The sequence below is a fragment of the Chitinophaga arvensicola genome (genome assembly GCF_900110835.1).
Lineage (GTDB): Bacteria > Bacteroidota > Bacteroidia > Chitinophagales > Chitinophagaceae > Chitinophaga > Chitinophaga arvensicola.
On sequence record NZ_FOJG01000001.1, the window covers coordinates 1,167,378 to 1,225,048 of the forward strand.

A 57,671-nucleotide genomic window follows, 5' to 3' on the forward strand; every position below is an offset into this window, starting at 1 on the left:
CCGTTTCCCTGTTGTTCTGGTACTCCGGTCTCCTTCCGGATTTCGCTACCGTTCGCGACAGAGCTAAAACTAAATTACGCAAGTTATTATACGGTGTAGCAGCTTTCGGCTGGACCGGTTCTACCAAGCACTGGCAACGTCACGAAGCACTGTCACTTGTACTGGCAGGTTTATCTACTCCACTGGTACTGTCTGTACACACCATTGTATCTTTTGACTTTGCGACGTCTGTAATTCCTGGTTGGCATACTACCATCTTCCCTCCCTACTTCGTAGCGGGTGCGATCTTCTCCGGATTTGCGATGGTACAAACCCTGCTGATCATTACACGTAAAATATTACATCTCGAAGAATACATTACCCTGGGTCACATGGAAGCCATGAACAAGGTAATCGTATTAACGGGTTCCGTAGTAGGTTGCGCTTACCTGACTGAGTTATTCATGGCATGGTATGGTGCTAACCCTTACGAATTCGATACTTTCTTCAAATACCGTGCAGCCGGTCCGCTGGGTTGGTCTTACTGGATCATGATGACCTGTAACGTAATCACTCCGCAGGTGTTCTGGTTCCGCAAAATGAGAAGAAACGTTGCCGTAACCTTCGTAATGTCTATCATCGTGAACATCGGTATGTGGTTCGAGCGTTTCGTAATCATCTGTACTTCACTGTACCGCGATTACCTGCCATCCAGCTGGTCATACTATCGTCCGTCCTGGCCTGAAGTAGGTTTCTACATGGGTACTTTCGGTCTGTTCTTTACCTGCTTCTTCCTGTTTGCTAAATACTTCCCGGTAATTGCAGTAGCTGAAATCAAGGCTATCCTGAAAACTTCCGGTGAGAACTACAAAGAGAAAATGGAAGTTTACGAAGAAGAGAGTGCTGAGAAATTTGCACACGACGTAGCACACGCACACTAAAAGACGAATTAAGAGAACTAATTACCTGGAATTTGAATTTTTAAATATATGGCTGTTAAAAAATTTGTTGTAGGCTTGTTTGACGATGAGGCAGTGTTGTTTCCGGCAGTAAAGAAAGTACGCACTGCAGGATACAAATTGCACGATGTATACACTCCTTTTCCTATTCACGGCCTCGATCATGCAATGGGTTTAAGAGAAACCAGTCTGCACACAGCCGGTTTCATATATGGTATCACTGGTACTACTACAGCATTATCCTTCATGAGTTGGGTATTTAATGTAGACTGGCCGCTGAACATCGGTGGTAAGCCACATTTCCCGCTGCCAGCGTTCATCCCCATCACTTTTGAGCTGACCGTATTATTTGCGGCAGTAGGTATGGTGATGACTTTCTGCTACCTCTGCCAGTTAATGCCTGGGGTGAAGAAACATATCTTCCATCCAAGACAAACGGACGATAAGTTTGTAATGGTAATAGAGCTGACAGAAAAAACCAATGCGGAAGAAGTAAAAACCTTCCTCGCTGCTGCAGGTGCACAGGATATCAATGAGCAGAAAGCTGAAGCAGGATGGTGGTTCGGAAGATATGATAAGGACGATGAGCCTTATCTCCGTAAGATTCAGACCGCAGCAAACGCTTAATTATAATAACAGCTAAAACATACCGTTGCGACATTAGGATTTGAGCAAGCAAGAACTAATGAAAGCTAGATAAATAATTTCTGATGAAAAGGACTTCCAACATATTGATTGTAGCCGCATTGGCAACTGGAGCTTTCCTGGCAGCCTGTAACAGAGGGGAGCATAACAGAAAGCCCGGCAGGATTTATATGCCAGACATGTATGAATCCCGTGCGTATGAATTTTACAGTGCTCGTTTGTCAGGCCTGAAGCCAGTGGAAGGAACAGTAAAAAGAGGTGAACTTTTGCCATACCATCTGAAAGAATCAGATACGGCACTGGCTAATCTGGTGAAGAATCCATTAACGATTACGGATGCCGATCTGAAAGAAGGCGGACGTTTATTTAATATCTACTGTGGTATCTGTCATGGTACTGCTTTAGATGGTAATGGTCCACTGTACAAAGGTGGGGATGGACCATACCCTGCAGCTCCTGCCAACCTGGTTGCCGGTGCAAAATCCGGTTACACAGAAGGCCGTCTGTTCCATGTAATGACCTACGGTTATAACATGATGGGTAGTTACGCCAGTCAGCTCGACAGAGAGCAACGCTGGAAGATTGCTGCTTATATCAGAAGCAAACAGCCAGGTGCTGCCGCCCCGTCTGCCGCTCCTGCTAAGGATAGTAGTGCTGTTGCAGCTAAATAAATGAGTTAAACTGAATTTCAATCAAGTATTTTAATATACAGTAATGAAAGACCAATTTGTAGTACCGGCAAGATTAAAAAAGACCAGCTTCGTGTTAATGGGCGTGGGCTTGCTGACGTTATTGATCGGATTAATTGCGTTTCAAGGTGAGAACGCGACACGGTTTTGGGCCGGTCTGTTGCAAAACAGCAGCTTCTTTTTGCTGATTACATTGGCGAGCACATTCTTTATAGCTGCTACTACCCTGGCACATGGTGGCTGGCAGATTGCTTTCCGCCGTGTACCTGAAGCGATTTCAATGGCCGTGCCTGTTCTGGCCGCCATCTTATTTGTAGTGGTGATGATCCTCGTTTTCGGTGGTAAAGAAGATATCTACCACTGGGTAAACGCTCACCACGTAGCAGAAGATAAAATCCTGACCTGGAAATCCGCTTTCCTGAATAAAGGATTCTTTACCGTTGCTACCATCCTGACACTGGGCCTCTGGATATTCTTTACCCTGAAGCTCCGTAAAATGTCTATCGAAGAAGATGGATGGGATCTGCGCCCTGAAACAGGCCGTAAATTACTCTGGAGAAATACCGTTGTATGCGGTGGCTTCCTGGTAGTATTTACCCTGAGCGTTGGTTCTACCACTCCATGGATCTGGTTAATGAGCATCGATGCACACTGGTTCTCTACCATGTACAGCTGGTACACTTTCGCCAGTACCTGGGTATCCGGTCTGTCCCTGATTGCACTGTTCGTTGTATATCTCAAGAAACATGGTTACCTGACCTACGTGACAGAAGAACACCTGCACGATCTGGGTAAATTCATGTTCGCTTTCAGTATCTTCTGGACTTACCTCTGGTTCTCCCAGTACATGCTGATCTGGTACGCCAACATGCCGGAAGAAACTGAATACTTCCAGCCGCGTGTTTGGGGCCAGTGGAGACCAATTTTCTTCCTGAACCTCCTGATCAACTTTGTTACACCGTTACTGTTCCTGATGAAAAGGGACACCAAACGTAACTATACTGCTATCGTTTTCATCGCTATCGTGATCATCTTCGGTCACTGGCTGGATTTCTGGCAGATGGTGTATCCAGGTACCGTTAAGACCCTGGTATTCCCTTGGTACGAATTCGGACTCGGACTTGGTTTCGTAGGACTGATTATTTTCCTGGTATCCAATGCACTGACTAAAGCTGCACTGGTTCCGAAAAATCACCCTTACCTGAAAGAAAGTATCGTTCACCACACCTAATTGGGTGAGAAAGGAGATTAGGCAATAGAAAAGCATTAGATAACTTAATTATTTCATATAGCAATGTCAGGATTTTTAGCAGTCTTAGTTGTTGTTCTCATATTCATAGTCATCTTCCAGATTGCGAAGGCGAGCGAATATGTGTCCATATTGAAGGGAGAAAAGAAAGCGCGCGAGCAAAGTAACCGTATTAATGGTTTCATGCTGATTGCATTCCTGGTGCTGGGGCTTATAGGAGTGTACTGGTGTAACGATTTGCTGAAAGGCAAGATCCTCGGCGAATCCGCTTCAGAACAGGGCGAAGGCGTAGACACCCTTATTTACGTAACACTGGCCATTACTGGTGTGGTATTCGTTATTACCCAGATCGCGTTATTTTGGTTTGCATTTAAATACCAGGAAAAAGAAGGCCGTAAAGCATTCTACTTCCCGCATAATAATAAACTGGAAGTTATCTGGACCGTTATCCCGGCTATTGCCTTAACCATTCTGGTGGCATTTGGTCTGAAACATTGGTTCCAGCTGACTTCAGAAGCACCGAAAGATGCTGCTGTAGTGGAAATCACCGGTAAACAGTTTAACTGGATCTTCCGTTATCCTGGAAAAGATGGTGCCCTCGGCCGCCGCGATTTCACTAAAATCGATCCTGCTGCAGGTAACGAACTCGGTCTGGACTGGAACGATCCGCTGAACAAGGACGACTTTATGCCTACCGAAATGCACCTGGTAGTTGGTAAACCAGTGAAACTGGTAATCGGCTCCCGCGATGTAATCCACGATGTGGGCTTACCTCACTTCCGTATGAAAATGGATGCGGTACCTGGTATTCCTACTACCCTGTGGTTTACACCTAAGTATACTACCAAACAAATGAAAGAGAAAACCGGTAACGCGGATTTCACTTACGAGATTTCCTGCGACCAGATGTGTGGTAGCGGTCACTACTCTATGAGAGGCGTGATTGTTGTGGAAACTCAGGAAGAATACGACAAATGGGTGGCAGGACAGAAATCAACTTACAGCCTGACACATGCAGACACCGCAGCTCCTGCCGGCGAAGCCAAAGCAGATAGCACACAAAAAACGGTAGCTGCTAATATCAAGTAAGCTGTAATTTTGGTAGAAGAATTTTTGACGGAGTACAATTAAAAACAATAAAGACAAACTGACAAACGACGATACTTCCCGGGCGTTAGTTTATAATAAACCGAACCGATTATGAGTAACGAAGCAACATTGCACAGTCAACAGGAGGTAATGCACGGAGCGCATGATCATCATGATCATGAGCACCACCATGAAGACAGTTTCATCTCGAAATATGTGTTCAGCATGGATCACAAAATGATCGCCAAACAATTCCTGATTACTGGTATCGTTTGGGCTATCATTGGTGCTTTCTTCTCTGTACTGTTCCGTTTGCAACTTGGTTTCCCTGATGCCACTTTCCCCTGGCTGGAAAGTATCCTGGGTCATTGGGCTAAAGGTGGCCGCATTTCCGCGGAAGCTTACTATGCACTCGTAACGATGCACGGTACCATCCTTGTATTCTTTGTATTAACAGCCGGCTTGAGCGGTACCTTCTCCAACCTGCTGATTCCTTTGCAGGTAGGTGCACGCGATATGGCCTCTCCTTTTATGAACTGCCTGAGCTACTGGTTTTTCTTCCTGGCTAGCCTGGTAATGATGGCATCCCTGTTCGTTCAAACAGGTCCTGCTTCCGGTGGATGGACGATGTACCCGCCACTGAGTGCACTGGGAGATGCTTCCATCGGTTCTAAAATTGGTGTGGATCTGTGGTTGACCAGTATGGCACTGTTTGTTGTTTCTCAGCTGCTGGGTGGTCTGAACTACATCTCTACTCTGCTGAATATGCGTACCAAAGGTATGGCTATGACTAAAATGCCATTAACCATCTGGTCTTTCTTCTTTACCGCTGTATTAGGCGTACTGTCTTTCCCTGTACTGCTGTCAGGTTTCATCCTGCTGCTCATGGATCGTCACGCTGGTACCAGCTTCTACCTCTCCGATATCTTTATCGCAGGTAAAGCACTGGCAAACGAAGGTGGTAGCGCTATTCTCTATCAACATTTATTCTGGTTCTTAGGTCACCCTGAGGTATATATCATCATCCTCCCAGCGATGGGTATGGTTTCTGAAGTATTGGCAGTAAGTTCCCGCAAACCAATCTTCGGTTACCTGGCGATGATCGGTTCCCTGTTCGCTATCTGTATCCTGGCCTTCCTGGTTTGGGCGCACCATATGTTCGTAACAGGTCTGAATCCGTTCCTGGGTGCATTCTTCGTACTCTTAACCTTATTGATCGCGGTTCCATCTGCCATCAAGGTATTTAACTGGATCACTACGATCTGGAAGGGTAATATCAACTTTACGCCTGCTTCCCTGTTCTCTATCGGTTTCGTGAGCACTTTCATCTCCGGTGGTTTAACAGGTATCTGGTTAGGTAACTCTTCTATCGATATTCACCTGCATGATACCATGTTCGTAATTGCCCACTTCCACATTGTAATGGGGGTATCTGCGTTCTTCGGTATGTTTGCCGGTATCTACCACTGGTTCCCTAAAATGTACGGCCGCTTCATGAATAACACCATCGGTTATATCCACTTCTGGGTAACCATGATCGGTGCTTACCTGATCTTCTGGCCTATGCACTACGAAGGTATGGCGGGTATGCCAAGAAGATACTATGATGTATCCGGCTGGGCATCCTTCAAACAGTTCGGTGGTCTGAACGAATTCATTACCATCGTGGTAATCCTGGTATTTGCCGTACAGTTACTGTTTGTGTTCAACTTCTTCTACAGCATTTTCAAAGGTAGAAAGATGACCAATCAGAACCCATGGAACGCAACTACCCTGGAATGGACTACACCAATTCATGCCGGTCACGGTAACTGGCCTGGTGAAATTCCTGAAGTTTACCGTTGGGCTTACGATTACAGCAAGGATGGAAGAGATTTCATCCCGCAAACAGAGCCGATTGGTCCTAACGAATCAGCGCACTAAAATATAAATCCAGCATTCCGGCAGAAAGATGCCTTTCCAATGAAAAATCTTTCTTCCGGGATGTTGTTCACTGTGATGTTTGTAAATTTGTTCCGGACTTAAAACCGGAATGTGGCTAGAAATAAAATGTTGCAAGAAAACTCCATAAAATTGTCGTCGTCATATGCGCTAGCAAGCAAGGTGAAGGATTATTCTCAGCTAATGAAGTTTAATCTCACCTTTATGGTGGTATTTTCATCTGTAGTAGGCTATCTGCTTGTGCCTGGCGTGGAGTTTAACTTAATAAAAGTTCTTTTATTATTTGCTGGTGGTTTGCTGGTTTCCGGATCAGCCAATACCATTAATCAGATCTGGGAGAAGAATACGGATAAACTGATGGCCCGCACCGCTGTCCGTCCATTGCCTTCAGGGCGTATGCACGACAACGAAGCGATTGCCCTGGCAGTGATCACCGGGATAGCAGGTATCTTCGTAATGGGATATTGCTTTAACTGGTTATCTGCTATACTCAGCCTGGTTTCCCTGGTGTTATACGGTTTTGTATACACGCCCTGGAAAAAATGGAATTCCCTCGCCGTACTGGTAGGTGCAATTCCTGGCGCTATGCCTCCGTTGATCGGTTGGGCAGCTGGCGCCGATAACCTGGCGGAAGGCGGTTGGTCTTTATTCGCAATCCAGTTTCTGTGGCAATTCCCGCATTTCTGGGCCATCGCCTGGATTGCGTATAAAGATTATGCAAAAGCAGGTTTTAAAATGCTGCCTGGTAGCGGAGAACCCAACAAGTACACGGCCATTCAGGCTGCTATGTACACCCTGTTGCTGATTCCTGCCGGTGTTGCACCTTACCTGCTGAAAATTACTGGAAGCATTTCGGCAATAGTGGCCATTCTGGCGGGTATTTTCTTCCTTTACAGGGCAGTTAACCTGTACAGAAAGAATGATGTTCCTGCAGCGAGAAAGCTCATGTTCGGATCTTATATTTATCTGACAATTGTTCAGCTGGTACAACTACTGGACAAAGCTTAAAATGAAATCGGAGGAGAGATGGATACTATGACATTAGAACAACGTAAGAAAATACATCCGCATAAATATTCCCTATGGATTGCTATGGGTAGCATCACCATGATGTTTATCGGGTTTACCAGCGCTTACATTGTTAAAAGATCCCAGGCAAATTGGCTGGCATTTGAACTGCCGCATATTTTCTGGATATCCACTGCCGTAATTTTAACCAGCAGCTTAACCATTCACCTGGCTTTAAAGCAGTTTAAAGAAAGGAATATGCAGCGTTACAAGCAACTGATCACCCTTACCGCAGTATTGGGTGTAGTGTTTGCAGCCTGCCAGTGGATCGGATTTTCACAATTGAAATCTGCGGGACTGCCCCTCAACGGGCCCGTTTCCGCTTCATTTATTTATGTTATCGTAGGAGTGCACATGCTGCACGTACTGGGTGGTGTAGTTGCATTACTCGTTATGTTTGGCAGGGCTTACAGAACCCGTGTACGCACCTATAGTCCAGTTCCCATTGAAGTTGCCGCTACATACTGGCATTTCGTGGATGTACTGTGGATTTACCTGTTAATTTTTTTAAGTATCGCCAGATAAACTTTGTAAAATTTTATAAAACTAACAATGGATACAGCAGTTACAGCGAAGAAAAAATGGTGGGCCGGAGGATATTCTCCCTTTAATGTGAGCTATGGCAAGTTGATGATGTGGTACTTCCTGATGTCAGATGCGTTCACATTCGGCGCATTGTTGATAGCATATGGTACCATCCGGTTTTCCAGCCCATCCTGGCCTGATCCGAATGAAGTGTTCAAGTCCTTTCCCGGCATGGGCCATGCCAATTTGCCGTTGATGTTCGTGAGCTTGATGACCTTCATCCTCATCATGAGTTCTGTAACCATGGTACTGGCTGTACACGCCGGTCACATGAGAGATAAAAAAGCCGTAGCTAAATGGCTGATGTGGACCATCGTTGGTGGTATCGCGTTCCTGAGCTGCCAGGCCTGGGAGTGGACACACCTGTTCCACGAAGGTGCATGGTGGGGTCGTAATCCTTTCGCTAACGTAGATGGCACACAGGCTTCTACCAACTTTACCAACTTCTTCTTTACCATCACCGGCTTCCACGGTTTACACGTAACTTCCGGTGTGATATTGAATATCGTGATCCTCGCCAACGTACTGAAAGGTACCTATGAGCACAGAGGTCACTATGAAATGGTGGAAAAAGTAGGTCTGTACTGGCACTTTGTAGATCTGGTTTGGGTATTCGTATTCACCTGCTTCTACCTGCTTTGATCTTAAACAGGTAGCATCGTACAAGGTTTGTCACTTTTATTTGGAATCTGATTTTCGAATTAATTTAATTTAAATAGTAATGGAGCATACACACACTGCAGCGGGGCATGAAACTGCACACGCTGATTCTTCTACCAAAACTATCTGGAGAACATTCTGGATCCTGTTGTGTATCACAGTGTTTGAAGTAGGTCTGGCATTTTTACATCTGGAATACGGATTTCTTCCAAGAGTAGTACTCAACGCTATCTTCGTTGGTCTTACTGTACTGAAAGCTTTCTACATCGTGGCTGAATTCATGCACCTTGGTCATGAAATCAAAAACCTGATCCTGACTATATTAATTCCGTTACTGTTATTCGTATGGTTTATCATCGCTTTCCTTTATGAAGGTGATTCATGGAAAAACATGCGGAAAGACCTGAAACCAGGTACTCCGGTAGAAGCTGTGAAAATAGCTCCTGCGGAAAAACATCATTAATTTTATCATTAAAATATCAGGATCATCTCTCGCAGGGCTTTATTAGGAGTTTCATTGGCTATACTGGTGCCGCTTTTGGGTTATCTCATCGTAGATCACTATGGAAAAAATGTGGTTCCTGTACCCGGTTATTTCATCCCGGAAAGAGTAGATACGATCTCGGAAAATGGTAAAGTAACCTACGATACCGTTTTTCATAAGATCAGGGATTTCAATCTCACCAACCAACTCGGTGAACAGGTAAGCTTGAAAGACATGGAAGGAAAAGTATTACTGATTGATTTCTTTTTCACCTCCTGCCCAAGTATCTGTCCTACTTTAACAAAAAACCTGAAAAAGGTACAGAGCGCCTACGTAAAGAACGATTCTTTACTACAGATCCTCTCCTTTTCAGTAGATCCGGAAAGAGATACAGTAGACAAATTGCGTAAATACGCATATGATTACCAGATCAATCCGGATAACTGGTGGCTGCTCACCGGTAGTAAAAAAGAAATCTATGACCTCGCCAGGAACCAGTTCTATGTTTCTGTAGTAAAAGGAGATGGTGGTCCGGACGACTTTATACACACCGAAAAGCTGGTACTGATCGATAAAAACAGGAATATCAGGGGATACTATAACGGTCTGGATTCTAATGATGTGAAAAGATGTGCTGGCGATATCGCCATATTGCATCTGGCAAAAGATAGACACAGACCCGGTTTTGGAGCTTTCCTCAAAAAACTGTTCTCCGGAGAAAAGTAATAAATTATTATAAAGGAAAGGTGAATAAGGAAAGGTTGTTCGCCTTTCTTTATTCACCTTTTACATTTTAGTGGATATGGAACTTAAGAACAGAAATCTCAATACGCCTATTACCATCGTATCGATAGCTATACCTGCGCTGGTAGCGTTATTGTTCGTGTTGCCGAAGCCGGAAACACATCCGGGATTTGATATCCGGATCCTGCCCCTGTTCCATGCTATTCTCAATACCAGCACTGCTGTGCTATTACTCGCCAGCTTGTACTTTATCAAGAATGGCCAGGTAAAAGCACATAAAACCACCAATCTTATTGCGGTGGGGCTCTCTGCTATATTCCTGCTGTCTTATGTAACTTACCACGCACTGGCTACTGAAACCCGTTTCGGTGACCTGGACCACAACGGCATCGTAGATGCCGGTGAAAAAGCGGTATTAGGTGGCATCCGCTATCTCTACTACTTCCTGTTGCTGACACATATTGTCCTGGCTGCTGTGATTGTGCCACTGGTGCTCTTCACGTTGCTGCGCGGATTTCAGAACGATATTCCACGCCATCGTAAAATTGCCCGTATTACCTGGCCTATCTGGTTTTATGTGGCAGTGACCGGTGTGATTGTGTACATCATGATCTCTCCCTATTACCATTGATGGAATTAAGGAGATTTTTTAAGGCAGATAGCCTAATTTTGTTGGATCAAATAGTAATATTATGAAGAAGGCAGGTTTGTTTTTGCTGTCAGCGTTTTTGATGTTAATGAGTGGGTCTGTGATGGCACAGTGTTCCCTGTGTACAAAAACAGCCCAGCAGTTGGGCGAAGGTCCGGCAAAAGGTCTGAATAACGGGATCCTGATGTTGGCTTTAACACCACTGGCTATCATTGGCTTCCTGGCTTTCAGGTGGTGGAGAAGTAATAGCGAAGCCTGATCAGAATAACCCAAAATAACTATGATTACCTACAGAAAGGCGGATATCAAGGATATCCCGCAGTTAGTGCATTTGCGGCTGCAGTTTCTGAAAGAAATATACCCTAAGTCTGATAACTCCAAGGATACAGTGTTGACCGATCATCTCAGGGTCTACTTAACAGAACATCTCTCCAAAAATAATTACGTAAACTGGTTTGCTGAAATAGAAGGCAAGGTAGTGGCCAGTGCAGGCATTGTTTTTTACAATCAACCGCCACTGTACCACAACCTCGAAGGCAAAGTTGCCTATATCCTGAATGTATTTACGCTTCCCGAATTCCGTCGGAAAGGGATTGCAAAAGCGCTCCTGGAAAAGATCCTGGAAGAAGCAAAAGCGCGTAATACCGGTAAGGTAAGCTTACATACCAGCAAAGATGGCCGGTTATTATATGAACAGTTCGGATTTGTGGCAGGAGATAACGAAATGACCTGCCAGTTGCCCCGTATTCAGTAATAACGACTATTCTTCCCGAAGCTCAAAAACCGGACAATCAACCCGTAATCCACCATTATTCAGGGAAATTTTCAACTTATTGCAGTAGTGTCCTTTTTTCTCAGTGTAAGACTGACAATTAAAACACATGGGCTGGGTTGAAATCACCTCTTGCTGATTCAGTTGGTAAATCAGCTGCATCAGCTGCTCCAGTAAGCCAGACTGATCTTTGGCAGATAATTGCGCTACAGTTTCCTGTAACGGATCCGCAAAACGTTCTACTTTTTTTGCAACAGCCCTTCCTTCCTTTACCAGGTGCAGGGTATGGCTGCGAGTGTCTGTGGGACTTGCTTTGCGTGTCAGATAGTTCTTCTGTTCTAAAGATTTCACTGCGTCACTGATCGTGGCTTTGGTCATGTTGAAATACGATGCCAACGTGGTTACAGTACGTTTTTCCTCCGGGTAATGCAGTAAAAAGGTAAGTACCTGAATCTGTATGGGACTGAGTCCATACTGGGTGGCTTCCTGCCATAATAATACGCGGAAGGCTTCTGATAATCGCTCCAGGGAGGCCACTACTTTACTAGGTGTGTTTTCTGCCTGCTGTGCAGGGCTGAATGTGGAAACTTTCCCCATATTTTCTTGCTGTCCTTAATAGTTAGTTAGTGAGGCAAGGTACAATATTAATATATGGTGTGAAATAGCATATTAGTGACATTCCTTGGTAAATCCGGATATTTCTAGTGACAACCTTCCAGCTCGTGTATATAATACCTTTTTGACGGATCTGCGCCTCCCAGCGCGGTATTATTTCAGTGAGATGGCAAAAGCGGCAATCCTTTTGGGAAACAATCAACCCCTCCCCTTTTTTCGTTTGAAGCCAGGTATTACCATATACCAATACTTCCTCAAATGGGGTTTCTTTTGTGACGATGATATCAAAATGCAGATATCCTCCATCTCTTTTCTTTACATAAGTGTCGAAAACAGCAACTTCCATCAGAATACTTTTGATGCTAACGTGAATGGTTATACTAAAATAGAGGATGTTGAGGCGAAGGGTATACCCACAACAATACACTGAAACTAACTGCCTTGAACCAGGCCTGTTGCATACGCTCCACATCCGTTGAGGGATGACCATGTGTGTTTAAATAGGGTCTGCCTGCTTCCGTTATCGGGTATATGAAAGATGACAAATAACGTAAATATACCAATGGCAGAGGCTCCATATCATTGTCTGCTTCAGGCCGCACCTGTGCAGCTATCCGCTTCTCAAACTGCCACCATGATTGGCCCTCCTGACGGGTACACAACGCACGTATCCACTTGCGGAACTGCGGGCGGAGCGATTGAAGATATTCCATATCCGGTGCACCATCCCGCGTAAAATAATGCGCGAGATAGTTGTTTTTTAAGATAGCATGATACCAGGTATCCAGTATATCCTCCGTATGTGCCGCCAGAATGTTTCCCGCCATTATCAGGTATTGCTCGTCTTCATTGGTGAATAATAACATTCTCTTTAGTCTGACCAATGTTTGTGCATCAAGTGAAGAATGGGGGTTATCAGCTCCTGCTGTGCCATGATGCATAGCGTCATTCATATATTTTATTTTGGTTTCCGTCACGGATTGGTTATTACAAATATAATAAGGTTGCCTAACTAAAAAAATAATATAATGACGTATACTCTTAAACGTTAGATAATAAATATATTATTAAAATATTATTTGTGATTCTACCTTGAACTATATAGCTTTGATATTCTTGCTGATAACATCCCCCTCATGAGGAATAGATTGTATAACATTAACAAAAACGGATGGCCGCTGACGCCGGCACTTCCACCTGAAACCGAAGAAGCAGTACCAACGGGCATTTCCCGTGCATTATATCTTTCTGTAGTTGCCATGTTGATAGCAGCTATCGGAGCAGCCACAGCCTGGTTAATAGCTTATCTTGTTCATACGTTTTCCTCACTGCTCTATTATGGGGAATTAAACGCTGCAGATGGACCCGGAAACACGGAGCTGGGACCACCAATGATATTTATACCTGTGGCAGGCGCTGCATTGCTCATCTTGCTGAAGAGGTACACCTCTCCGTTGCTGCGTGCTATTGGGTTATCTGTTGCCATCGGCGCAGGCAATCCTCTCGGTTCAGAAAGCGCAGGTATGTTGTTTAATGGCGGCCTCGGAAACCTCAGTGGTAAATTACTCCGCTTCAACAACGCGGAATGCAGCATCCTTTTTATAGCCGGTATGTGCAGCGCGCTCGGCAGCTTCTTTGGCGCACCAATAGCAGCAGTAATCCTTGGACTGGAGATCATGCTGACCACCTATACGGTGGCCAATGTATTACCATTGATAACAGCTGCTGCCACAGCAGGATTGGCCAGTTACCTTTTCAGAGAGGGACGTCCGTTCCTGGAGTTTACAGATCTGCCTGCCATGAATACAAATGCCATCATCGTTTATGCTGCTATCGCACTGATCGTGGGAGCATGGGCGCGTCTCGGCAGCTGGTTATACCTGTTAACAGGAAAATGGTTCGGAAAGCTAACGATGCGTAGTAACTGGTACTTGCTATTGGCTGCATTACCGGTGGGAATCATCGGTTACATATCTCCCAGGATTTTAGGTACAGGTAATGGCGATCTACGTGATCTGTTGCTGGCACACGTTACACTATCTATTCTTTTTTCGCTGGCTTTATTGAAATGGATCGCCTGGCTTTTCTTTTCGGGCGCCAACAAAACAGGAAGCGGGATCCTTCCTTTGCTCATTACCGGCGGGGCCGCCGGATTATTGATAGGTGTAATTATTCAGTTACTCTTCCCTGCTGTAGTAATGAATACGGGCATTATTGTGCTGGTAGGCATGAGCGCTATGGTGGCAGGTACATCACGGGCATTGTTTACTACCATAGTACTGATGCTGGAACTGACGCATCAGACCAATGCTGTACTACCCGCAATCATAGCCTGTATAATAGCTTACAGTATTGCTGTTATAAAACGCAGAACAGCGCAAAGCATATAGTCGCTTTGCGCTGCTGGTTATTTTTATTTATTCATGACCCGATACAAACTTCAGTCCTACAATAGATCCGATTAACAGCATCAGGAAAAAGATCCGCAACATCGCTGCGGGTTCTTTAAAGAAGATCATACCTGCAATAGCAGTACCTGCTGCGCCAATGCCGGTCCATACCGCATATGAAGTGCCTATAGGAAGACCGCCGTTGATCGCCTTGTTCAAAAAGAAAAAGCTCAAACAGATACAGATACCGAAACTCACGGAAGGCCACAGTCTGGTAAAGTTCTCGGAATACTTTAATGAAATAGTAAAGCCTATTTCAAACAGTCCACCAATGACAAGGAATAACCAAGGCATAATTACTGAATTTAGAAAGTAAAAAAAATATATTAGAAATGAATGGGTATGAAAAGCCCGTTCTCTGAGGATCAGAGACCGTAATTAAACACTGCGTAAGTGAGAGATATGCCGAATGAAGTAAAACGCATGCGGCAAAGGTAACAAAAAAAAATTAATCGATCCGGCGAAGTGCTTCCCTGGTACTGAGAGCTGCCAGCGTGTTTGTTTCCACAAACCTGCGAACGCTGTTGGGGTTGGTTTTGGAATACTCCCGTAAAGCCCACCCAATGGCCTTCTGGATAAAAAACTCTTTGGATTGCGCACACTGTTTTATATAGCGGAATAACAGTTGCTCATCCGTATGTTTTTTATAACTGTTCTGATGTATGATAGCGACGCGTTGTAACCACATGTTGTCGCTGTTGATCCACCGGTTGGTGATGGAAAGCCGGTGCTCCGGGAATTTTTTAAACCAGGGCCCTACCAGGCAGGACACGATGGAATCTACAGTATCCCACCACGATTTATGCAGGATCATAAATTCGAAGAGGGTGATATCTTCCGCCCGCCATTCTTTATGCAACAACTGCATGATATCTATGGCAGCGTATTGATATTCCCGCTCAGGCTTTTTCCAAAGCGCTTTTATCAACGCAGGCATTTCCACAATGGCAGGTAATCCGTATTCCGCTTTTAATCCTTTAGTGATTGCCCGGCGTTCCGGAGATTTAATACCAAGAAATTCAAACTGATCGCGCATATAGGCTTTCATCGCTGCCGCGTTGCTGGGATTGCCCACCATCACGTAAGCATCCGTGATAAAAGGAAGATAGCGCATGTATGATTAACTTTTGGTGCCGATATAACGGTAAAGATTAAACGTTTTTTGTTGAAGCTGCTCCTGTATCTCCTGTTGAAGGATTTGTTTGGAAATATTTTTCATCCGGCGGTGCTGAATCAGCTGCCATGCTTTTTCCGCGAGGAGTAAAATATGTTTTTGTTGTTGATGGGAAACAATAGCATGGTGCTTTTCAATAGCGCTGATAATTTCGTGTATCCCTGACTGTTGGGTAGCTATTGATTTGATCACCGGAATTTCCCAGTCGCCATAATGTTTGCTATGTGCCAGCAACCGCAGATTTTTGACAAAGGCATCCGCATTGTCTCTGTCTGCCTTGTTTACAATAAAGATGTCTGCAATCTCCATCAGGCCTGCTTTCATGGTCTGAATTTCGTCTCCGGCTTCCGGAACTACTACCACAACAGTTGTATCTGCCACGCCGGCTATTTCTACTTCACTTTGTCCTACTCCCACCGTTTCAATAAACAGGTAGTCGAATCCAGCAGCCTTGATGAGATCGCTGACTTCTATGATTTTCGGACTCAGGCCGCCAAGCGCGCCTCTGCTCGCCATAGAGCGGATGAATACCTTTGGATGATTGAAATGCTGACTCATACGGATCCGGTCGCCCAGCAAGGCGCCGAAATTAAATGGGGAAGACGGGTCCACCGCAATGATGGCCACGCTTTTATCCTGTTCCAGTAACCGGGTGATGAGTGCATTAACAAGCGTACTTTTGCCTGCCCCCGGCGGGCCGGTAATACCTACTACTTTGGTATGATCGTTTACCGGTACCTGTTCCAGCAGCTCCTCATAGCCCTGCGCTTCATTTTCCACCAGGGAAATGCATCGGGCCAGTGATTTTATATGTCCGTTTAAGAGATCGGGTATATACTGCTGGTACATTTTACTGTTTACAGAATTTAAAAGAACAAAAATAAGCGGTTATACCTGTTTATGCGATCAGGGAACGATAAATATCAAGGTATTGTTCTCCTATTTCCTCCCACCTGAAACTATCTGCGTGCTTTTTAAGCGCCTCCATGGGTTGGGTGGCTTCGTAATGCGCCATGCCTTTGTTGAAAACATCCCGCATATACGCCGGTTCAAAGTTTTCAAAATAGTAGGCGAGGTCGCCACCTATCTCCGGTAAACTGGTTTTGTTGGATAAAAAGACAGGCTTGCCATAATGCATGGCCTCAATAACCGGGATGCCGAAGCCTTCTGCTATAGAGGGGAATATAAAGGCAGTACAATTGCTGAAATACCAGTATTTGCTTTTTTCATCAATGGGGCCTATGATTTTAACCCGGTGCTGTACCCCGTAAAGGGCGGCTTCTTTCAGGATCTGCTTTTGGTAGGAAGTATTTGCATTGCCGGCAATGATCAATTCATAATCGTTGCCTTCCAGCAGGCGCGGGATCACATGAAAATTTTTCTTGGGTAAGATAGTACCGATGGTAAAAAGAAATGGTTTGGAAGGCCGATATAACGGATCATTAAATCCCGGGAATGACTTTACATCACAACCGTTATAAATGACACTTATGGGCGTATTTCCAATATTAAGATGCTGTAACACATCTTGTTTTACATAATTTGAAATAGTGATAAGATGATCTGCTTTATCCACCATCCGTTGCACTTTGGCCAGTTGGCCGGCTATACGATGTTTGTAATTCGGCTTATATAAAAAATTCAGATCATGTATAGTCAATACCCGCTTAATATCCGGTGATTCAGGTGCATAATCGGATAGCTGGTAGGTAGTATGCCATAATTGAATGTCCTTCGAGTAGGGCATCCATAGTTTATGCCATAACTTTTGTTTATAGTGAGCCTGATCAGAGAAAACAGTTTCCTGATAGGATGGCAAATAGAAGTACAACTCCTCGGGGGGAGTGATCAGCTTCAGTAAAGTCTGGCCAAGTTCGCTGCAATAAGTATATAGACCGTTATTCGGATATTTCATTCTCTCACAGTCTATCACAAATCTTGGCATGTTAATCGGTTTGAATAATTGTCAGGTATATATTTATATATAACTAAATGCTTAAGCGAAGATATTACAACTTTTTACGAAAAAGAGATAATTATCTTTCGGTCTTTATATCATCCTGGCGTATATTGGTCGTCAGTCCCACGGGATTAAATATTACAGATGACTAATTTTATTTCCATATTTCCGCTAGGAATTGTTGTGTACCCGGGAGAACAATTAAACCTTCATGTTTTCGAACCCCGGTATAAGCAATTAATCGTCGCCAGCCTGGCGGAGCAAAAGCCGTTTGGTATTCCAGTTGTAATAAATAAAAAAATTATGGAATATGGAACACTGGTGCAAATAAAAAAGGTAGAAAAAATGTATGATAATGGAGAAATGGACATTATCACTGTGGGAGACAGCATTTTTAGGGTATTGGAACATGTTCCTGACATCCCGGAGAAGCTTTATGCCGGAGCAATAGTAAATTATCCGGAAAACAACGACGCCGGCAACGGCCGCCTGCTTCAGGAGGTATTGCATGGTGTAAGGGAACTACACGCCATCCTTCAGATCCATAAGTCATTCAAAAAGGAAGACAGCCAGCTCTGTTCTTACGATCTGGCGCATCACTCGGGCCTGTCGCTCGACGAAGAATATGAACTCCTCCATCTTTTCTATGAAACGCAGCGCCTGGAATACCTGAAACGCCACCTGCATAAGGTAATCCCCATGATGGCGGAAATGGAAAAGCTGAAAGAGCGTGTACAGCTCAACGGGCACTTCCGGAACTTATCTGCTGATAATTTATAATTTTTTTGGAAGATGCTTACCTGGTATGCTTTTCAGTCCGGTAATACCGGAACTTTAACGTGCATTTAACAGGTGGTATTTTTGTTTTTTTTGCTTCCCGCCTTAAAAAGTAGATATTTGCAGACCCATATTTTCACTGGAATAAGGGCTTAAACTCAATTCTGATACTCAATGCATTGGACAAAAGTCAGTATTCTTTGCCTGGTAGGAAGTTTTTTTCTGCTGGCAAATAAGGCTATCGCACAGGACAACTCACCATATTCCCGCTACGGATTAGGAGATCTGCATAACAACCAGAACACGGTGAACCGTGGTATGGGAGGCGTTTCTCAGGCTTATAGTGATCCACAGTCAGTAAACTTTATTAATCCGGCCAGCTATTCCAGCCTCGTACTCACCACTTTTGATGTGGGTGTAGAAGGTGGCGCCCGCTCTATTACAGACCAGGGTGCAAAGTTCAGTTCCGGATTTGGTACCCTCTCCTACCTGCAGCTGGGTATTCCTATTATTGCCAATAAATGGGGGCTGAACCTGGGTTTACGTCCGGTAACACGGGTGAGCTATAACATTCAGGAATCTTCCACAGGTACATTTTTCGATACTTCAAGAATTCCACTGACCAGCAAATATGAAGGCAGCGGTGGTCTTTATCAGCTGTATGCCGGTACTGGTGTCCGTTTTGGTAATTTCAGCATTGGTGCAAATCTGGGTTACCTGTTTGGTAACATAGAAAACCACACCCGTCTTACTTTCCCGGACCCAACAACTTACGCATCCCATCGCCTGTTCCGTACTTCTTACAATAGTTTCTTCTATAAAGTGGGTGTACAATACCGGGCTAAGCTGAAATCGGATCTGGACCTCACTTTCGGTGCGTCCGGAAGCTTGAAGCAGAATATGCACGCCCGTCAGGAAGTGCTGAACGAAACCCTTCAATACGACGCCTCTTCCAATAACTACGTTACCCAGGATACTGTGAAGTATGCAAAGGGGGACAGAGGCACGGTGGTATATCCGGAAGAATTTGGTGGTGGTATTATGCTCCGCAAATTGGATAAGTGGGTGATTGGTATCGATTATAATTCCAGCATGTGGGAGAACTATAAAAACTTCGGTAACAAGGATTCTCTTCAAAATTCCTGGAAACTATCCATCGGAGGCCAGTTTGTACCCAATGCCATGGCATTGAGCGGTTACTGGAACCGGGTGGCTTATCGCCTTGGTGGTTATTATGGAAAGGATTACCTGCAACTGGCAGGCGTAACGATGCCTACCATTGGCTTTACAGTAGGTGCAGGATTGCCAGTACGCCGTTTGCCTTACTCTAATCAGTATAGCATGGTAAATGTGGCTTTTGAAGTAGCACACAGAGGAAACAATGAAACGGTACTGAAGGAAAATGTGTACCGCATATCATTGGGCTTTACGCTGAGCGACAAATGGTTCATCAAACGTAAGTACGAATAAAAATTTTGCACGTATAAAGGAGCGGAGATATAAGCTAAGTTTAAACACTGACTACGCTTATATCTCCGCTTCGTTTTAGGGAAAGCTTATAGCGAATTCCTATCTTTGAAACATTATCCATTCAAATGATTAAAAGAACCATCTTATTTTTTATTATAGCCATTGCCGTTAGTAGCTGTGAAAATGATATTCAGGCTGTTATGGAACTGGATTCTAAAAAAGCCGCCACCGAAAACGGGCAGGATATTGTAATCATCTTCAGTCAGGGAGGAAAGGTAAATGCAAAGCTAACAGGACCTACCATGGAACGTGGCCTGGACAAACCTACCTACGTAGCCTTTAACAATGGTCTGAAACTCCTGATGTATAATGATACCCTCGGCCTGGAAAGTACCCTGACCGCCAAAAAGGGAAAGTTCCTGGAAGATGATGGAGATGTGTTCCTGTCAGATAGCGTAGTGGTCATCAACAAAAAAGGCGAACGACTGGATACCAAAGAACTAAACTGGGATCCAAAACGAAAACTATTCTATTCTACAAAGGAAGTATTTATCAAAACGCCCACCGACTCTCTCCATGGATGGGGGCTGGAAGCGAATCAGGATTTCAGCGAAAAGAAAATATTAAAAGTAAGCGGCCCCATCACCGTACAGGATAGCACTACTACCCTGAATTGATCCGGCTAACGTTATTACATATACGAAAGAACCCCACCTCTGCAGGTGGGGTTCTTTCGCTTTAACCTATTTTTTAACCTAAAATTTGCGATAGAAAGTCAATAATTATGCCAGACTCCCCTATTCCCCGACCATTTATAACATTTAAAGATCCCCTTTCGGGGTTGCTGAAAAAGTTGGAGATGCCTATATTCGGCCAAACAAAAGTGTAATCATGGAAACTATTAGCTGGCCCGATTTTGAAAAAGTAGAAATGAGAGTAGGCACCATCCTGGAAGCCAACGATTTTCCCAAAGCCCGTAATCCCTCTTATCAGCTGGTCATAGATTTTGGACCGGAAATCGGTATAAGGAAATCCTCCGCGCAGATTACCCACCTTTATCAGAAAGAAGACCTGATCGGAAAACAGGTGATCGCCGTGGTGAACTTCCCGCCAAAGCAAATTGCCAACTTTATGTCGGAATGCCTCGTTTTAGGTGCTGTTGGCGATAAAAAGGAAATAACACTCATTCACCCGGACATGAAAGTGAGCAACGGACAACGCATAGCATAATTAAAATGAATAAATAAACCGCTAAACTTTACTCCTATCTATTAACCAGCTGATAATGAATATTTATTAATTCTAATTCTATTTTTTAATAATATTATTATTAAAATAATATAATAAGATATTATCGATTATCATCAGTTTACGAACAATAATACATCGTTCACGGAAATGAAGCATGGAACTAAATTCGGCGATATATCTTTGTTCTAGGTTTTTCATAGGATATGGTTAAAATTATTACAAGGGCGGTATTCTTACCACCCTTTTTTTTTGCTTTTACCACCCGGATTGGCGAAAATCAGGAAAATACCTTCCTAAACATGCAAGTAATCTGAAAATCAATATATTATAGGGGAATCGACACATGTCTGGTTATCATGAAGCGTTTTTTGCTCCTATACGTTCACCCTCTCTTTTGATACGTTTACCGGATAAAATATATCGTTCACTAGAATGGAGATCGCAGTCTGATAAAATTCGGCCACCTTTGGTATAGGTTTTTCAATAAAGATATGGTTAAAATTTTTCGGGGCTGTAGTCTTGCAGCCCTGTTTCTTTTTTAAGACCTCCCACTTTCTCTTCTTTCCCTTCCTTTTTATTTTCAGAAACACACTAACAGCAGTACGGCCCAACAAACAGCGTATATCTGTGTGTCAGGCCGTAATGGTTTATATCCTGGGTAAATTTACCTGATAAACTGCTCCGGATAAGATTTATCCAACAGATGATTATAGATAAAACGATAAGACTCACCGGATGAATGCACGCTTTTTAAGCCACCCCATCCATGACGTTCGCCAGGATACAGCATAAACTCAAAATGCTTGTTCAGATTTTCCAGTTTATCGATCAGTTGAATACAATTCTGCATGTGCACGTTATCGTCCATTGTACCGTGTACAATACGGATCAACCCTTTATATTTATCTGCATAGGTCATTACAGATGTTGCTTTATAGCCTTCAGGATTCTCCGCAGGGCTATCCATGTAGCGCTCGGTATAGTGGCTATCATATAACTGCCAGTCAGTAACCGCATAATTGGCCATACCGAAGTTAAATACATCCGCACCGTAGGTAAGCGCCATACAGGTCATATATCCGCCAAAGCTGCCTCCTGTCATACATACCTTGTTGGTGTCTGTCCATGGCTGGGACCGAAGCCAGATAGCCGCATCCATATAATCTTCAATTTCATGTTTACCCATCTGGCGGTGAATATAGTTCATCCCCATTTTGCCCAACTGACCGCTGCTGCGGTTGTCGATGGCCACCTGGATCACACCTTCCTGCGCCCACCACTGCTGTACATTGCCAAACTTCCAGGTATCGTATACGGTACCTGCATTCGGCCCACCATAGATGCTGATGAGGATAGGGTATTTTTTACCTGGCTGCAAATGCACCGGCATGGTGATCGTCATCGGTAATTCCAAGCCATCGCGGGTTTTGTAGGTTTTTAATTCAGTTTTAGCGAGATTGAAATCCGCAAAGTTGGCTCCTTTGCTGTCACCCAGTTCCCGTATCAGCTTACCATTGTTATCGAGCAAGGCCATTTTTGAAGGCGTTTGCAGGTTGGAGTAAGTGGTAATGAAATACTTACCTCCCGGCGCCAGCTTGATCACGTTGTTATAGTCGCCATTGGTTAACCGTGTCATCACACCGGTTTTCATGCTCACTTTATACAGGTCAAAACGGGTCGATGCTTCTTTTCTGGCAAGGAAGTATACGAGTTGATTCTTATCATCTATTTGTAATACTTCTTTTACAGTCCAGTTGCCGGAGGTCAGCTGCTTTTTCAGGGAGCCGTCCATATTATACAGGTAAAGGTGCGACCAGCCTGTTTTATCGCTTTGCAGCAGGAAGCCTTTGTTGTTTTGTACGAAAGGAACGGCGTCAAACCAGTCAATCCAGGTTTTTTGCTTTTCATCATACACTTCCTTTTTAGCACCGCTTTTGGGATTGATGCTGTAGATCTTCAGGTTATCCTGGCCACGGTTCATCCACTGCATCCAGAGTTGCTGGCTGTCGTCAGTCCAGAAGGGTGTGCCGAAGTACTGGTCGTCATTTTCGTTGAAGTCGGCCCATACGGTGGCGCCACCGTTAACAGGCACTACGCCCACTTTTACGGTTGGATTAGGATCACCAGCTTTTGGGTAACGTGTGTTTTCCAGGTAGCCATGCTGGCCCTTTTCGCTGTAAATGGGGAAAACCGGCACTTTGCTGTCGTTAAAGTGCATATAGGCGATCTGCCGGCTGTTGGGGCTCCACCAGAACGCACGGTAATGTGTAGGGCGGCCCAGAATTTCTTCATAATATACCCAGGATGCCCAACCATTATATACTACATCGGAACCGTCGGTGGTATAACGGGTTTCCTTTTTGGTGGCTATTTCCACGCTGTAAAGGTCATTGTTGCGGGTGAAGGCCACATATTTCCCATCGGGAGAAAGCGTAGGGTTTTTTTCTTCGGCCGCATCGTTGGTTAAGCGGATGCTGCTGCCATCTGCCGCCTTATAAAACACATCTTTTTCGCGCACTTCTACACTGGGGCCATCTACCGGCGCTGTATAAATAGTGGCTTTTCCGGAACGGGCATCTACCGACCATGCCTGCATACGGCCATTGGCAGGATCTGGGCGCATTTCGAGATAATGCTCTCCGTCCGACCATTCCCTGATCGCTGGAAGCGGTTTGGTGATATTGGTAGACTTGCCTTTAAAAGCCTGTTCATAGGTAATGTCCTGCTTTTGCTGGGCCTGCAAACCGGGAGCGGTCAGTAACAGCAAGGCCACGGTGCAGATTGTGGTTGGCTTACACCATTGTTCGCTTTTCATCATGAGTATATCAGGTGAGTTTTTGTTGTACTTAGCGGGCGAAAATAAGCATAACTCAAAAATAGCCATCACAATTTACATAAACGGACGCCCGGCAAAAACCGGGAATGAAGTAAATACCACCACTTATGAAGGAATTCCCCGCGCCGGTTAAATGGGGCTGAAAATAGCAGTGGAAGCGGTTATCTTTAATATGGTTTTCATAGGATATGGTCAAAAAATAAGAGGGCTGTAGTCTTACAGCCCTTTTTACTATTTTTGCACTCCATTAGTGCAATAAATTACTACATGACACAATTATCTGAGCAAGAGATTATACGCCGGGAAAAATTACAGGAACTGCATAACTTAGGTATAGACCCCTACCCTGCAGCTGAATACCCGGTTAATGATACTTCCGTAAATATAAAAACAAACTATTCGGAAGAAACGAAGGAACAATTCCAGGAAGTATGTCTGGCCGGACGGGTTATGAGCGTACGTGATATGGGAAAAGCTGCCTTTGCAGTGATCCAGGACAGCGTAGGCCGTATACAGGTATACATCCGCCGGGACGATATCTGCCCCGGGGAAGATAAGTCACTCTACGACGTTGTTTTCAAGAAATTGCTGGATATCAGCGACTTTATAGGCATTAAAGGATACGCTTTCATCACTAAAACCGGTGAAACCTCCGTTCACGCCAGAGAAATTACCATCTTGTCCAAATCACTCCGCCCTCTTCCGGTAGTAAAAGCCAAGGAAGGCGAAGTATTCGATGAAGTAACCGATCCGGAATTCAAATACCGTCAGCGCTACGTTGACCTGGTGATCAATCCTGAGGTAAAAGAGGTTTTTATCAAACGTACCCGGATCATGCAAACTATCCGTGATTTCTACAACAACCTGGGTTACCTGGAAGTAGAAACACCGATCCTGCAGCCAATTCCCGGCGGCGCTACCGCGCGTCCGTTTATCACGCACCACAATGCGCTGGATATGCCGCTCTACCTGCGTATAGCCAACGAGTTATACCTCAAACGCCTCATCGTAGGTGGTTTTGAAGGTGTATACGAGTTCGCAAAAGATTTCCGTAACGAAGGAATGGACCGTACACATAACCCGGAATTTACCGTAATGGAAATGTATGCGGCATATAAAGATTACGAATGGATGATGCGCACCACAGAATCCCTGCTGGAGAAAATCGCCCTCACCCTGCACGGTACCACCGTAGTTCAGGTTGGTGATAAAAGCATTGATTTCAAAGCACCATTCCGCCGTGTATCCATGTACGAAGCTATCCAGGAACATACCGGTTTCGATATCGCCGCTATGGACGAAGCACAGCTCCGCGATGTCTGCAAACAACTGGGCATCCACGTAGACGCTAAGTTCGGTAAGGCTAAACTGATCGACGAAATATTCGGTGAAAAATGCGAAGGCAACTACATCCAGCCTACTTTCATTACCGATTATCCGGTAGAAATGAGCCCACTCACCAAGAAACATCGTAGCAAAGCCGGTCTGGTAGAGCGTTTTGAGTTGATGGTAAATGGTAAGGAAATCGCCAACGCCTACAGTGAACTGAACGATCCGATCGATCAGCGCGAACGCTTTGAAGAACAGGTGAAACTGATGGAACGCGGAGATGATGAAGCGATGTATATCGACTACGATTTCCTGCGTGCCCTGGAATATGGTATGCCACCTACCTCCGGTATCGGTATCGGAATAGATCGCTTAACCATGCTGATGACGAATCAGCCATCTATCCAGGATGTACTTTTCTTCCCGCAAATGAAGCCGGAACAACAGAAATAGTAATAATAACAGCATAAAAACAGGAAAGCGGATCACATTATGATCCGCTTTCCTGTTTTTATAAGGCGCAAAAAGTGGCATTAAATTTTCATGAAGCGTTCATATACCGTCGCACATCGTTAACTTTAAGTAGTGCTTATTAGTATCTAAAAATTAGCCCATATGAAAACAATATTAGTACCCACTGATTTTTCTGATACCGCTTACAATGCTGCCACATATGCCATTTCCCTTGGAAATAGCCTGGGCGCCACCCGCATTGTTTTGTACCACGCATATGAGCTGATTGTACCCATTCCGGATGTTCCCACCATGATTCCAATGGTAAATCCGGATGATCTGAGAGCCGCCAGCCTGGAAGGATTGGAGAAAATGAAGAAAGAACTGAGCGCACTCGCGCAGGAAGGTACTTCCCTGCTTACCCGTGCAGACAACACCCTGCTGGCAGCCACTATTGAAGAGGTTTGCAAAAATGAAGAGGTCGACCTTATCGTGATGGGCATCACAGGAGGCAGTAAACTCGAAGAAGTACTGGTAGGTTCCAATACCATCGACGTGGTGAAAAATACCAGCTACCCCGTACTGGTGATCCCCGGATCTGCCAGGTATAAACCGATAGAAAAAATTGTTTTCGCAGCTGATCTCCGTAAAGTCGCCGAAACAACACCCATAGAACCCCTGAAAAAACTGCTGCATATTTTTAATGCAGAATTGCATGTCATCAATATTGATCATGAAAGCAGGCATTTCAGTACCGATACACCTTTTGAAACATTGATGCTTGATACGCTCCTGGAAGATTTTCATCCGGAATATCATTTCATAGATAATCCTAATGTAGTGGGAGGAATTGTCGAATTTGCAGAGGAAAATAAGGCGGATCTTATTCTAACTATTCCAAAGAAACACGGGTTGTTTGAAAGTATATTCAAACGCAGCCGCACATCAAAGTTGGCTTATCAAACACAGATACCCCTGTTGACTTTACACGAATAATTTATACTTTTGAAAGATATTAATATTTATAATAACACTATGCTTAAACGTTCATTATTGGTACTGCTGGGCTTTTTCAGCCTGCAGGCAACTCAGGCCCAACTCCTGAAGAAACTGGGTAAACAGCTGGAAACCGCCACCAACAAAAGCAGCACCAGTAACAGTAGCGGCACTTCTCTCGCCGGATTAACAGAAGGAGACGCAGGATCTGCAATTAAAGAAGCCTTATCCAAAGGAGTGGCAGCAGGGATTGCCAAACTCAATAAAACAGATGGTTTCTTCGGAAGCGATGTGTATAAATTATTATTACCGGAAGATGCTGTGAAGATCGGCAACACTTTACGCGCTATCGGCCTGGGCAGCCAGGTGGATAAAGCCATCCTGCAGATTAACCGCTCAGCGGAGAAAGCAGTGGGATATGCCGCTCCTATCTTCGTAGGCGCCATTAAACAAATGACCCTTACCGACGCCGTGAACCTGGTAAAAGGAGGCAATACCTCCGCTACCGACTACTTTAAAAGTAAAACCACGGATTCCCTGAAAACCGCTTTCCTGCCTGTAATCAGGAAAACGTTGGATAGTACCAGCGCCACCCGTTACTATACTGATATCGTAAACAACTACAACAAACTGCCTACTACTTTCAATAAAGTGAATCCTGATCTGCAGGACTACGTAACCACCATGGCCGTAAACGCTTTATTTGATCAGATCGCAAAAGAAGAACTAGCCATCCGCGCTAATCCGGCCGCCAGGACTACCGACTTGTTAAAGAAGGTATTCGGCGCGAAATAGCAGTATCGCTTTAAAATAAATAACAGCCGGCTCATAACGAGCCGGCTGCTTTGTTTTATCCCCTCTCTGCTTTAAGGCCGTAATACCGTAAATAAATAATTTCCTGCTTCCGATGCGGTAAAAGAGAATGTTCCTTTGTCGTCCGTATTAATTAACAACATATTGCCACCGGGATTTTTGCCTCCTTTCACCACAATACCACCAATAGGACTACCTGCCGCCATATTGCTCTCATTCCGTCGTGATTTAGTGCTGGATACCCCTTTCTCGCTAATGCTTTTGCCGGCTGGTTGCTCAGGTGCGGTAATAGTGAATACATAATCACCTGCTTCGAGGTTGTTTAATTCCAACTGGCCTTTATCATTGGTGATAGCTGTTATCATGTTACCACCCGGATTTTTGCCGCCTTTCACCACAATACCGCCAATAGGAGTTCCCGCTACCATATTGTTTTCATTTCTTTTTGATTTGGTACTGGACACTCCTTTTGTGCTGATGCTTTTGCCCGCTGGCTCTCCGCCCGGATTCTCTGCTATACTGATCTCATTTCTTCTGGACTTGGTGCTGGACACACCTTTCTCACTGATACTTTTCCCCGCTGGTTCGTCCACAGTATTTTTTAGTCCATTATCTCCCGGTTTGGTCACTTTACCTTTCAAACGCCTGCTGCTGCCAAAACTCCAGCTGGCGCCTATGCTCACATTCGCTTGCTGGTACCGGCTTTCACTCCCCTTTTCCACCATTTTTCCGGTTGTGAGCTGCATGGATTCATATGTGCTTTTTTCATTGAAACCGCCTGCTGGCTTTAAATAGTTTTGTGTAGTGGTGATAACAGGTCCCAGGTGAATGGCGCCGGCTGCATAAACACTGAAATGCGGACTTAGTGCATAACTGATCTTTAACTGAGGAATGGTGATAAAGCCATTGCTGTTGCTGGAAGACAGATTCCTTAATGTTACGCTTTCAGTAGTACCATTGCTGGCCACCATACTGTTTTGTGTAAACCCTTTTTGAGACAGGGAAAAGTAACCGCCGCTCATAGCAGGAGAGATAGTAACGCCACCAAGGGTAATATCTGCCTGTAAACCGGCAAAACCACTGTAGCTATGGCTTGTACCCTGCTGCTGTGTGGTAATGTTCAGCGCATCATTGTATAACCGGTAAGATGATTTTAAATCGTTTTCATCAGGAGTTAAGCTTTTAGCGGTGGCATATTCACCTCCGGCTATCACACCAAGGGCAAATTTACCACTACCTTTTATGGAACCATCCCATCCCTTGCGTAAGAAAGGAACAAATACCTGGGTTTGTATATGATAACCATCACCGAGGAAGGCGTTGGTTTTTAAGCCGGAGGAAGTTGTGCTGATACCGCCACCCACAGCAACAGTGACAGGGTTTTGTGCGGTGGCGGTAGTGAAAGCAGATAAGAATAAAACGGTAAGTATATTTTTCTTCATAACAAAGCAGCGTTATTTTAATGTCCCGCTACATTGTTATATCAACAGGGGGAAGTATTTGTTACCCCCTTGCTGTTAAAGGATGCTGCCGGCTGTCAGGAGTACCTGCCAGGCCGCTGCTACCTTGCCTTCCGTCAGTAGTTTTTTGGCATAATGGTGCAGTTCTTTTTCCATTTCATCCGGTGTGACGCTGTAATACTGGATAATATTTTTGAGATGATGATCCTCAAAGGTGGCGTCCACAAAGGGCACTTCATGCACATTCCCCAGCTGCCCCAGGTCGTTGCCGGTAAGAATGGTACTTTGGCGGATGGCCAACGGTAATGCATCTACGCCGATGCCCAGTTTGGTATTGGGCTTGGCTACTTCAAACACGGCATCGCCGGAAGCGCGGCAATAGTAGTCGCCTCCCATACGGGCTACCAGGTCTATTTTATGCGGATCTATTCTGCCATTCAGGTCCAGGATGTCTTCATTGATATGCAGCATCACCGGTTCACAGATCACCAGGTTGCCGGCGCCGCCGCCTTGCCCGGTTTCAATGATCTGTTTTACAATACATTCCATCTGCACCGGGCTTTCTTTTACCCGGAATGGCTGTACTTTTTCAGATTTCAGCGGCGTGAAACCAGCTTTTTCAAACTCGTTTACTCCTACCGGGTACTCGCAACTGGCCAGGGAGGCCTGTTGTACCATGGCATAGTTTACTACGTTGATCACCACTTCTTTGGTGGCATATACATTTTCCAGTGTATGCTTCACCGTATTATCGCGTACCCGCCGTGCCGGTGAAAAGATCAGCGTTGGCGGATTGGAGCCAAATACGTTAAAGAAGCTGAAGGGAGAAAGATTTGGCTGGCCGTCTGCATCAATGGTGCTGGCAAAGCAAATGGGACGCGGTGACACCGCGCCCAGCAGGTAAGCATGCAGCTCACTTGTTTTTATCTGTGATGGATCTATCTGCATGGTTATGCTTTTTTCTTAAGTGCCAGCAGGGAGAAGTCCGTATCTTCTTTTACAATGGTGTTGGACAGGATGCCTAATCCGCTTACTTCCATCTCTACCACGTCGCCGGGTTGCAGCCATTGTTCGGTATAGTCAGGATCATTCAGTTTACCGGTACCGTTGAGTTCCAGGAAACAGCCGGTACCCACGGTGCCGCTGCCTATTACATCACCTGGCAGAATATTTACGCCATAGGCACAACGTTCTACGATCTCTGCAAAAGTCCAGTCCATATCTCCCATATTGCCTTCGCTCACGGGGATGCCATTTACTTTGCAGGTCATTTTCAGGTTGAAGTTATTGCCGGTATGTCCTTCTTTGGCAGGTATTTTCAATGATTCGAGTTCATCGGGCGTTACCAGCATAGGGCCTATTACAGTGCTGAAATCCTTGCCTTTGGCGGGGCCCAGGTTCAGGAGCATTTCTTCCATCTGCAGGGTACGGGCGCTCATGTCGTTCATGATCATGTAACCACCGATGTAGTCATCTGCTTCTGCTGCGGTAATATTGCGTCCGGCTTTACATATCACCACGGCCACTTCCAGTTCAAAATCGAGTTTCTCGAAATGATCCGGCATACAGAGAATTTCGCCGGGTCCCTGGATGGCGTTATGATTGGTAAAATAAAAAATCGGGTATTGATCAAATTCAGGGATCATAGGCACTTTGCGGTTGCGGCGCGCTGCGGCTACGTGCTGGCGGAAGGCGTATCCATCCCGGCAGGAGGTGGGGAATGGCACCGGTGAAAGGAGTTGTACACTGTTTACAGCAATACCAACAGCGCTACCGGGATTTTTACCGGCTTTCAGCAAGGCATCGGCCTGTTTGGCAATGTCTATCACATCTTCCCACATCATCAGGAACATACCCATATTATTGGGCAGATCAGGATGTAATTCCTGTGTGTGATATAACAAACCATCCACCAGGATGGCCAGTTGATCTGTTTCCTCTCTTAAATAGCTTACTAGTTTCATGGTTTGGTAATTGTTCTGGTTGTATGAAGGACCAAATATAAGAATGGCGGGTAAAAACGGCTGCTATTTTTTTAGCGGCTGACGGCTATTTACTTTATATTTATAGACAGAACCACCTTTATGCGTCGCTGTTTGCTGCTACTCCTGCTGTATAGCCTGTTGTTGGTAGTGCAGGGCCAACCCCGCACAGATACCATGCTGAGAAACCTGTTGTTACGGGAGGCTTCCCCGGCGCTGCAACACATCCTGCAATACCCCGATTCCTTCCGCTACCAGTTGATTTACACACAGATCGACCGTGATGCCAATAACATTCCGCATTTTAAAAACTACTGCCTGGCGGTAGATGCCCATCAATATTTCAATCCTGCCAGTACGGTAAAATTACCGATAGCCCTGCTGGCGTTGGAAAAGCTCCATGAATTACAACGGCCGGGGCTCACCCGGAATACGCCTATGCTGACCGATAGCGCCCGCCCCTCACAGGTAACTGTGCATACAGACAGCACTGCCCTGAACGGATTGCCATCCATCGCACAGTATATCAAAAAAATATTCCTCATCAGCGATAATGATGCCTATAGCAGGTTGTACGAGTTTGTAGGTCAGCAGGCTATCCATCAGCAATTATGGGCAAAGGGGTACAAAGATGTACGGATCGTGCGCCGCTTTATGCCACTCACGGAAGAAGAAAACAGGTATACCAATCCGGTGCGTTTTGTGGATAACGGGAAGACGATATACGAACAGCCGGAGGCCTACGACACCCTGACCTTCGATTACAGCCGTTCTGTGAGCCTTGGCCAGGGATACCTGGATAAAGACGATAAGCTGGTATTTCTGCCAATGGATTTTACGAAACATAATAATCTCCCGTTGTCAGACCTGCAGCGGCTGCTGCAAACGACTTTATTTCCGGAAAGTGTGCCGGTACCGGAGCGGTTTAATATCTCCGGAGATGATTACCGCTTTTTATACCACTATATGTCGGCATACCCTTCCGAAACTTCCTCGCCAAAATATGATACCGCAGAGTACTACAATAGTTTTACAAAATTCTTTTTTTTCAAGGCCGGGAGAAAGAACATTCCGCCATACATGCGTGTATTTAATAAGGCTGGCTGGTCATATGGGTTCCTGACGGATGCCGCCTATATCGTTGACTTTAAACACAAGACCGAATTTATGCTCACCGGTACCATTTACGTAAACCGGGACGGTATATTGAATGATAATAAATATGAATATGAGGAAATGGGCCACCCTTTTTTCAGGGAAGTGGGGGAAATAATTTACAGGTACGAGTTACAGCGCAGCAAAAGGCATCAGCCAGACCTGCAGCATTTCAGGATCAACTATGAGGACTAATGACGCGGGATAAATATAAATTATACCCTTATAGACTGATGGGTTGAGCGAAATAATACATGAACGTTGTATTTTTGCGTTTCCATAATGACAGCCATCTTTAAAAATGCGCATCATTTTTGACATGGCTGCCAGGGTTAATAAATAAGGAAGGTTTTATTCATATCCCGTAACTGCATTCTAAAATTTGGGAGCTATGAAGTTTGAAAAGATTAAGAACAAAGGACAGGCAAGATTATTTGAAAGCCAGTATCTGGAGATGCTGACAAAGACGCATCCATTGGTGATCTGGGGGCTCTATTTGCCTATTATTGGCTATATGCTCTATTATAGCCACAATACCTTAGGCTTTACACCGGGTACAGTAGCCGGTATATTCTTCGGGGCCATGTTTTTCTGGTCGTTTTTTGAGTATATCATGCACCGGTTTATGTTTCACTTTGCGAGCGACAGCCCGAGGGTGCAACGTTTTATTTATGTAATGCATGGTAATCACCAGGAGTACCCGAGAGACAAACAACGTTTATTTATGCCTCCGGTACCCAGTCTGATACTGGCTTCCGCCATTTTTGGGGTGCAATATATCTTCCTGCGCGAAATCACTTTTATGTTTTTCCCCGGATTTATACTTGGATACCTGATCTATGGCAGCATGCACTACGCCATTCATGCATGGAATCCGCCTTTCCGGTTTATGAAGCCGCTGTGGCGCAACCATCACCTGCATCACTACAAAAGTGAAGACAGGGGGTTTGGTGTGAGTTCATCTGTATGGGACCATGTTTTCGGTACCTTCTTTGATCTCGAAAAAGAGAAGGAAGACAAGGAAAAAGTAAAGGAACTGACTTTTTAAAAAGTAAAAAAGAAGGGTGATGCTCAGCATCACCCTTCTTTTTTACCATCTTTCTTCATCATCGGGCAAATCATCCTGTTTATAGGTAGCCCGGGAAGTTATTTTTTGCAGCTGTCGTTCTATAATCAGTGCGGCAATCTGCCGGTAAGGATCTGTAGTAGTAGCCACCGCATTCTCCAGTATGGCTTTTACTTTTTTCTCTGCTACATCTGTGCGGTACAGCAGGAAAATAAACTGGGAAAAATTATTGCTGATCAGTTGTTCCAATCTCGCCGCCAGTATCTCTTCCAGTAATTCATAGCTAACATTGACGGGCACACTGATCTCAAAGTTATCCCGCGTCCATGCGGCTGTTTCCTGGAGATATTGGTCTGGCAGAAGGGGCATTATTTCATTTGTTTGATCTTATAGGAAGCATTGGTAATCACTTTCACCGGCACTTTCAGGTCATGCTTGATGCGCTTGGCCTTGTTGGCTTTGTAGGTGTAGTTACCAGACATCTCGGTGTTCTGTACGCAGATGCTAGGCATACCACTGCTGCGGTTGATCAGGTAATTGGAAGAGGTGGAACCGCTGATTTCCGCAGTAGCTTTAATACCATCATCCAGTGTCAGCATCTGTACTTTATCTGTATTGATCTTGGAGGTACCGCCAATTTTGGCTGTCTGTGCATCCCACGTCTGCAGGTTCCAGTAGAGGTCTATCCGGCCTATCAGTCCGCCGCGTAAAGGCACATTTTCCTCCCATTGCGTACCCGTTTTGATACCATGTGCAGGGTACATAATCAGCAGTTGTTCCAGCCATCCCTGGAAGGCAGTGGTACCAAACTGGTCTTTCATGAGTTTTTTATAAGCCTCCTGTTCATCTTTTTTAAGACTGTTAAAAGCGCTAGCAGCATTGTCGAGAATGGCTTCCAGGCCGTCTACCTTATTAATGATACCAGAAGTCTGTATTTCTACCGTAAAGGGTTGGTCCAGTACTTTTTTCAGTCCTGCCTGGAAAGGTTCATTATCATTGGTCACTTTCGCATCTACAAAGATGTTGGTATTCTTTGCGTTGAAATTGAATTTCAGATCTTTATAACGGAAGGTAAGAATAGTTTTGCCTGGTTCCACACTGGTCACGTCTATCGTAATAACGTTATTGTAATCGCGGGTGGTCCTTTGTACGATCTCGTTGACGGTCATGTAGGTTTCACTCTTGCTTTTCTGTTCCAGTTCAAATACTTCTCCTTTATGGAAGCTATAGTTGAGGGCTACATACTCCTGTGCTTTAGCAGAAAAAGACAGGGTTACTACCATTGTTATCAGTCCCAGGATTCTATTCATTATTGTTTTTTATTTAATCAGACATATTTTTCAATCACCCCCAGGCCAAACAGGGCAAAGTCGTATTTGGCAGGATCGTCGGGATCCAGTTTCTTCAACTGGTGTGTAAGGGCGGCAGCTGTTTTCCAGTCGGCCTTTGCCTCGGAAATGATACCCAGTCTGGCGGCTACCCTGCTCACATGCACATCCATCGGACATACCAGTTGTGAAGGTGATATGTGCTGCCAGAGCCCAAAATCCACGCCATTTTCGTCATTTCTCACCATCCAGCGTAAATACATGTTTAATCGCTTGCAGGCAGAGTTTTTGGCCGGCGTGGCAATATGTTTACCGGTTCGTTCCGGATGCTCCAGCGCAAAAAATACTTTCCGGAATCCGATCAACGCTTTTTCCACGTTTTCATCTTCCGGCGTGATATGCGCACTGAAGGCGAATTCCAGCGAAGTTACGTTCATGTAATAGTGCTGGAGGAATTCTACGAAATACAGCAGATCCAACCCGTTAAAGGTGCGGTGACAGAAGGAAAGTAGCTTCATACGATCCTTTGGCTGATGATGACGGATAAACTCATAGGGTGAATCATCCATCATTTTCATCAGCTCCGTGCATTTGTTAATGATGCTGGTACGGTTTCCCCACGCCAGTATGGCGGCAAAAAGACCGGCTATTTCTATATCCTGCAATACACTGAACCGATGCGGTATGCTAATAGGATCATTAGCTATAAAGTCCGGGTGGTTATAGTATGCTGCCTTAGCATCTAAAAACTCCCTTAGTTTCTGGATCTTCATAAGTTTAATCACGTGTATTACCACAAGCCCTTTTATACCGGAAATGTTCAGATATAAAACGGCTCTGGATATGGTTAGGATAAATATTTACGCTTCGGTAAAGATAATTTTTAACAGATAAGAATTAAAATCTAATCCTTATCCGATGGCTTTTTCCAGATCTTCGGTCAGGTCGCCGGCATCTTCGATCCCCACACTTAACCGGATGAGCGAGTCTGCCAGACCGTTTTTTATCCGCTCTGCGCGTGGAATGGAAGCATGGGTCATGCTGGCAGGATGGCCTATCAGCGACTCTACTCCTCCCAGGGATTCAGCCAGGGCAAAAAGATGCGTGTTGCTCAGGATGCGGTTGGCGGACTCCATACTATCGTCTTTCAGGGTAAATGACATCATCCCGCCAAAACCCCTCATCTGCTGTTTGGCAATATCATGATTGGGATGATCCGTAAATCCCGGCCAGTATACTTTGTCCACTTTAGGATGATTACGGAGATAGTTAGCCACTACAATACCATTTTCACAATGCCGCTGCATCCGCACATGCAGGGTTTTGATGCCCCGGAGTACCAGGAAGCAATCCTGCGGACCGGGTACTGCGCCGCAGCTGTTCTGGATAAAATACAGCTGGTTGGCCAGTTCTTCATTCTTTACAATCACTACGCCATGTACCACATCACTGTGCCCGCCAAGATATTTGGTGGCAGAATGCAGCACAATATCGGCGCCAAGGTCCAGCGGATTTTGCAGGTAGGGCGATGCAAAGGTGTTGTCGACACACAGCATCACCTCGCTTTTACGGGCAATTTGTGCACAGGCAGCAATATCAATGATCCTTAAAAGCGGGTTGGTAGGGGTTTCTAACCATATCAGCCGGGTTTTGGGCGTAATATGGGCTTCTATGTTACGGGCATCAGACATGTCGATGAAATTGAACCGGATACCATAACGTTCAAACACTTTGGTAAAGATCCGGTAGGTGCCGCCGTAAAGATCGTTGGTGGCAATCACTTCATCCCCGGGGCTTAAAAGCTTCATTACACCATCCGTTGCTGCCAGTCCGCTGCCGAAAGAAATACCGTGGGTACCGTTTTCAATGGCCGCCAGCGCACTCTGAAGGGCATCCCGGGTCGGATTCTGTGTCCGGGCGTATTCGTAACCCTTGTGTACCCCGGGGGCACTCTGTACATAGGTGGAAGTTTGAAAGATTGGTGTCATAATAGCGCCGGTAGACGGATCGGGAGCTACACCTGCGTGTATGAGTTTAGTACCCAGCTTCATGTCTTGATAGTTTAGAATGAGAAATTTCTGGTGGTTTCCAAATATACTCCAGTTTTTGCGATTGGGCAGACCTCAACTTGATGAAGGGTAATACTTGTCCATTTTAGCTAATATTAAGATATGATCGTATAAAAATGGACGGTTACGAACATTTTTATATCGTTCACCAATTAGGCACTAACGGATAAGGATAATCCGACTAAATTCGTTTTAGGTTTTTCATAGGATATGGTTAAAATTCTTAAGGCGGTATTCTTACCGCTTTTTCCTTTTAAAGCAACGGCTGTTTAGGCAGTCTTAGTATAAACGCCACCGGGGCGGAATAAAAGCTTAACATGCAGCTTTTATTTCGCCCCGGCGTCATTTATATCAGTAAGCTTTATTTCTTCTTCGTAGCTACTACCGCATCTGTCCATTTGATAGGCAGACTTACACTTACCTTATCCCAGGCAATAATCAGGTTGGCGCCAGGATCGCCTTTCTCAAATACCATGGTAAATGCTTCTACCGGTGTATCCAGCGACATTACCGGCAGCGCAGTTCTTACTACATCCTTTTTAGGATCGTATTTAAAGGCGCCCCAGATATCTGTTTCCTTGTTCAGGATGATGGTCCAGGTTTTTTCAGTGGGAATGGCATACAGGGTATAACGTCCTTTAGGAATGCTTTTGCCGGCAATGAGTACCGGACGGAAAAACTCTATCTCCGTGGCCTCATTCGCTCCCAGGCGCCATATTTTGCCGTATTCTTCCAGGTTACCGAAAATATCCCTTCCCTTGGTTTGAGGGCGGCTGTAAATAACTCTGGCTACCAGTGCTCCCGGTTCGCCTTTTACTTTTACAACATAGGGATACATGACAGGGTAATAGGCCATGTCCATCGGGCTGGCATCAAGTGGTGGTAATTTTTTATCCTGTGCAGCAGCGCCTAAACTGATTAAACCTGCTACAAAGGCGAAAAGGAGAACTTTTTTCATCATCCTGGAAAGCTTTATTTCTTTTATAGAATTATTGGCGGCAAACCTACCCAATTTTAAGGAATCTGAAAAGCGTAGTTCCCGCATTTAACAAGCTGTTAGCGGTTTTCCATTTGCAACAATCCTTCTACATAAGTTTGCAGTTCCGGGAAAAATTCCTGGTAACAGGTTTTGAGCGCGGCATAGTGCTCCATAAATACAGCAAAGACCACATTACCATCGGTTTCCAGGTATTTGGCCCGCCGGGCTACCCCCCGGATCGAACGCGAAATGCCATCAGTAGTATGGTAGTTATACAGCCAGTTATAGGTTTGCATATAGCCGAACATCTCTAAAAAAGCCGGCGGCAGCCCTGCTGCACGCTCATTGATCTGGCTATAAACGTAATGGGCAAACGAATACAACGTGTCATTGGTGAAGCGCGCGGTGTCGTTGGCCAGGAAATGATCATATACCAGATCAGTAAATACACCACTATATAATCCACAGGAGGGCCTGAAAAATAGTTTAGCCTTCCCCGTTACCGGGTGCTGGTCAGTGAAGTTGTCGATGGCCCGGTGTATCCGGATGCCCCGCTGAATGCCTGCTGAATACAGTTCCATATTCTTCCTGCCCTTCACAAAGTCTGCTATAAGGTTGCCGGTGATCAGTTCCGGTTGCCGGAATGATAAGTACGCGTGGGCCAGGTGATTCATGCACTCAAGATACGTATTTATGCAGAACGGCTGTTTACATGGTAATCAGCATTAACCGGTCAACCTACACAACAACCGTTTATCCACGCTCCTATCCATACCCCGGAATTGTTGCCCGGATTCCCGGAGCTTATGCCTATTTTCCTGTTCTCCTTCACCAATAAGGGATTACGCAGCTCCACTTTTTTGGCACATCCTTCCATAAATTAAAAGAATTCCGGAAACCTTATCCATTTTAACAATTTCTTAACTCTCACACAAGCAACATTGGCAGGTTGGCACCAACAAACAGGCTATGGCTGCTCTGAATACCCGTATGTCCGCCACCGGTCAGGCGGACGTTCAATAACGGATACTCCAACTAATCTAGTGCTGCCAGCAGTAAAGAATGCCTTGACCACTGGGCACTTCCCGGCGTAGCTTTGACTTATCGAAACAAAAAAATCACAATCACAATAAATTTTTTCCGCCATGAAAAAACTTATCTTATTAGTTAGCGCAGCTCTCCTGTTGAGTGCAAATGTGCTTCTCGCAAACCCTTATGAAACTACTGTTAACAACAGAATCAACAGTACTTTCAATGACTCCTTTAACGGTGCTACCGATGTAAAGTGGTACACGGAAGACAATAAAACGTTTACCGCCAAATTTACCATGAGCAACACCAAGGTAACCGCCTTCTTTAAAGACGACGGTACCCTGCTGGCTACCTCCCGCTACCTGCAGGCAGAACAACTGCCCCTGAAAGTAAGCAGCAAGCTGAATAAAAAGTATCCGGGTACCAGCGTGTATTGTGTAGTGGAATATGCTTCTGCAGAAACAGTAGTATACTTTGTTACACTCGAAAGCAGCGACACCTGGACGGTAATCAAAACAGATGCAGACGCGAATATGAAAGTATACAGCCGCCTGAAAAAAGCTTAGTTTTAGTAGTGTTAAAAATACCAGGCCCGTGGCATCTGCCATGGGCCGTTTTGTTTTATCCCCACGCTCCGCACCCCAGCAAAAATTATCTTAACTTTGCCACCTGTTAAGGCTTTATTAGCCAGACTGTTAATGTATAAAAGATTAAATGACATGAACAAGGGACCCGTTTCTCAATTTATCCAGCACCATTACCGCCACTTTAATGCTGCTGCATTGGTGGATGCTGCCAAAGGATATGAAACACATTTACTGGAAGGTGGTAAAATGATGGTAACGCTGGCCGGTGCGATGAGTACGGCTGAACTGGGCATTTCTTTCGCAGAAATGATCCGTCAGGGTAAAGTGGATATCATCTCCTGCACCGGTGCAAACCTGGAAGAAGATATCATGAACCTGGTAGCACATACACATTACAAAAGAGTACCTAACTACCGCGATCTGAGCCCACAGGAAGAATGGGACCTGCTGGAACAAGGATTCAACCGCGTTACAGATACCTGTATCCCCGAAGAAGAAGCTTTCCGCCGCATTCAGAAACATATCTATAAAATCTGGAAAGATGCAGAAGAAAGCGGTGAACGCTATTTCCCGCACGAATTCATGTACAAGCTCCTCCTGAGCGGTGTTATGAAAGAACACTACGAAATCGATCCGAAAAATAGCTGGATGATCGCTGCTGCAGAAAGAAATATTCCTATCATCGTTCCAGGATGGGAAGACAGCACCATGGGTAACATCTTCGCTTCCTACTGCATCAAGGGCGACCTGAAAACGTCTACCATGAAAAGCGGTATTGAATACATGATCTACCTGTCTGAGTGGTACCGCGCTAACTCCGGTGGTAAAGGCGTTGGCTTCTTCCAGATTGGTGGTGGTATCGCTGGTGACTTCCCGATCTGCGTAGTGCCGATGATGTACCAGGATCTCGAATGGACAGATGTGCCTTTCTGGGGTTACTTCTGCCAGATATCTGACTCCACTACTTCCTACGGTTCGTACTCCGGTGCGGTGCCTAACGAAAAAATTACCTGGGGCAAACTGGATATCCATACACCTAAGTTTATCGTAGAATCAGATGCTACCATCGTAGCGCCACTGATGTTTGCGTATATCCTGGGCTGGTAAGCGACCATAAGAATTTCATATAAAAAAAGAGCGGAGGAAATTTTCCTCCGCTCTTTTTTTATATCGTCAGATGATAAACAAGTCACCGGCTATCCCGTCGGCAAACAGCCGCCCGGCTTTCGTCAGCCGCAATATTTCTCCCGTATGTTCCATGCGGCCCATCCGGATAAAAGGTTCACTATGCGCCAGCAGATGAACCGCAGCTTCCGCACCAAACTTTTCTGCTACCCACTCCAGGTTACATCCGGCGGAAGTACGCAACGCCGTCATGATGTATTCATTGAACTGCATCGCTTTGGTGAGTGTCTCTATTTCAAAAGGAACACTGCCAGCGGTAATGCTTTTAATGTATTGGGCATTATTGGCAATGTTCCATTGCCGCGAATGACCGTTAAAAGAATGCGCTGAAGGCCCCAGACCCAGGTAATGTCTGCCCTGCCAGTAACTGCTGTTATGCCTCGAATGCCATTCCGGCAATGCGAAGTTGGAAATTTCATAATGCTCATAACCGGCCTCGCCCAGCCATTCCATCAGCATCTCAAAATGCTGCGCCGCCTTATCCGGATCCGTGGCGGCCATTTTTTTCTTCCGGATAAATTGGTCCAGTGCAGTACCTGGTTCTACCGTAAGGGCATAACAGGATAAATGAGGCACGCCCAGTGTGATTGCCTGTTTTACATTCTGTTCCCAACCCTCATCTGTCAGCGTAGGGCCGCCGTAGATCAGGTCTATGGTAATATTCTGAAAGCCCAGTGCCTGTGCTTCCCGGATACAATCCAGTGCCTGCCGGCTATCGTGGGCACGGTTCATCCAGGTAAGATCTTCTTCGTGAAACGACTGCACCCCGATGCTCAACCGGTTGATACCACCGGCTTTCAGATCGGCGAGCTTCTCTGGGGTAAGATCGTCAGGATTTGCTTCCAGTGTGATCTCCGCATCTGCGGTGATGGCAAAGGTGTTGCGCAGGTGCGATAAAAGCGCCGTGAGTTGTGCGGTTGTCAGTAAACTCGGTGTGCCGCCGCCAAAGTAAACGGTTTGCACCGGCTCCTGCGCCAGGTAGTCTTTTTGCAGGGTGATTTCCTGTAACAAACTATTCACCATGGCTTCCTGCTGCGACAGTGAAGTGGAAAAATGGAAGTTGCAGTAATAACAGGCCTGTTTGCAAAAAGGAATATGTATATAAATTCCGGCCATGATACTATATTGTTCGCGTTTGCCTGCTCCGGCAAATGGCAAAGGTAAATGCAATTAAGGGTTTAATAAAAGATCCGTTTTTCCCGTTTATTCCTCCCGGTCAACTATGGACTATTTTAATATCTTTGCCATAACATAATCGCGTGAACAGTGCCATTGATTCCTTTGTGCAGCAGAAACGTTATTATTGAAGAACCGAATTAATGTCATTGCAAAATATTTTCCTGGTGCGAAACTGGTTACTGCTGTTATTCATTTTTGGTTATTTGCCGCTATGGGCACAAACAACAGATTCCGCTGCGGTGCCGCCGGTAGTAAAGAAAAAACCGGTGATCACCCATACTGCTGGCGATTCGTCGCGCCCCAGAGTGCATACGGCGCCGGTTAAAAGAGACAGTACCAGGGCTTTACCTGCCGTCGCGCAGTTAAAGAAAGATACCACAAAGCTACTCACCGATTCTGCTCATCTTAAAACAGACAGCCTGGCGCTGGCAGCAGTACCCAAAGTAAAGCCGGTATCGGACTACGATCTGTACCTGAAGAAGATCTCGCAGGAAAACGTCTTCCTGAAACCCGGGAAGCCCAGGTTTGTAGATACCAACCCGATCAGGCCTTACCGGAATATGGACTGGCTCATTTACCTGATGGCAGGTGTATTGCTGCTGTTAAGCGTAGTACGGTTGTCTTACCGGAAATATTTCTCCGACCTGTTCAGGGCTTTCCTCAATCCTACGCTGAGTCAGCGGCAGTTGAAGGATCAGTTGTCGCAGTCGCCCTTTCCCAATATGTTGCTGAATATCTTTTTTGCAATTGCACTGGGGCTTTACTGTTATCTCGTATTATACCGGCAGCAGGTATTCCCGCAGGCGGAGCCCTGGTTGCTCATCCCTGGTCTGGTGATCCTGGTGGCTGTGGTATATGGTTTCAAATATATTATGCTGCGCTTTTGCGGCTGGTTGTTTGGTAATTCGGAACTGGCGGATGCATATATTTTTATCCTCTACCTGATCAACAAGATCCTGGGGGTATTGCTGGTGCCGTTTTTGGTGGTTATTGCCTTCTGTTCGCCTGAAATAGCCCGTACTTTCCTATATATATCGTTGTTTTTTATTGTATTACTAATTATATACCGGTATATTAGGTCTTATTCACTGGTTAGGCAGTACCTATCTTTCAGTAAATTGCATTTTTTTCTTTACCTTTGCGCATTCGAAGTAGCGCCCGTTTTAATATTAACCAAGGTGCTACAGAATATCTGGTTAACTGGTAATCCCTGATTATCGCCTATTGTTAACACAAGAGCAAAAAACGTATGATAAAAGGCGGGCCAAAAAAAGATTTGCAAGGAAAACAAATTCAGTCAATCCTAATTTCTCAACCTAAGCCTGAAACAGAAAAGTCACCCTACTTTGATCTGGCCAAGAAATTCAATATCAAATTGGATTTTTATCCGTTCATAAGGGTGGAAGGTTTGCCAGCGAAGGAGTTCAGAAAACAGAAAATCGACATCCTCAGCTTTACTGCAGTGATTTTCACCAGCCGTAACTCGGTAGACCACTTTTTTCGTATCTGTGAGGAAATGAAAGTTAAGGTGTCACAGGATTGCAAATACTTTTGTATTACAGAAGCAGTGGCATTGTATCTGCAAAAATTCATTCTCTATCGTAAGCGGAAGGTTTTTTACGGAGCAGACGGTTCTACCAAAGGGGTACTGGAGGTAATGAACAAACACAGGGATAATGAAAAGTTCCTTTTCCCGAGTTCCGACAGCCAGAAGAAAGACATTGAAGAATGGTTGAAAGCAAACAAGTGTGAGTATGCTACCGCTACCCTCTACAAAACCGTTTCAACGGATGTAAAGGAAGTACTGGCAGCCACCGCTTACGACATGATCGTGTTTTTCAGTCCCTCAGGTGTGAAATCGCTGTTTGAAAACATGCCGGAGTTTGTACAGAATGGCACACACATCGGCGCCTTCGGTCCTACTACCTCCGCTGCTGTGGAAGAAGCAGGTTTACGGCTGGATGTAAAAGCACCGCTCCCTCAGGCGCCTTCTATGGCCGCTGCACTGGAGTTGTACCTTAACACACTCATAAAGAAATAAGCAGTTTACTGTAAATAAATTCCGCAGGGATGGCTTTCAGCTATCCCTGTTTTTTTGCTGCTATATCAGCGCAGGCAACTCTTTCAAAATATTTCTTTGTAATCCTGAAAAAATAAATTTCTTTGTAGAGAAATAAGAGTCACATTTTTATCGCGTAACGGGAATCCATGAACAAGCTTATCAGTGAAACCAGCCCATACCTGCTGCAGCATGCACATAATCCTGTCAACTGGTATCCCTGGGGAGAAGAGGCCCTGCAAAAGGCCTTGCAGGAAGATAAACCGATATTGGTAAGCATTGGCTATGCCGCCTGCCACTGGTGCCATGTGATGGAGCGGGAAAGCTTTGAGAAAGAAGCTACTGCCGCCATCATGAACGAACATTTTATTAATATCAAGATAGACCGGGAAGAAAGACCCGATCTGGATCATATTTATATGGATGCCGTGCAGGCCATGACCGGCGCTGGTGGCTGGCCCCTGAATGTTTTCCTGACACCGCAGAAGAAACCTTTTTATGGAGGTACTTATTTCCCGCCGGTGCAGGCCTATAGCCGTCCTTCCTGGACAGATGTACTGCTGTCGCTGGCAGATGCCTTCAAAAACAAACGCGAAGAAATTGAATCCCAGGCCGATAACCTCGTACAACATATCCAGCAGTCTGCCCAGATAGGAGTCCATCCTGGTCTGGATCTGAATATTCCCATTACAGAGCTGTTTACCAAAGCACAGTGCGATACTATTTGTGAAAACATCCTGAAACAGGCCGATACCCGCTGGGGTGGCTTCGGACGGGCTCCTAAGTTTCCGCAAACCTTTACCATTGCGTATTTGCTGCGCCATCATCACATATATCACCATCCGGAAGCATTGCAGCAGGCATTGCTATCGCTCGATAAAATGTTGCAGGGTGGCCTTTACGATCAACTGGGTGGCGGCTTTGCCCGTTATTCTACTGATGAAAAGTGGCTGGCCCCGCACTTTGAAAAAATGCTGTACGATAATGCCCTGCTGATAGATGTGTTGTGTGACGCTTACCAGTTGACACACAATGAGATCTATGCACAAACCATCCGGGATACCATGACCTTTATCACCCGTGAAATGACTGCGCCTGGCGGTGGCTTCTATGCTGCCCTGGATGCGGATTCGGAAGGTGTGGAGGGTAAGTTTTATACCTGGAGCAAGGCGGAGATTCATCATATACTGGGAGAACAGGCAAAACCATTCTGCGAATATTATGATGTCACTGATCACGGAAACTGGGAAGAGCAGAATATCTTATGGGTACAAAAGCCACTGGCGGCCTTCTCGACAGAAAAAGGCTATGACCCGGAAATATTCGGCGCTATGCTGAAGGGGTGCCGGGAGAAATTGCTGGCAGTAAGGGCCAACAGGATCCGGCCCGGATTGGATGATAAAATCCTGCTGGGATGGAATGCCCTGATGGTGCATGCCTGCTGTAAGGCTTATGCAGCCCTTGGAGTGGGGGAATACCGGGAGATGGCTATCCGGAATATGGATTTCTGTTTCGCTAATTTCCGCCAGGATGCCACTGGTAGCGCTTTTTATCATACCTGGAAAGAGGATCAGGCGAAATATCCGGCCTTCCTGGACGATTACGCCTACCTGGTCCGTGCGTTGATAGCGCTGCAGGAAATAACCGGCAATATCAGTTACCTGGAGCAGGCCCGGGAAATTACCGAATTTGTAATCGCCCGTTTCAGTGATGAGAACGACCAGTTTTTCTGCTATACCATTGAAGGTCAGACCGATGTTATTGTGCGGAAGAAGGAAATATACGATGGAGCAGTGCCCAGCGGAAATGCGATCATGATGCAGAACCTTTGGTACCTCTCTGTTGTTTTTGATCGTAAGCAATGGGCTGACCGCTGTATTGGTGCTGTTTCCGGTCTTTCACAGTCGGTGGTTCGCTATCCTACTTCTTTTGGCGTGTGGGCGAGCCAGTTACTTCAGCTGGTAAAAGGTACCGCCGAACTGGCCATTGTAGGAAAAGATTTTAAGGAAAGAATGAGCGAAGCAGGAAAATGGTTTATTCCGTACCGGATTTTATTGGGTGCTGAAAAAAATATTCCGGCTATTCCGCTGCTAACGGAGCGGGAGGCAAAAAATGATACCCTGGTGTATTTATGCAAAGATTATCATTGCATTAAACCCGTACATTATATGGAAGAAATTATTAATTTAATATAATAATTATGTAACTTGCTGCCTGTAAGGGGGCGTTGCGATTCAATAAATGTTATTACGTTTATATAATAAAATGTTAAAAGCAGCGTTTAAACTAGTTACAGAACGGATGTAAGGCGAATTGAAAAAGTTGGATAAAAAGTCACTACGGATTAAAATTAATTATTACATTTGCTATCTTTCATATAAACAAAGCGGGTGATAAAATGAGAAATGTGTTCCCTTGTATACAGGCAAATCACACCAGGCTGGTTAATAGAAAAAACATATTCTGATGAAAGCTACCCTTATGAAGCTTAACTATGTAAAAGGTCTGTTGGCAGTTTTGCTGGTTTCCCTGCTGGCCAGCTGTGGCGGTAGTAAAACCCCTAAAAATGCACAAGGGCAATTGATCGGCGTAAGTCCGAGACCGAAGTACACTCCCCCTGTACCTTATGGGATGGTATACGTACCAGCCGGAACTTTTCACATGGGTCCCAGTGATGAGGACGTAAACTACGCATACACGGCGCGTAACAAGGCGATTTCCATTTCAGGCTTCTACATGGATGCCACGGAGATCACTAACAATGAATACCGCCAGTTTGTGAATTGGGTACAAGACTCTATCGCGCACATCCTACTGGGCCATGTTAAATCTGATGATGGTCATGACATTATTGACTGGAAGCAGAAGATTGTCTACAAGGATAAAGCGACCATGGAAAAACTGGATGCAATGGTGTATACCGAAGCAGACCGTTTATATGGCCGCAAAGATATCGACGTAGGTAAACTGATTTATCACCAGGAGACTTTCAACTGGGATAAAGCAAAACTGAGAGAGAACTTCGGCAAGCCGCGTTCTACCTTTATTGTAAAGAAAGACGTTCCCATTTATCCGGATACACTTTGCTGGATCAGGGATTTCTCATACGCCTACAACGAGCCGATGACACGTATGTACTTCTGGCACCCGGCGTTTGATAATTACCCTGTAGTAGGCGTAAACTGGCACCAGGCCACCGCTTTCTGCGAATGGAGAAGTAAATTCTGGGAAGACTACCGCGCCAGCAAAAAGCTGTTCACGGAAGATAAATTCCAGTTACCTTCTGAAGCACAGTGGGAATACGCTGCCCGTGGTGGTAGAGAACAAACACCTTATCCCTGGGGTGGTTACTACATCCGTAATAAAAAAGGATGTCTGCTGGCCAACTTCAAACCCGGTCGTGGTAACTATCCGGAAGATGGTGGATTCTATACCGTACGCGCAGATGCTTACTGGCCTAACGATTACGGCTTATATAATATGTCCGGAAACGTAGCCGAATGGACCGCAGATATCTTTTATGAAAATGCCTATTCCTTCACCTCAGATATGAACCCATACCTGAGAATGGACGTACCGGATGATGCACCATTAAAGATGAAACGTAAAGCCATCAGAGGTGGTTCATGGAAAGACGTAGGATACTTCCTTCAAACAGGAACCAGGACATACGAATACCAGGACAGTTCGAAATCATATGTTGGTTTCAGATGTACCATTGCCCTGAGCAGAAGAGCCAAACACAGATAGATAGTAGAGAAACGGGAGCAGAAAATCAAAATCAGTAATAGCCTGTATTTATAACAACAAGAAACCTTTGTATTATGTACACTATTATGAGTAAATCAGTGAGAATTAACTATTCCATACAGACTTTAACTATTAACATTTTAACCAGTAAATTTTAACCTATGGCTATGAATCCTAACAAAGCTAAATGGCTGAACTTTTTCGTATGTATTGCGGCTTCCGTAGTAATTATCGGAGCATTATTCAAACTGCAACACTGGCGCGGAGCTGACATCGCTTTGATCCTGGGTCTGAGCACTGAGGCGCTCATCTTTTTCGTATACGCATTTGTTCCCGATTCAAGTGCATCACATCCTGAAGGTCAGGTGGTAGCAGTAGCAGGAAGCCCTGCAGTAGCCGGCCTCGACAAAATGCTGCAGGAAGCAGACATCACTCCTGCTAATCTGCAACGCTTAAGCGAAAACTTCCAGAAACTGGGTACTACCGTTGACAAAATGAGAGATATCAGCGATGTAGTAGCAGCTACCGGAGATTACACACAGAAAACAAGAGAAGCTGCCAGCGCTATCGGTAATGTAGCCAACGCTTACACTACTGCAGCAGCTGCCGTATCTTCCTTTAACAGTGCTTCGGAATCTACCAAGGAATTCCACGTACAGATGCAGGGCATGACTAAAAACCTGGCTTCCCTCAATGCTATCTACGAACTGGAACTCCAGGACACCAACAACCACCTGAAAGCAATGAACTCATTCTACAGCAACCTGCAGAATGCCTCCAGCGCTATGAGTGGCAGCATTGAAGATGCTAAGAAAACACAGGAACAAATTTCCCTGCTCGCGAAAAACCTCAGCAACCTGAATTCAATTTATGGTAACATGCTGAGCGCCATGAACGGAGGAAGATAAGGTACTGCTAATAGTTTCTGAATTAACACATATCAATTAAATCTGAAAACAAACTATGGCACTACCTAAAGATCCTAGGCAGAAGATGATCAACATCATGTACCTGGTCTTGACGGCCATGCTGGCGTTGAACGTCTCTGCTGAAATATTGAACGCTTTTAGTATCGTAAATAATTCAATCAATACCTCCAATAAATCACTGACAGATAAGAATAACTTTATCTACGACCAGTTTGCTGCACAGATGAAGGATAACGCTGCCAAAGTAGCGCCTTACAAAGCAAAAGCGGAAGAAGTAAAGAAATTATCTGCCGGTATGTTCGACGAAATCCAGGCTTTAAAAGAAACCATTATCACTGAAAGTGGTGGAAAAGACGAACATGGTGAAATTAAGGATAAAGCCGGGCTGGATGCTCCTACCCGCGTGATGGAGAATAATAAAAAAGGACCTGAACTGGAAGCAAAGCTCACAGCGCTGCGTACTAAATTACTCTCTTTCATTGACGATCCTAAAGCTAAAGCACAGATTGAAAAAACTTTACCACTGAAAATCGAAGTAGGTAAATCCAATGACGAACACGGCGGCGGTCCTAAATCATGGACTACTTACCACTTCAACATGGTTCCTACTATCGCAGCAGTTACCATCCTGGGCAAATTCCAGAATGATATCAAAAACTCAGAATCTGCTGTGATCGATTACCTGTTTGGTCGTATTGAAGCGAATACTTTCAAATTCGATAAAGTAAGACCATTCATCTCTCTGAATTCCAAAAACCTCATGGAAGGCCAGAGCATTACTGCCAACATCGCAGTAGGCGCCTACAGCACTACCGTGAATCCAACGATCGTTGTTAATGGCCAGACCATTGAAGCGAAAGAAGGTTTAGGAACATTTACCGCTGTTGCTTCCGGAATCGGTGAAAAAACCATCTCCGGTACTATTACCTTACCTAGCCCCTCTGGTGGCGCTCCTGAATCCTATCCCTTTACAGAAACTTATAATGTAGGTGCTTCGGCTACCTCCATCTCTGCAGATAAAATGAACGTGCTGTATATCGGTCTCCAGAATCCAATCTCGATCTCTGCTGCCGGTGTACCTGCTGAACAGGTATCTGCTTCTATCTCAGGTGGTAATATGACCAAACATGGTTCCGGCGAATACCTGGTAACTGTTAGCTCTCCGGGCAAAGCAGTGATCAATGTAGTAGCTAACATCGATGGTAAAACCAAATCACTCGGTCAGAAGGAATTCCGTGTAAAACGTGTTCCGGATCCGGTGCTGAAAGTAGGTGTTAACAAAGGCGGCGCCATGAAAGCAGCCGACTTTAAAGTACAGGGCGGTTTACGTGCCGACCTCGAAGATTTTGAATTTGAAGGCGTGAAATACGAAGTGATCGGCTACCGCGTTGGTATCTCTGCGAAAGGCAAGGAATACCAGGAAGGTGACGCTACCTCCGCTTATTTCCCAGGCAACGTTGCCGCATCTATCCGTTCACTGCGCCCAGGCGATGAAGTTTTCTTCGAAAACGTAAAAGTGAAAGGCCCCGATAATGTGGTTCGTTCCATGCCGAGTACTATATTTAAATTAAACTAACGGTCCATTAATTACTGAATTATGCGAGCAGTAATATTTAACAGAATTGGTTGGTGCACTCTTTTGCTGGTAATGCTGGCAACAGCAGTTGATGCGCAACGTCGCGGAGGTACTACCCGCCGCAGAACAGCTACGTCAGCAACACCCACGGAAGATACGCCAGTGGTAAACCCGGCTACCGGGAACGCTGTAACACCTCCCCCTGCTCCCCCTGCTTCTCAACGCCCGGACGGTATTACCAGCCCGCTGGTAGACACCCCACGCAAATCACTGCGCGTAGATGGTGTGGTGGAAAGAAACCTGGCCAGAGAACGTACCCCGATCGCCTACGACTACATCCGCGAGGATGACCGGTTTTGGGAGAAAAGAGTATGGCAGGTAATCGATATCAGGGAAAAAATCAACCTCCCCTTCCAATACAACGTGGAAGATGAGTCTGGTGTAAACCAGCTGTTTATCAATATTCTGCTCGAAGCAATCAAGAATAAAGAGATAGAAGCTTTCAGCGCTATCGACGACCGTTTCACTACCGTATTGCCTTACGCGGATATCCAGACCAAGCTTAGCGGCGAAGAAAGAACCGTACGCAGTATCGACCCAGTAACCGGCGAAGAAAAAATGGTCACCACCCGCGATGACTTCGATCCACGTACCATCAAACAGTACAAGATCAAAGAAGTATGGGTGTTCGACAAAGAAGCTTCTGCCCTCAAAGTTCGCATACTGGGTATTGCTCCAATGGTATCCCGTATAAATGAAGATGGCTCCGTTCGCGCTTCCATCCCTTTATTCTGGGTGTATTATCCCGACTGCCGCGCTATCCTGGCCAAACACGATGTGTATAACCAGAATAACGATGCCTCTACCATCAGCTGGGAAGACCTTTTCGAAATGCGCTTCTTCGGTAGCTATATCGTGAAGGAAAATAATACCTACAACCGCGAAATCAAGGACTACATTAAAGACGGTAATATGCGCCTCCTCGAAGGACAAGCCATCAAAGACCGTATCTTTAACAAAGAACAGGATCTCTGGCAGTACTAATCCAAAAATGATCTCAGATCAATACCGGAAGGCAATCAGTTCATGCTGATTGCCTTTCTTTTTTTATCTTTCCGTATGCACCTCCCACTGCTACAGAAAACCGTTTTCCAGATCATGCCGCTACCCGACACCGAATGGGAAGCCATGGCTGCCTGCTGGCACCCCGTGCAGTTTAAACGCAGGGAAGTAATGACCGCCGCCGGTGAAGTAGAAAAATATATTTACTTCGTAATAGCCGGTGTTCAACGCGTATTCTGCCTGGAAGGCGATAAAGAATCTACCATCATTTTTTCCTATACCGGTTCCTTCTCCGGCGTACTGGATTCATTCCTGCTTCAGATCCCCTCCCCCTGGTGCCTGGAAACCCTCACACACAGCGAGTTCCTGCGCATGTCCTACTCCGATTTCAATCAACTTACCCTCCGCTTTCCATTGATAGAAAGATGGGCGCGCATCGGCACCGCCGCCGCTATGGCTGGTGTACTGGAACGCCACAAGGAATTGCTGTCTTTCTCTGCCGAACAGAAATTCAGAAAACTACTCACCCGCAGCCCGCAGGTATTGCAACTCATTCCTCATAAATACCTGGCTTCTTACCTGGGCATTGATCCTGCCACATTCAGCAAACTGCTGAGTACCGTGAAATTATAAAATGTTGATCTGCACAAAGATTTTCTACGCCTGGCCCGCCTACATTTGTAGCAAATAAGTATAACATGAGTGCCGTAAATAGTCTCGAATTGCTCCGGCAACTGAGGAAAAATATAGTTGCTGTGCAATACAAAGTGGAAAACAGTTTGGGTTCGCAAACACCCGCTATCCTGCAACATGCGCCTGCCCCCGGAAAGTGGAGCGCCATACAATGCCTCGAACACCTGAATACCTATGGCAGAGTATATCTGCCAGCACTGGACACTGCTATCGCTAATGCAGCCCAACGCAATAGCCAGCCCAATAAATTGTTCAAAAGCAGCTGGCTGGGCGCCTATTTTACCCGCCTCATGCAACCCTCCGCAGACGGACAATTACGCTCCCGCATGAAATCCCCCAAAGGTCACCTCCCGGCCATACAGCCGGAAGTAGCCACGGTATTACAGGAGTTTATCCAACAGCAGGAACAGATGGAAAAATTGATGTTACGCGCAGAGAAAGTAAATATCCAGCAGATCAAAATCCCGACCTCCCTGTCACGGTTTATAAAACTATCCGCAGGAGATACCTTCGGGTTTTTAACTGCACATATCAACAGGCACGTACTACAGGCAGAAAGAGCCGTCAAAAGCGCACAGGCTATAGAGAAAGATTACCAGGACGCGTAACGCGTCCCGGTTTATATCGTGTATGCATTCAAGTTATGCCTCCTTGTGAAAATGATCCCAGATCAGTTTCGCCTTGGCAGTACCCACTTCTTTCACCAGGTCATCCTGCGATAATAATTTGATCTTTGCTACAGAACGGAAGGTTTTCAATAATTGTGTCGCTGTATTTTCACCAATGCCTTTAATGCTTTCCAGCTCATTTTTAAAGGTACCCTTGCTGCGCTTCTGGCGGTGAAAGGTGATACCAAAACGGTGTACCTCATCACGTACCCGGCGGATCAGTTTCAGACTTTCACTGTTATAAGGCAGTTTGATACTTTCGGAGTCGCCAGGGAAAAATATTTCTTCTTCATTTTTCGCAAGCCCTACTACTGTCATACTACCTATCAGGTTCAGCTCCCGGATACTCTCCATAGCAGAGCCCAGCTGCCCTTTACCGCCATCAATAATTACCAGTTGGGGTAATGGCTGCTGCTCTGCCAGCAGGCGGTTATATCGCCTGAAAACAATCTCCTTCATAGAGGCAAAGTCGTTGATGCCTTCTACCGTTTTGATATTAAAATGCCGGTAGTCTTTCTTGGAAGCTACACCGTCTTTAAATACTACGCAGGCGGCTACCGGATAGCTGCCCTGGAAGTTGGAGTTATCAAAACATTCAATATGCTCCGGTAGCGCGGGCAATTCCAGGTCGGCTTGTAATTGATACAACACCTGTTTGCGTTCCATATCTGATTTCCCTTCCAGGTGCAGGATCTTCTTACGGTATAATTCTTCTTTAAAATAATTCACGTTTTTCTCAGACAGTTCCAGCAGCTTCTTCTTGTCGCCGCCTTTGGGAACTGTTACAGTAACATTGCTTTCCGGATATTCTAACGGAAATGGTACTACGATTTCTGAGTTGATGCTTTTAAACACTTCCCGCAGATAGGCAATCGCATAAGCCAGTACTTCTTCATCACTTTCTTCCAGCTGCTTTTCGAGCGTTACCGTTTTGGTGTCGGCGATGGTACCGTTCAGGATCCGCAGGTAATTCACATACGCATGGTTCCCTTCACTGATAATGGAAAACACGTCCACATTGCCCATGCGGGTATTCACGATGGTTGACTTGGCAGAGTAATCTTCCAGGCTGGCAATTTTCTTGCGCATGATCTCTGCTTTCTCAAACTCCATCCGGGATACATGCTCCATCATCTGTTCTTTAAACAGATTGACCACCGGCGTGAGATTGCCTTTTAACACGTTCTTTACCTGCTGCAAGCCCTCACGGTAATCTTCCTGTGTCTGTAACCCTTCACAGGGACCTTTGCAGTTGCCCAGATGATATTCCAGGCATACCTTGAATTTTCCTCTTCGTATATTCTCTTCCGATAGGTTCAGGTTGCAGGTACGCAGGGGAATGTTGTATTTGATCACCTCCAGTATTTCACGCACCCGGCCTACAGAAGTAAAGGGCCCCAGATAATCCGAGCCGTCTTTGATCACATTGCGGGTGAAAAATACCCTTGGAAATGATTCATGTTTAATAACAATGTAAGGATAGGTTTTATCATCCTTCAGGTTGATATTGTATTTGGGCCGGAATTGTTTGATCAGTGAGTTTTCCAGCAGGAACGCATCCTGTTCGGAATCTACGATCGTAAACTCAATATGGTGGATATGTTCCACCAGTTTACGCGTTTTGTAGTTATCATGATTTTTAACAAAATAGGAACTCACCCGTTTGCGGAGGCTTTTGGCCTTTCCCACATATAACAGGGTGCCTGCTTCATCGTAGTATTTATAGATACCTGCATTGAGCGGTATGGTATGTGATATTTGTTGGAACTCCGCTGCTGTCATGTTTACATCCCTGTTTTTGGTGCAATCGTTACATTTACTTCCATCTCTTTGGGAGAGAGGAAGGCAATTTTCTGATAGGTAGTCATCCGAACTTGCCTGTTTTGCTGGTAGTGGAGATCCTGTCGGAATTCGTATACCATGTTACTCGTATAGGAATGAATGTTAACCTGTTGTATGTTCCCTTGTTTATCCAGTTCCAGGGTTACTTCCGAAGGACTTGTTTGTTTGCCTTTGGATTTATAGATCACAGATTTTCTTCCGGAAAAAGGATCAGACAAACTGGAGGTATCATAATCGTCCCGGAGGGATGGTTTATTCAGGTCGGCATCCATAAATGGTTTTAACAGATCGTGTACGGTGGCACTGTCACTGCCCGTTATGCTGCTGGTATCCGTTTTACCATTGAGGGTCACTGATTTATGGAGAATGAAGTTGCCTGTAAGCAGCTGTTGGCCCTCCCGGGTAAAGTATTCCGGCAGCCGGATAAACTTGTCCGTCGTTAGTTTGGGAGATGGATTATTTGCCAGGTTACAGGCCATGGTGCCAATCATGATCAACAATGCCGTTGCTTGCGGGAATCTTTTCATGCTGCAAAATTAAGACTTAAATATGGGTCATAAAAAATGCGCCGTAAAAACGGCGCATCGATGCATGAGCAAATCTGTCGAGAGCACTAAAAATATGTAAATCAGCTTGTTGGGCTGATATTTTTTCTTGGGTAACGAATATTAAACGGGAGCGGTGAAGTAAATGTTACAGTGGTAGATAAATAAAGCGTAGAAATTGTGACGGAGGATCGTAAACAGATTCGGGGAGATGGAAGCAGCCATAGCTGCTTCTATCTCCCCGAAATATTAAAAAATAGTTTGATTATGCTACACCAGCAAATTACCGGTCATCTCCTTAGGAATAGGTAATCCCATGAAATGAAGGATAGTAGGCGCAATATCTCCCAGTTTACCATCTTTTACCGGCCCAATGAAATCTTTATTGATAATAAAGAAAGGCACCAGGTTCAGGGAGTGGGCGGTGTTGGGAGAACCGTCTGCATTGATCATGAAGTCGGCGTTACCATGATCGGCTGTCAGGAAAACGGTATAATCGCTGGCCAGAGCAGCGGTAACAACACGTTCTACGCAATGATCAACGGTTTCCACGGCTTTAATAACGGCTTCGAATACACCGGTATGACCCACCATGTCGGCGTTGGCAAAGTTCAGTACCACAAAGTCGGCTGATTTTGCCTGCAGTTCCGGTACAATCAGGTCTGCCAGTTCGTTGGCACTCATTTCCGGTTGCAGATCATAGGTAGCTACTTTAGGAGAAGCTGCCATCAGTCTGCGTTCACCATCAAATTCTTTTTCGCGGCCACCCGAAAAGAAGAAGGATACGTGTGGGTATTTTTCTGTTTCTGCAATACGGATCTGCGTGCAGCCGTCTTTCGCCAGCACTTCACCCAGGGTCATATTGAGGTTATCATTTTCGAAGATGACATGTACATTTTTATAGGTACGGTCATAATCGGTCATAGTAGTATAATAAATATCCAGCGGTTTCATACCGAAGTCAGGGAAAGCTTCCTGGCTGAGTACCTGGGATATTTCGCGGCAGCGGTCTGTACGGAAGTTGAAGCACAGTACGGCGTCGCCTTCCTGTATAGTGGCTACTGCCTTATGTTGGTCATCGGTAACGATGATCGGTTTAATAAATTCATCGGTAACACCTTCTGCGTAAGATGCTTTCACAGCGGTGAGCAGGTCCTGGGTAGGGGTACCTACACCATTTACCAGGGCGTCATAGGCGAGCTTCACTCTTTCCCAGCGCTTATCGCGGTCCATCGCATAATAGCGTCCGGTAACGGAAGCAATTTTGCCGGTGGTTTTTTCGAGGTGGGCAGACAGGTTTTCCAGGAAGCCTAATCCGCTTTTGGGATCTGTATCGCGACCATCCGTAAAGGCATGGATATATACTTTTTCAAGTCCGTGTGCGTGGGCAATGGTAGCCAGGGCTTTTACATGTTCAATATGGGAGTGAACGCCGCCATCACTTACCAGGCCAATCAGGTGCAGGGCTTTATTGTTATTTTTGGCGTGTGCCAGTGTATCGAGCAGGATCTGGTTGGCTGCCAGTTCACCATCGCGGATGGCTACATTGATCCTTTGCAGCTCCTGGTACACAATTCTGCCGGCGCCGATGTTCAGGTGACCTACTTCAGAGTTGCCCATTTGTCCGTCAGGAAGACCCACGGCCTCTCCACAGGTAACCAGGTTACTATGCGGGTATTGCTTATATAAACTGTTTACAAAAGGGGTTTTTGCATGTGCAATGGCATCAGCTTTAGGAACTTTACCTTCGCCCCATCCGTCCATAATTACGAGAATGGCTCTTTTCTTTTCCATATCCTATCTGGTTATAGTTTTAATAAATTCACTCGGGAGGGTGAAAGTACTTATAAAGGGTTTAAATATTTTACAAAAATAAAGCTTCTGCTAAAAAATAAGTATTAACGTTCGCTTAAATACATTTTGAATTAACAATATTCAATTCGAAACACATATTATCTTCCTGTTATTACTTATGCCTTAAGCGCTACCACTATAATGTGATTTTGTTGATTTGCAGTGTGTTTGGCATAGTTTTCGCTTTTAATTTGAGTTGGAGAAACTCACATTTTTAATAAAAAAACTGACAATGAAGAAGCTATTGATGGTGCTGGGGATTATGTTGTTGGGAGGTGCTTTTACAACATTGAAACTATCAGCCAGGTCAATTGAACTCACTGTTGCCGGCCCGTTCGATGATGTAGTGGCAGCACTGAAGAAAGGAGATGTAAGCGGATTAGCCAGTTACCTCGACACCAATGTAGAGATCAATGTAAGTGGAAAATCAAATTCTTACAGTAAAGCACAGGCAGAAATCATTCTAAAGGATTTCTTCTCAAAAAACCAGGTAAAATCGTTCGAACTTGTGCACCAGGGTGGTGATAATTCCCGCTTTGGTATTGGTAATATGGTTACCGCCAGCGGCACTTTCCGGGTATCTTTTTTCCTTCAGAAAAAAGGCGGTAGCATGGTGTTGAATGAACTGAGATTTGAGGTTAAATAAAAATGCCAATATAAAATAGTTGAAAAACCCCGGTGCCCCGCAATTTATTGCGGGGCACTTTTTATTTTTGACCTATCTTTCGCGCTTAGAAATAAAGCACTCATCTTTGCGTGAACACCAGATAATACCATCAATTATGTTAGATGAAGCAGCGCTGAACGCGTTTATCAGAAGCGCGCTGGCAGAAGATATAGGAAGCGGAGACCACTCCACCATGGCTTGTATTCCTCCTACCGCCAAAGGGAAAGCAGTATTGAAAATCAAGGAAAACGGTATCCTGGCCGGTATGGAAGTAGCGGCCGCCATCTTCAAATGGCTCGATATGTTTACCGTATTCACCCCCCACAAAAAAGACGGCGACGCCATGAAAGCCGGCGAAACCGCCTTT

At 45.2% G+C, this 57,671-nt stretch carries 58 protein-coding genes (2 of these 58 cut by a window edge); 37 read left to right on the top strand and 21 right to left on the bottom strand.

Going from position 1 to position 57,671, the window contains the following annotated elements; all coding sequences use genetic code 11:
- From nrfD to BMW79_RS05040, 14 genes are all read left to right on the top strand, one after another.
- Positions 1–920, top strand: partial view of an NrfD/PsrC family molybdoenzyme membrane anchor subunit gene (gene nrfD, locus BMW79_RS04975; RefSeq protein ID WP_089891349.1) — the 3' portion only. 517 nt of this gene lie to the left of the window's left edge; the window shows 920 of its 1,437 coding nt (coding positions 518–1,437); the start codon falls outside the window, past its left edge; it ends in the stop codon at positions 918–920.
- Between the two features lie 48 nt (positions 921–968).
- Entirely contained in the window at positions 969–1,565 is a 597-nt protein-coding gene (locus tag BMW79_RS04980) for a DUF3341 domain-containing protein (protein ID WP_089891352.1), read from the top strand.
- A gap of 83 nt (positions 1,566–1,648) precedes the next feature.
- Positions 1,649–2,254 (top strand): c-type cytochrome, encoded by a 606-nt coding sequence (locus tag BMW79_RS04985; protein ID WP_089891355.1) that lies wholly within the window; start codon positions 1,649–1,651, stop codon positions 2,252–2,254.
- Positions 2,255–2,297: 43 nt separating this feature from the next.
- Entirely contained in the window at positions 2,298–3,503 is a 1,206-nt protein-coding gene (locus BMW79_RS04990; RefSeq protein WP_089891357.1) for a quinol:cytochrome C oxidoreductase, read from the top strand.
- Between the two features lie 63 nt (positions 3,504–3,566).
- Entirely contained in the window at positions 3,567–4,610 is a 1,044-nt protein-coding gene (locus tag BMW79_RS04995; protein WP_089891360.1) for a cytochrome c oxidase subunit II, read from the top strand.
- Positions 4,611–4,721: 111 nt separating this feature from the next.
- Entirely contained in the window at positions 4,722–6,533 is a 1,812-nt protein-coding gene (locus tag BMW79_RS05000) for a cytochrome c oxidase subunit I (RefSeq protein ID WP_089891362.1), read from the top strand.
- Positions 6,534–6,659: 126 nt separating this feature from the next.
- Positions 6,660–7,559 (top strand): heme o synthase, encoded by a 900-nt coding sequence (gene cyoE, locus BMW79_RS05005; protein WP_089891364.1) that lies wholly within the window; start codon positions 6,660–6,662, stop codon positions 7,557–7,559.
- Positions 7,560–7,577: 18 nt separating this feature from the next.
- Entirely contained in the window at positions 7,578–8,144 is a 567-nt protein-coding gene (locus BMW79_RS05010; protein ID WP_089891365.1) for a cytochrome c oxidase subunit 3, read from the top strand.
- 27 nt (positions 8,145–8,171) lie between these two features.
- A complete protein-coding gene (locus BMW79_RS05015; protein ID WP_089891368.1) occupies positions 8,172–8,846 on the top strand; it encodes a cytochrome c oxidase subunit 3 in 675 nt (224 codons plus the stop codon).
- Between the two features lie 79 nt (positions 8,847–8,925).
- On the top strand, positions 8,926–9,327 hold the full coding sequence (locus BMW79_RS05020) for a cytochrome C oxidase subunit IV family protein (protein ID WP_089891371.1): 402 nt from the start codon (positions 8,926–8,928) through the stop codon (positions 9,325–9,327).
- Between the two features lie 54 nt (positions 9,328–9,381).
- On the top strand, positions 9,382–10,074 hold the full coding sequence (locus tag BMW79_RS05025) for an SCO family protein (RefSeq protein WP_177192043.1): 693 nt from the start codon (positions 9,382–9,384) through the stop codon (positions 10,072–10,074).
- A 76-nt stretch (positions 10,075–10,150) separates the two neighbouring features.
- Positions 10,151–10,723, top strand: coding sequence for a DUF420 domain-containing protein (locus tag BMW79_RS05030; protein WP_089891377.1), 573 nt, complete (start codon positions 10,151–10,153; stop codon positions 10,721–10,723).
- Positions 10,724–10,784: 61 nt separating this feature from the next.
- Positions 10,785–11,000 carry a hypothetical protein gene (locus BMW79_RS05035; protein ID WP_089891380.1) on the top strand — a complete coding sequence of 72 codons (216 nt, stop codon included), beginning with the start codon at positions 10,785–10,787 and terminating at the stop codon, positions 10,998–11,000.
- Between the two features lie 21 nt (positions 11,001–11,021).
- Positions 11,022–11,495 carry a GNAT family N-acetyltransferase gene (locus tag BMW79_RS05040; RefSeq protein ID WP_089891383.1) on the top strand — a complete coding sequence of 158 codons (474 nt, stop codon included), beginning with the start codon at positions 11,022–11,024 and terminating at the stop codon, positions 11,493–11,495.
- A 6-nt stretch (positions 11,496–11,501) separates the two neighbouring features.
- On the opposite strand, the gene BMW79_RS05045 is transcribed toward BMW79_RS05040, so the two are convergent.
- From BMW79_RS05045 to BMW79_RS05055, 3 genes are read right to left on the bottom strand one after another with little or no spacing between them, the layout of a single operon-like run.
- Entirely contained in the window at positions 11,502–12,110 is a 609-nt protein-coding gene (locus BMW79_RS05045) for a MarR family winged helix-turn-helix transcriptional regulator (protein WP_089891385.1), read from the bottom strand.
- Positions 12,111–12,132: 22 nt separating this feature from the next.
- A complete protein-coding gene (locus tag BMW79_RS05050) occupies positions 12,133–12,474 on the bottom strand; it encodes a DUF2024 family protein (protein ID WP_218150280.1) in 342 nt (113 codons plus the stop codon).
- Positions 12,475–12,508: 34 nt separating this feature from the next.
- Positions 12,509–13,081, bottom strand: coding sequence for a protoglobin domain-containing protein (locus BMW79_RS05055; protein WP_089891388.1), 573 nt, complete (start codon positions 13,079–13,081; stop codon positions 12,509–12,511).
- A gap of 183 nt (positions 13,082–13,264) precedes the next feature.
- Between BMW79_RS05055 and BMW79_RS05060 the strand changes: the two genes are divergently transcribed.
- The gene (locus BMW79_RS05060) at positions 13,265–14,518 is read left to right on the top strand and encodes a chloride channel protein (RefSeq protein ID WP_089891391.1); all 1,254 of its coding nucleotides are present in this window, start codon (positions 13,265–13,267) and stop codon (positions 14,516–14,518) included.
- A gap of 27 nt (positions 14,519–14,545) precedes the next feature.
- Here the strand turns inward: BMW79_RS05060 and BMW79_RS05065 are convergent, their stop codons facing one another.
- The 4 genes from BMW79_RS05065 to BMW79_RS05080 form a co-directional block, all read right to left on the bottom strand.
- A complete protein-coding gene (locus tag BMW79_RS05065) occupies positions 14,546–14,872 on the bottom strand; it encodes a DMT family transporter (RefSeq protein ID WP_089891394.1) in 327 nt (108 codons plus the stop codon).
- Positions 14,873–15,026: 154 nt separating this feature from the next.
- Positions 15,027–15,692, bottom strand: coding sequence for a DNA alkylation repair protein (locus tag BMW79_RS05070; RefSeq protein ID WP_089891397.1), 666 nt, complete (start codon positions 15,690–15,692; stop codon positions 15,027–15,029).
- Between the two features lie 6 nt (positions 15,693–15,698).
- Positions 15,699–16,601 (bottom strand): methylmalonyl Co-A mutase-associated GTPase MeaB, encoded by a 903-nt coding sequence (meaB, locus tag BMW79_RS05075; protein WP_089891400.1) that lies wholly within the window; start codon positions 16,599–16,601, stop codon positions 15,699–15,701.
- A 49-nt stretch (positions 16,602–16,650) separates the two neighbouring features.
- On the bottom strand, positions 16,651–17,697 hold the full coding sequence (locus BMW79_RS05080) for a glycosyltransferase family 4 protein (RefSeq protein WP_089891403.1): 1,047 nt from the start codon (positions 17,695–17,697) through the stop codon (positions 16,651–16,653).
- Positions 17,698–17,856: 159 nt separating this feature from the next.
- Here BMW79_RS05080 and BMW79_RS05085 point away from each other — a divergent pair, with 159 nt between their 5' ends.
- The 4 genes from BMW79_RS05085 to BMW79_RS05100 all read left to right on the top strand — a co-directional run bounded on the left by BMW79_RS05085 (position 17,857) and on the right by BMW79_RS05100 (position 21,189).
- Positions 17,857–18,492 (top strand): LON peptidase substrate-binding domain-containing protein, encoded by a 636-nt coding sequence (locus BMW79_RS05085; RefSeq protein WP_089891405.1) that lies wholly within the window; start codon positions 17,857–17,859, stop codon positions 18,490–18,492.
- Between the two features lie 171 nt (positions 18,493–18,663).
- On the top strand, positions 18,664–19,959 hold the full coding sequence (locus BMW79_RS05090; protein WP_089891408.1) for a hypothetical protein: 1,296 nt from the start codon (positions 18,664–18,666) through the stop codon (positions 19,957–19,959).
- Positions 19,960–20,159: 200 nt separating this feature from the next.
- A complete protein-coding gene (lptC, locus tag BMW79_RS05095) occupies positions 20,160–20,636 on the top strand; it encodes an LPS export ABC transporter periplasmic protein LptC (protein WP_177192044.1) in 477 nt (158 codons plus the stop codon).
- Between the two features lie 214 nt (positions 20,637–20,850).
- Complete coding sequence (locus BMW79_RS05100) at positions 20,851–21,189, top strand: tRNA-binding protein (protein ID WP_089891412.1); 339 nt, start codon at positions 20,851–20,853, stop codon at positions 21,187–21,189.
- A 685-nt stretch (positions 21,190–21,874) separates the two neighbouring features.
- Here BMW79_RS05100 and BMW79_RS05110 read toward each other — a convergent pair.
- Positions 21,875–24,028 (bottom strand): S9 family peptidase, encoded by a 2,154-nt coding sequence (locus tag BMW79_RS05110; RefSeq protein ID WP_245752382.1) that lies wholly within the window; start codon positions 24,026–24,028, stop codon positions 21,875–21,877.
- Between the two features lie 285 nt (positions 24,029–24,313).
- Between BMW79_RS05110 and lysS the strand changes: the two genes are divergently transcribed.
- From lysS to BMW79_RS05125, 3 genes are all read left to right on the top strand, one after another.
- Complete coding sequence (gene lysS / locus BMW79_RS05115; protein ID WP_089891417.1) at positions 24,314–25,828, top strand: lysine--tRNA ligase; 1,515 nt, start codon at positions 24,314–24,316, stop codon at positions 25,826–25,828.
- 162 nt (positions 25,829–25,990) lie between these two features.
- Positions 25,991–26,824, top strand: a complete 834-nt coding sequence (locus BMW79_RS05120) for a universal stress protein (protein WP_089891420.1) — start codon at positions 25,991–25,993, stop codon at positions 26,822–26,824.
- Between the two features lie 39 nt (positions 26,825–26,863).
- Positions 26,864–27,619 carry a DUF4197 domain-containing protein gene (locus BMW79_RS05125; protein ID WP_089896783.1) on the top strand — a complete coding sequence of 252 codons (756 nt, stop codon included), beginning with the start codon at positions 26,864–26,866 and terminating at the stop codon, positions 27,617–27,619.
- A gap of 71 nt (positions 27,620–27,690) precedes the next feature.
- On the opposite strand, the gene BMW79_RS05130 is transcribed toward BMW79_RS05125, so the two are convergent.
- The 3 genes from BMW79_RS05130 to BMW79_RS05140 form a co-directional block, all read right to left on the bottom strand.
- Positions 27,691–29,079, bottom strand: a complete 1,389-nt coding sequence (locus BMW79_RS05130) for a hypothetical protein (protein WP_089891422.1) — start codon at positions 29,077–29,079, stop codon at positions 27,691–27,693.
- A 75-nt stretch (positions 29,080–29,154) separates the two neighbouring features.
- Positions 29,155–30,045, bottom strand: a complete 891-nt coding sequence (locus BMW79_RS05135; RefSeq protein ID WP_089891425.1) for a flavin reductase family protein — start codon at positions 30,043–30,045, stop codon at positions 29,155–29,157.
- A 2-nt stretch (positions 30,046–30,047) separates the two neighbouring features.
- Positions 30,048–31,061, bottom strand: a complete 1,014-nt coding sequence (locus BMW79_RS05140; RefSeq protein WP_089891428.1) for a fumarylacetoacetate hydrolase family protein — start codon at positions 31,059–31,061, stop codon at positions 30,048–30,050.
- A 120-nt stretch (positions 31,062–31,181) separates the two neighbouring features.
- Here BMW79_RS05140 and BMW79_RS05145 point away from each other — a divergent pair, with 120 nt between their 5' ends.
- Together BMW79_RS05145 and BMW79_RS05150 are read left to right on the top strand one after the other, a co-directional pair.
- Entirely contained in the window at positions 31,182–32,429 is a 1,248-nt protein-coding gene (locus tag BMW79_RS05145) for a serine hydrolase (protein ID WP_089891431.1), read from the top strand.
- Positions 32,430–32,625: 196 nt separating this feature from the next.
- Entirely contained in the window at positions 32,626–33,282 is a 657-nt protein-coding gene (locus BMW79_RS05150) for a sterol desaturase family protein (protein WP_089891434.1), read from the top strand.
- Positions 33,283–33,324: 42 nt separating this feature from the next.
- Here BMW79_RS05150 and BMW79_RS05155 read toward each other — a convergent pair whose 3' ends face one another.
- The 6 genes from BMW79_RS05155 to BMW79_RS05180 all read right to left on the bottom strand — a co-directional run bounded on the left by BMW79_RS05155 (position 33,325) and on the right by BMW79_RS05180 (position 38,350).
- Entirely contained in the window at positions 33,325–33,669 is a 345-nt protein-coding gene (locus BMW79_RS05155; RefSeq protein WP_089891437.1) for a hypothetical protein, read from the bottom strand.
- Positions 33,669–34,610 carry a DUF6263 family protein gene (locus BMW79_RS05160; RefSeq protein WP_089891440.1) on the bottom strand — a complete coding sequence of 314 codons (942 nt, stop codon included), beginning with the start codon at positions 34,608–34,610 and terminating at the stop codon, positions 33,669–33,671. The genes BMW79_RS05155 and BMW79_RS05160 overlap by 1 nt, the downstream gene beginning before the upstream one ends.
- 17 nt (positions 34,611–34,627) lie before the next feature.
- Positions 34,628–35,401: a TIGR02757 family protein gene (locus BMW79_RS05165; protein WP_089891443.1), complete on the bottom strand. Its 774-nt coding sequence runs from the start codon at positions 35,399–35,401 to the stop codon at positions 34,628–34,630.
- 138 nt (positions 35,402–35,539) lie between these two features.
- Positions 35,540–36,679 carry a cystathionine gamma-synthase gene (locus BMW79_RS05170; protein ID WP_089891446.1) on the bottom strand — a complete coding sequence of 380 codons (1,140 nt, stop codon included), beginning with the start codon at positions 36,677–36,679 and terminating at the stop codon, positions 35,540–35,542.
- 379 nt (positions 36,680–37,058) lie between these two features.
- Positions 37,059–37,658 carry a DUF2911 domain-containing protein gene (locus BMW79_RS05175; RefSeq protein WP_245752383.1) on the bottom strand — a complete coding sequence of 200 codons (600 nt, stop codon included), beginning with the start codon at positions 37,656–37,658 and terminating at the stop codon, positions 37,059–37,061.
- Between the two features lie 95 nt (positions 37,659–37,753).
- Positions 37,754–38,350 (bottom strand): acyl carrier protein phosphodiesterase, encoded by a 597-nt coding sequence (locus BMW79_RS05180; protein ID WP_089891449.1) that lies wholly within the window; start codon positions 38,348–38,350, stop codon positions 37,754–37,756.
- A 471-nt stretch (positions 38,351–38,821) separates the two neighbouring features.
- On the opposite strand from BMW79_RS05180, the gene BMW79_RS05185 reads away from it, so the two are divergent.
- Both BMW79_RS05185 and BMW79_RS05190 read left to right on the top strand, forming a co-directional pair.
- Complete coding sequence (locus BMW79_RS05185) at positions 38,822–39,274, top strand: hypothetical protein (RefSeq protein WP_089891452.1); 453 nt, start codon at positions 38,822–38,824, stop codon at positions 39,272–39,274.
- 153 nt (positions 39,275–39,427) lie between these two features.
- A complete protein-coding gene (locus BMW79_RS05190; RefSeq protein WP_089891455.1) occupies positions 39,428–40,402 on the top strand; it encodes a deoxyhypusine synthase family protein in 975 nt (324 codons plus the stop codon).
- Positions 40,403–40,468: 66 nt separating this feature from the next.
- Here the strand turns inward: BMW79_RS05190 and hemW are convergent, their stop codons facing one another.
- A complete protein-coding gene (hemW, locus tag BMW79_RS05195) occupies positions 40,469–41,596 on the bottom strand; it encodes a radical SAM family heme chaperone HemW (RefSeq protein WP_089896785.1) in 1,128 nt (375 codons plus the stop codon).
- 227 nt (positions 41,597–41,823) lie between these two features.
- On the opposite strand from hemW, the gene BMW79_RS05200 reads away from it, so the two are divergent.
- The 9 genes from BMW79_RS05200 to BMW79_RS05240 all read left to right on the top strand — a co-directional run bounded on the left by BMW79_RS05200 (position 41,824) and on the right by BMW79_RS05240 (position 52,336).
- The gene (locus tag BMW79_RS05200) at positions 41,824–42,873 is read left to right on the top strand and encodes a DUF4271 domain-containing protein (RefSeq protein ID WP_177192045.1); all 1,050 of its coding nucleotides are present in this window, start codon (positions 41,824–41,826) and stop codon (positions 42,871–42,873) included.
- Between the two features lie 35 nt (positions 42,874–42,908).
- Positions 42,909–43,700, top strand: coding sequence for a uroporphyrinogen-III synthase (locus BMW79_RS05205; RefSeq protein ID WP_089891461.1), 792 nt, complete (start codon positions 42,909–42,911; stop codon positions 43,698–43,700).
- Positions 43,701–43,867: 167 nt separating this feature from the next.
- Positions 43,868–45,913, top strand: coding sequence for a thioredoxin domain-containing protein (locus tag BMW79_RS05210; RefSeq protein WP_089891464.1), 2,046 nt, complete (start codon positions 43,868–43,870; stop codon positions 45,911–45,913).
- A gap of 271 nt (positions 45,914–46,184) precedes the next feature.
- Complete coding sequence (gene porK / locus BMW79_RS05215) at positions 46,185–47,468, top strand: T9SS ring complex lipoprotein PorK/GldK (RefSeq protein ID WP_245752385.1); 1,284 nt, start codon at positions 46,185–46,187, stop codon at positions 47,466–47,468.
- A 167-nt stretch (positions 47,469–47,635) separates the two neighbouring features.
- Positions 47,636–48,376 (top strand): type IX secretion system motor protein PorL/GldL, encoded by a 741-nt coding sequence (gene porL / locus BMW79_RS05220; RefSeq protein WP_245752386.1) that lies wholly within the window; start codon positions 47,636–47,638, stop codon positions 48,374–48,376.
- Between the two features lie 55 nt (positions 48,377–48,431).
- Positions 48,432–49,973 carry a type IX secretion system motor protein PorM/GldM gene (gene porM, locus BMW79_RS05225; RefSeq protein ID WP_089891470.1) on the top strand — a complete coding sequence of 514 codons (1,542 nt, stop codon included), beginning with the start codon at positions 48,432–48,434 and terminating at the stop codon, positions 49,971–49,973.
- A 21-nt stretch (positions 49,974–49,994) separates the two neighbouring features.
- Positions 49,995–51,017, top strand: coding sequence for a type IX secretion system ring subunit PorN/GldN (porN, locus tag BMW79_RS05230; RefSeq protein WP_089891472.1), 1,023 nt, complete (start codon positions 49,995–49,997; stop codon positions 51,015–51,017).
- A 75-nt stretch (positions 51,018–51,092) separates the two neighbouring features.
- A complete protein-coding gene (locus BMW79_RS05235; protein ID WP_089896787.1) occupies positions 51,093–51,668 on the top strand; it encodes a Crp/Fnr family transcriptional regulator in 576 nt (191 codons plus the stop codon).
- Between the two features lie 65 nt (positions 51,669–51,733).
- Entirely contained in the window at positions 51,734–52,336 is a 603-nt protein-coding gene (locus BMW79_RS05240; RefSeq protein WP_089891474.1) for a DinB family protein, read from the top strand.
- A gap of 33 nt (positions 52,337–52,369) precedes the next feature.
- Here the strand turns inward: BMW79_RS05240 and uvrC are convergent, their stop codons facing one another.
- The 3 genes from uvrC to gpmI all read right to left on the bottom strand — a co-directional run bounded on the left by uvrC (position 52,370) and on the right by gpmI (position 56,577).
- The gene (gene uvrC / locus BMW79_RS05245; protein WP_089891477.1) at positions 52,370–54,178 is read right to left on the bottom strand and encodes an excinuclease ABC subunit UvrC; all 1,809 of its coding nucleotides are present in this window, start codon (positions 54,176–54,178) and stop codon (positions 52,370–52,372) included.
- A gap of 2 nt (positions 54,179–54,180) precedes the next feature.
- Positions 54,181–54,765: a hypothetical protein gene (locus BMW79_RS05250; protein WP_089891480.1), complete on the bottom strand. Its 585-nt coding sequence runs from the start codon at positions 54,763–54,765 to the stop codon at positions 54,181–54,183.
- Positions 54,766–55,053: 288 nt separating this feature from the next.
- Complete coding sequence (gene gpmI / locus BMW79_RS05255) at positions 55,054–56,577, bottom strand: 2,3-bisphosphoglycerate-independent phosphoglycerate mutase (protein ID WP_089891484.1); 1,524 nt, start codon at positions 56,575–56,577, stop codon at positions 55,054–55,056.
- 292 nt (positions 56,578–56,869) lie between these two features.
- Between gpmI and BMW79_RS05260 the strand changes: the two genes are divergently transcribed.
- Both BMW79_RS05260 and nadC read left to right on the top strand, forming a co-directional pair.
- The gene (locus BMW79_RS05260; protein ID WP_089891487.1) at positions 56,870–57,283 is read left to right on the top strand and encodes a DUF4783 domain-containing protein; all 414 of its coding nucleotides are present in this window, start codon (positions 56,870–56,872) and stop codon (positions 57,281–57,283) included.
- Between the two features lie 136 nt (positions 57,284–57,419).
- Positions 57,420–57,671, top strand: partial view of a carboxylating nicotinate-nucleotide diphosphorylase gene (gene nadC, locus BMW79_RS05265; RefSeq protein WP_089891489.1) — the 5' portion only. 600 nt of this gene lie beyond the right edge of the window; 252 of the gene's 852 nt are visible here — the first part of the coding sequence; the start codon lies at positions 57,420–57,422; its stop codon lies beyond the right edge, outside the window.

Bases quoted from the DNA above. Each gene is read 5' to 3' on its own strand.
- BMW79_RS04980 (WP_089891352.1), top strand. From the start codon at position 969: ATGGCTGTTAAAAAATTTGTTGTAGGCTTGTTTGACGATGAGGCAGTG.
- BMW79_RS04985 (WP_089891355.1), top strand. From the start codon at position 1,649: ATGAAAAGGACTTCCAACATATTGATTGTAGCCGCATTGGCAACTGGA.
- BMW79_RS04990 (WP_089891357.1), top strand. From the start codon at position 2,298: ATGAAAGACCAATTTGTAGTACCGGCAAGATTAAAAAAGACCAGCTTC.
- BMW79_RS04995 (WP_089891360.1), top strand. From the start codon at position 3,567: ATGTCAGGATTTTTAGCAGTCTTAGTTGTTGTTCTCATATTCATAGTC.
- BMW79_RS05000 (WP_089891362.1), top strand. From the start codon at position 4,722: ATGAGTAACGAAGCAACATTGCACAGTCAACAGGAGGTAATGCACGGA.
- cyoE (WP_089891364.1), top strand. From the start codon at position 6,660: ATGTTGCAAGAAAACTCCATAAAATTGTCGTCGTCATATGCGCTAGCA.
- BMW79_RS05010 (WP_089891365.1), top strand. From the start codon at position 7,578: ATGGATACTATGACATTAGAACAACGTAAGAAAATACATCCGCATAAA.
- BMW79_RS05015 (WP_089891368.1), top strand. From the start codon at position 8,172: ATGGATACAGCAGTTACAGCGAAGAAAAAATGGTGGGCCGGAGGATAT.
- BMW79_RS05020 (WP_089891371.1), top strand. From the start codon at position 8,926: ATGGAGCATACACACACTGCAGCGGGGCATGAAACTGCACACGCTGAT.
- BMW79_RS05030 (WP_089891377.1), top strand. From the start codon at position 10,151: ATGGAACTTAAGAACAGAAATCTCAATACGCCTATTACCATCGTATCG.
- BMW79_RS05035 (WP_089891380.1), top strand. From the start codon at position 10,785: ATGAAGAAGGCAGGTTTGTTTTTGCTGTCAGCGTTTTTGATGTTAATG.
- BMW79_RS05040 (WP_089891383.1), top strand. From the start codon at position 11,022: ATGATTACCTACAGAAAGGCGGATATCAAGGATATCCCGCAGTTAGTG.
- BMW79_RS05045 (WP_089891385.1), bottom strand. From the start codon at position 12,110: ATGGGGAAAGTTTCCACATTCAGCCCTGCACAGCAGGCAGAAAACACA.
- BMW79_RS05050 (WP_218150280.1), bottom strand. From the start codon at position 12,474: ATGGAAGTTGCTGTTTTCGACACTTATGTAAAGAAAAGAGATGGAGGA.
- BMW79_RS05055 (WP_089891388.1), bottom strand. From the start codon at position 13,081: ATGAATGACGCTATGCATCATGGCACAGCAGGAGCTGATAACCCCCAT.
- BMW79_RS05060 (WP_089891391.1), top strand. From the start codon at position 13,265: ATGAGGAATAGATTGTATAACATTAACAAAAACGGATGGCCGCTGACG.
- BMW79_RS05065 (WP_089891394.1), bottom strand. From the start codon at position 14,872: ATGCCTTGGTTATTCCTTGTCATTGGTGGACTGTTTGAAATAGGCTTT.
- BMW79_RS05070 (WP_089891397.1), bottom strand. From the start codon at position 15,692: ATGCGCTATCTTCCTTTTATCACGGATGCTTACGTGATGGTGGGCAAT.
- meaB (WP_089891400.1), bottom strand. From the start codon at position 16,601: ATGTACCAGCAGTATATACCCGATCTCTTAAACGGACATATAAAATCA.
- BMW79_RS05080 (WP_089891403.1), bottom strand. From the start codon at position 17,697: ATGCCAAGATTTGTGATAGACTGTGAGAGAATGAAATATCCGAATAAC.
- BMW79_RS05085 (WP_089891405.1), top strand. From the start codon at position 17,857: ATGACTAATTTTATTTCCATATTTCCGCTAGGAATTGTTGTGTACCCG.
- BMW79_RS05090 (WP_089891408.1), top strand. From the start codon at position 18,664: ATGCATTGGACAAAAGTCAGTATTCTTTGCCTGGTAGGAAGTTTTTTT.
- lptC (WP_177192044.1), top strand. From the start codon at position 20,160: ATGGAACTGGATTCTAAAAAAGCCGCCACCGAAAACGGGCAGGATATT.
- BMW79_RS05100 (WP_089891412.1), top strand. From the start codon at position 20,851: ATGGAAACTATTAGCTGGCCCGATTTTGAAAAAGTAGAAATGAGAGTA.
- BMW79_RS05110 (WP_245752382.1), bottom strand. From the start codon at position 24,028: ATGATGAAAAGCGAACAATGGTGTAAGCCAACCACAATCTGCACCGTG.
- lysS (WP_089891417.1), top strand. From the start codon at position 24,314: ATGACACAATTATCTGAGCAAGAGATTATACGCCGGGAAAAATTACAG.
- BMW79_RS05120 (WP_089891420.1), top strand. From the start codon at position 25,991: ATGAAAACAATATTAGTACCCACTGATTTTTCTGATACCGCTTACAAT.
- BMW79_RS05125 (WP_089896783.1), top strand. From the start codon at position 26,864: ATGCTTAAACGTTCATTATTGGTACTGCTGGGCTTTTTCAGCCTGCAG.
- BMW79_RS05130 (WP_089891422.1), bottom strand. From the start codon at position 29,079: ATGAAGAAAAATATACTTACCGTTTTATTCTTATCTGCTTTCACTACC.
- BMW79_RS05135 (WP_089891425.1), bottom strand. From the start codon at position 30,045: ATGCAGATAGATCCATCACAGATAAAAACAAGTGAGCTGCATGCTTAC.
- BMW79_RS05140 (WP_089891428.1), bottom strand. From the start codon at position 31,061: ATGAAACTAGTAAGCTATTTAAGAGAGGAAACAGATCAACTGGCCATC.
- BMW79_RS05145 (WP_089891431.1), top strand. From the start codon at position 31,182: ATGCGTCGCTGTTTGCTGCTACTCCTGCTGTATAGCCTGTTGTTGGTA.
- BMW79_RS05150 (WP_089891434.1), top strand. From the start codon at position 32,626: ATGAAGTTTGAAAAGATTAAGAACAAAGGACAGGCAAGATTATTTGAA.
- BMW79_RS05155 (WP_089891437.1), bottom strand. From the start codon at position 33,669: ATGCCCCTTCTGCCAGACCAATATCTCCAGGAAACAGCCGCATGGACG.
- BMW79_RS05160 (WP_089891440.1), bottom strand. From the start codon at position 34,610: ATGAATAGAATCCTGGGACTGATAACAATGGTAGTAACCCTGTCTTTT.
- BMW79_RS05165 (WP_089891443.1), bottom strand. From the start codon at position 35,401: ATGAAGATCCAGAAACTAAGGGAGTTTTTAGATGCTAAGGCAGCATAC.
- BMW79_RS05170 (WP_089891446.1), bottom strand. From the start codon at position 36,679: ATGAAGCTGGGTACTAAACTCATACACGCAGGTGTAGCTCCCGATCCG.
- BMW79_RS05175 (WP_245752383.1), bottom strand. From the start codon at position 37,658: ATGATGAAAAAAGTTCTCCTTTTCGCCTTTGTAGCAGGTTTAATCAGT.
- BMW79_RS05180 (WP_089891449.1), bottom strand. From the start codon at position 38,350: ATGAATCACCTGGCCCACGCGTACTTATCATTCCGGCAACCGGAACTG.
- BMW79_RS05185 (WP_089891452.1), top strand. From the start codon at position 38,822: ATGAAAAAACTTATCTTATTAGTTAGCGCAGCTCTCCTGTTGAGTGCA.
- BMW79_RS05190 (WP_089891455.1), top strand. From the start codon at position 39,428: ATGAACAAGGGACCCGTTTCTCAATTTATCCAGCACCATTACCGCCAC.
- hemW (WP_089896785.1), bottom strand. From the start codon at position 41,596: ATGGCCGGAATTTATATACATATTCCTTTTTGCAAACAGGCCTGTTAT.
- BMW79_RS05205 (WP_089891461.1), top strand. From the start codon at position 42,909: ATGATAAAAGGCGGGCCAAAAAAAGATTTGCAAGGAAAACAAATTCAG.
- BMW79_RS05210 (WP_089891464.1), top strand. From the start codon at position 43,868: ATGAACAAGCTTATCAGTGAAACCAGCCCATACCTGCTGCAGCATGCA.
- porK (WP_245752385.1), top strand. From the start codon at position 46,185: ATGAAAGCTACCCTTATGAAGCTTAACTATGTAAAAGGTCTGTTGGCA.
- porL (WP_245752386.1), top strand. From the start codon at position 47,636: ATGAATCCTAACAAAGCTAAATGGCTGAACTTTTTCGTATGTATTGCG.
- porM (WP_089891470.1), top strand. From the start codon at position 48,432: ATGGCACTACCTAAAGATCCTAGGCAGAAGATGATCAACATCATGTAC.
- porN (WP_089891472.1), top strand. From the start codon at position 49,995: ATGCGAGCAGTAATATTTAACAGAATTGGTTGGTGCACTCTTTTGCTG.
- BMW79_RS05235 (WP_089896787.1), top strand. From the start codon at position 51,093: ATGCACCTCCCACTGCTACAGAAAACCGTTTTCCAGATCATGCCGCTA.
- BMW79_RS05240 (WP_089891474.1), top strand. From the start codon at position 51,734: ATGAGTGCCGTAAATAGTCTCGAATTGCTCCGGCAACTGAGGAAAAAT.
- uvrC (WP_089891477.1), bottom strand. From the start codon at position 54,178: ATGACAGCAGCGGAGTTCCAACAAATATCACATACCATACCGCTCAAT.
- BMW79_RS05250 (WP_089891480.1), bottom strand. From the start codon at position 54,765: ATGAAAAGATTCCCGCAAGCAACGGCATTGTTGATCATGATTGGCACC.
- gpmI (WP_089891484.1), bottom strand. From the start codon at position 56,577: ATGGAAAAGAAAAGAGCCATTCTCGTAATTATGGACGGATGGGGCGAA.
- BMW79_RS05260 (WP_089891487.1), top strand. From the start codon at position 56,870: ATGAAGAAGCTATTGATGGTGCTGGGGATTATGTTGTTGGGAGGTGCT.